This is a genomic window from Streptomyces sp. NPDC091271 (genome assembly GCF_044757505.1).
Taxonomy (GTDB): domain Bacteria; phylum Actinomycetota; class Actinomycetes; order Streptomycetales; family Streptomycetaceae; genus Streptomyces.
On record NZ_JBIVVD010000003.1, the window covers coordinates 170,505 to 224,727 of the forward strand.

At 70.7% G+C, this 54,223-nt stretch carries 54 protein-coding genes, 1 tRNA gene, 2 pseudogenes and 1 riboswitch (2 of these 58 only partly in view); of the genes and pseudogenes, 27 read left to right on the top strand and 30 right to left on the bottom strand.

What is annotated here, in order from left to right; genetic code table 11:
• Together ACIQM3_RS12550 and rdgB are read left to right on the top strand one after the other, a co-directional pair.
• Positions 1 to 48, top strand: partial view of a hypothetical protein gene (locus ACIQM3_RS12550; protein WP_401622794.1) — the 3' end only. Its footprint begins 339 nt before the window's first position; only the last 48 of its 387 coding nucleotides appear in the window; its start codon lies off the left edge, out of view; its stop codon occupies positions 46 to 48.
• 21 nt (positions 49 to 69) lie between these two features.
• Positions 70 to 672: an RdgB/HAM1 family non-canonical purine NTP pyrophosphatase gene (rdgB, locus tag ACIQM3_RS12555; protein WP_401622797.1), complete on the top strand. Its 603-nt coding sequence runs from the start codon at positions 70 to 72 to the stop codon at positions 670 to 672.
• Positions 673 to 730: 58 nt separating this feature from the next.
• Here the strand turns inward: rdgB and ACIQM3_RS12560 are convergent.
• From ACIQM3_RS12560 to bcp, 5 genes are all read right to left on the bottom strand, one after another.
• Positions 731 to 814: transfer RNA gene (locus ACIQM3_RS12560), tRNA-Leu, on the bottom strand.
• 49 nt (positions 815 to 863) lie between these two features.
• Complete coding sequence (locus ACIQM3_RS12565; protein WP_401622799.1) at positions 864 to 1,532, bottom strand: HNH endonuclease; 669 nt, start codon at positions 1,530 to 1,532, stop codon at positions 864 to 866.
• Positions 1,529 to 2,185 (bottom strand): HNH endonuclease signature motif containing protein, encoded by a 657-nt coding sequence (locus ACIQM3_RS12570; RefSeq protein WP_401622802.1) that lies wholly within the window; start codon positions 2,183 to 2,185, stop codon positions 1,529 to 1,531. Before ACIQM3_RS12570 ends, ACIQM3_RS12565 begins: the two co-directional genes overlap by 4 nt.
• A 144-nt stretch (positions 2,186 to 2,329) precedes the next feature.
• Positions 2,330 to 3,826, bottom strand: a complete 1,497-nt coding sequence (proP, locus tag ACIQM3_RS12575; RefSeq protein WP_401622805.1) for a glycine betaine/L-proline transporter ProP — start codon at positions 3,824 to 3,826, stop codon at positions 2,330 to 2,332.
• Positions 3,827 to 3,955: 129 nt separating this feature from the next.
• Positions 3,956 to 4,423: a thioredoxin-dependent thiol peroxidase gene (bcp, locus tag ACIQM3_RS12580; protein ID WP_401622808.1), complete on the bottom strand. Its 468-nt coding sequence runs from the start codon at positions 4,421 to 4,423 to the stop codon at positions 3,956 to 3,958.
• Positions 4,424 to 4,552: 129 nt separating this feature from the next.
• Between bcp and ACIQM3_RS12585 the strand changes: the two genes are divergently transcribed.
• From ACIQM3_RS12585 to ACIQM3_RS12595, 3 genes are all read left to right on the top strand, one after another.
• Positions 4,553 to 4,900 carry a DUF3618 domain-containing protein gene (locus ACIQM3_RS12585; protein WP_401622811.1) on the top strand — a complete coding sequence of 116 codons (348 nt, stop codon included), beginning with the start codon at positions 4,553 to 4,555 and terminating at the stop codon, positions 4,898 to 4,900.
• A gap of 75 nt (positions 4,901 to 4,975) precedes the next feature.
• Positions 4,976 to 5,311 (top strand): GroES family chaperonin, encoded by a 336-nt coding sequence (locus ACIQM3_RS12590; RefSeq protein WP_401624323.1) that lies wholly within the window; start codon positions 4,976 to 4,978, stop codon positions 5,309 to 5,311.
• A gap of 53 nt (positions 5,312 to 5,364) precedes the next feature.
• Positions 5,365 to 5,431, top strand: a riboswitch (guanidine-III (ykkC-III) riboswitch).
• Between the two features lie 35 nt (positions 5,432 to 5,466).
• Complete coding sequence (locus tag ACIQM3_RS12595; protein WP_099172860.1) at positions 5,467 to 5,787, top strand: multidrug efflux SMR transporter; 321 nt, start codon at positions 5,467 to 5,469, stop codon at positions 5,785 to 5,787.
• A 262-nt stretch (positions 5,788 to 6,049) separates the two neighbouring features.
• On the opposite strand, the gene asnB is transcribed toward ACIQM3_RS12595, so the two are convergent.
• Both asnB and ACIQM3_RS12605 read right to left on the bottom strand, forming a co-directional pair.
• The gene (asnB, locus tag ACIQM3_RS12600) at positions 6,050 to 7,891 is read right to left on the bottom strand and encodes an asparagine synthase (glutamine-hydrolyzing) (RefSeq protein ID WP_401622814.1); all 1,842 of its coding nucleotides are present in this window, start codon (positions 7,889 to 7,891) and stop codon (positions 6,050 to 6,052) included.
• Positions 7,892 to 8,253: 362 nt separating this feature from the next.
• The gene (locus tag ACIQM3_RS12605; protein WP_401622817.1) at positions 8,254 to 10,734 is read right to left on the bottom strand and encodes a transglycosylase domain-containing protein; all 2,481 of its coding nucleotides are present in this window, start codon (positions 10,732 to 10,734) and stop codon (positions 8,254 to 8,256) included.
• Between the two features lie 147 nt (positions 10,735 to 10,881).
• Here ACIQM3_RS12605 and ACIQM3_RS12610 point away from each other — a divergent pair, with 147 nt between their 5' ends.
• Genes ACIQM3_RS12610 through ACIQM3_RS12625 form a run of 4 tightly spaced genes read left to right on the top strand, consistent with a single transcriptional unit; the run spans position 10,882 to position 14,275 of the window.
• A complete protein-coding gene (locus ACIQM3_RS12610; protein ID WP_401622819.1) occupies positions 10,882 to 11,682 on the top strand; it encodes an ABC transporter permease in 801 nt (266 codons plus the stop codon).
• Positions 11,675 to 12,547 carry an ABC transporter permease gene (locus ACIQM3_RS12615; RefSeq protein ID WP_401622821.1) on the top strand — a complete coding sequence of 291 codons (873 nt, stop codon included), beginning with the start codon at positions 11,675 to 11,677 and terminating at the stop codon, positions 12,545 to 12,547. The genes ACIQM3_RS12610 and ACIQM3_RS12615 overlap by 8 nt, the downstream gene beginning before the upstream one ends.
• An 18-nt stretch (positions 12,548 to 12,565) precedes the next feature.
• Positions 12,566 to 13,534 (top strand): ATP-binding cassette domain-containing protein, encoded by a 969-nt coding sequence (locus ACIQM3_RS12620; RefSeq protein ID WP_401624325.1) that lies wholly within the window; start codon positions 12,566 to 12,568, stop codon positions 13,532 to 13,534.
• Positions 13,535 to 13,588: 54 nt separating this feature from the next.
• Complete coding sequence (locus ACIQM3_RS12625) at positions 13,589 to 14,275, top strand: DUF1707 domain-containing protein (protein WP_401624327.1); 687 nt, start codon at positions 13,589 to 13,591, stop codon at positions 14,273 to 14,275.
• Positions 14,276 to 14,278: 3 nt separating this feature from the next.
• Here the strand turns inward: ACIQM3_RS12625 and ACIQM3_RS12630 are convergent, their stop codons facing one another.
• Entirely contained in the window at positions 14,279 to 15,541 is a 1,263-nt protein-coding gene (locus ACIQM3_RS12630; RefSeq protein ID WP_401622824.1) for an SGNH/GDSL hydrolase family protein, read from the bottom strand.
• A 153-nt stretch (positions 15,542 to 15,694) separates the two neighbouring features.
• Between ACIQM3_RS12630 and ACIQM3_RS12635 the strand changes: the two genes are divergently transcribed.
• Complete coding sequence (locus tag ACIQM3_RS12635) at positions 15,695 to 17,020, top strand: DUF445 domain-containing protein (protein ID WP_401622827.1); 1,326 nt, start codon at positions 15,695 to 15,697, stop codon at positions 17,018 to 17,020.
• A 147-nt stretch (positions 17,021 to 17,167) separates the two neighbouring features.
• On the opposite strand, the gene ACIQM3_RS12640 is transcribed toward ACIQM3_RS12635, so the two are convergent.
• Positions 17,168 to 17,473 carry a hypothetical protein gene (locus ACIQM3_RS12640; protein WP_401622830.1) on the bottom strand — a complete coding sequence of 102 codons (306 nt, stop codon included), beginning with the start codon at positions 17,471 to 17,473 and terminating at the stop codon, positions 17,168 to 17,170.
• A 109-nt stretch (positions 17,474 to 17,582) separates the two neighbouring features.
• Positions 17,583 to 19,031 (bottom strand): argininosuccinate synthase, encoded by a 1,449-nt coding sequence (gene argG / locus ACIQM3_RS12645; protein WP_362926923.1) that lies wholly within the window; start codon positions 19,029 to 19,031, stop codon positions 17,583 to 17,585.
• Positions 19,032 to 19,180: 149 nt separating this feature from the next.
• On the opposite strand from argG, the gene ACIQM3_RS12650 reads away from it, so the two are divergent.
• From ACIQM3_RS12650 to ACIQM3_RS12660, 3 genes are read left to right on the top strand one after another with little or no spacing between them, the layout of a single operon-like run.
• Positions 19,181 to 20,653, top strand: coding sequence for an MFS transporter (locus tag ACIQM3_RS12650; RefSeq protein WP_401622833.1), 1,473 nt, complete (start codon positions 19,181 to 19,183; stop codon positions 20,651 to 20,653).
• A complete protein-coding gene (locus ACIQM3_RS12655) occupies positions 20,650 to 21,243 on the top strand; it encodes a TetR family transcriptional regulator (protein WP_401622836.1) in 594 nt (197 codons plus the stop codon). Before ACIQM3_RS12650 ends, ACIQM3_RS12655 begins: the two co-directional genes overlap by 4 nt.
• A 50-nt stretch (positions 21,244 to 21,293) precedes the next feature.
• Positions 21,294 to 21,821 carry a hypothetical protein gene (locus ACIQM3_RS12660; protein ID WP_401622839.1) on the top strand — a complete coding sequence of 176 codons (528 nt, stop codon included), beginning with the start codon at positions 21,294 to 21,296 and terminating at the stop codon, positions 21,819 to 21,821.
• A gap of 10 nt (positions 21,822 to 21,831) precedes the next feature.
• Here the strand turns inward: ACIQM3_RS12660 and ACIQM3_RS12665 are convergent, their stop codons facing one another.
• The 4 genes from ACIQM3_RS12665 to ACIQM3_RS12680 all read right to left on the bottom strand — a co-directional run bounded on the left by ACIQM3_RS12665 (position 21,832) and on the right by ACIQM3_RS12680 (position 24,925).
• Positions 21,832 to 22,611, bottom strand: coding sequence for a DeoR/GlpR family DNA-binding transcription regulator (locus ACIQM3_RS12665; protein ID WP_401622842.1), 780 nt, complete (start codon positions 22,609 to 22,611; stop codon positions 21,832 to 21,834).
• Positions 22,612 to 22,640: 29 nt separating this feature from the next.
• On the bottom strand, positions 22,641 to 23,483 hold the full coding sequence (locus tag ACIQM3_RS12670) for a ketose-bisphosphate aldolase (protein WP_401622845.1): 843 nt from the start codon (positions 23,481 to 23,483) through the stop codon (positions 22,641 to 22,643).
• A 157-nt stretch (positions 23,484 to 23,640) separates the two neighbouring features.
• The gene (locus ACIQM3_RS12675; RefSeq protein ID WP_401622848.1) at positions 23,641 to 24,063 is read right to left on the bottom strand and encodes an SgcJ/EcaC family oxidoreductase; all 423 of its coding nucleotides are present in this window, start codon (positions 24,061 to 24,063) and stop codon (positions 23,641 to 23,643) included.
• A gap of 40 nt (positions 24,064 to 24,103) precedes the next feature.
• Complete coding sequence (locus ACIQM3_RS12680) at positions 24,104 to 24,925, bottom strand: helix-turn-helix transcriptional regulator (RefSeq protein WP_401624329.1); 822 nt, start codon at positions 24,923 to 24,925, stop codon at positions 24,104 to 24,106.
• A 243-nt stretch (positions 24,926 to 25,168) separates the two neighbouring features.
• Here ACIQM3_RS12680 and ACIQM3_RS12685 point away from each other — a divergent pair, with 243 nt between their 5' ends.
• The 3 genes from ACIQM3_RS12685 (at position 25,169) to ACIQM3_RS12695 (ending at position 27,515) form a co-directional block, all read left to right on the top strand.
• Positions 25,169 to 25,864: an SDR family oxidoreductase gene (locus tag ACIQM3_RS12685; protein WP_401622851.1), complete on the top strand. Its 696-nt coding sequence runs from the start codon at positions 25,169 to 25,171 to the stop codon at positions 25,862 to 25,864.
• Positions 25,865 to 25,930: 66 nt separating this feature from the next.
• A complete protein-coding gene (locus ACIQM3_RS12690) occupies positions 25,931 to 26,416 on the top strand; it encodes a GNAT family N-acetyltransferase (RefSeq protein WP_401622854.1) in 486 nt (161 codons plus the stop codon).
• A gap of 166 nt (positions 26,417 to 26,582) precedes the next feature.
• On the top strand, positions 26,583 to 27,515 hold the full coding sequence (locus tag ACIQM3_RS12695; protein WP_401622857.1) for a Ku protein: 933 nt from the start codon (positions 26,583 to 26,585) through the stop codon (positions 27,513 to 27,515).
• Positions 27,516 to 27,587: 72 nt separating this feature from the next.
• Here ACIQM3_RS12695 and ligD read toward each other — a convergent pair whose 3' ends face one another.
• Both ligD and ACIQM3_RS12705 read right to left on the bottom strand, forming a co-directional pair.
• A complete protein-coding gene (gene ligD / locus ACIQM3_RS12700; RefSeq protein WP_401622860.1) occupies positions 27,588 to 28,547 on the bottom strand; it encodes a non-homologous end-joining DNA ligase in 960 nt (319 codons plus the stop codon).
• A 46-nt stretch (positions 28,548 to 28,593) separates the two neighbouring features.
• A complete protein-coding gene (locus tag ACIQM3_RS12705; RefSeq protein WP_401622863.1) occupies positions 28,594 to 29,187 on the bottom strand; it encodes a dihydrofolate reductase family protein in 594 nt (197 codons plus the stop codon).
• A 164-nt stretch (positions 29,188 to 29,351) separates the two neighbouring features.
• Here ACIQM3_RS12705 and ACIQM3_RS12710 point away from each other — a divergent pair, with 164 nt between their 5' ends.
• Positions 29,352 to 29,714 carry a hypothetical protein gene (locus ACIQM3_RS12710; protein WP_401622866.1) on the top strand — a complete coding sequence of 121 codons (363 nt, stop codon included), beginning with the start codon at positions 29,352 to 29,354 and terminating at the stop codon, positions 29,712 to 29,714.
• A gap of 52 nt (positions 29,715 to 29,766) precedes the next feature.
• Here the strand turns inward: ACIQM3_RS12710 and ACIQM3_RS12715 are convergent.
• The 7 genes and pseudogenes from ACIQM3_RS12715 to ACIQM3_RS12745 form a co-directional block, all read right to left on the bottom strand.
• Positions 29,767 to 30,353, bottom strand: a pseudogene (locus ACIQM3_RS12715) (cysteine hydrolase family protein).
• Between the two features lie 29 nt (positions 30,354 to 30,382).
• Entirely contained in the window at positions 30,383 to 30,670 is a 288-nt protein-coding gene (locus ACIQM3_RS12720; protein ID WP_401622869.1) for a hypothetical protein, read from the bottom strand.
• Positions 30,667 to 31,293 (bottom strand): ankyrin repeat domain-containing protein, encoded by a 627-nt coding sequence (locus ACIQM3_RS12725; RefSeq protein WP_401622872.1) that lies wholly within the window; start codon positions 31,291 to 31,293, stop codon positions 30,667 to 30,669. Before ACIQM3_RS12725 ends, ACIQM3_RS12720 begins: the two co-directional genes overlap by 4 nt.
• A gap of 88 nt (positions 31,294 to 31,381) precedes the next feature.
• Entirely contained in the window at positions 31,382 to 33,061 is a 1,680-nt protein-coding gene (locus ACIQM3_RS12730; protein ID WP_401622875.1) for a cellulase family glycosylhydrolase, read from the bottom strand.
• A 162-nt stretch (positions 33,062 to 33,223) separates the two neighbouring features.
• Complete coding sequence (locus ACIQM3_RS12735) at positions 33,224 to 33,844, bottom strand: RloB family protein (RefSeq protein ID WP_401622878.1); 621 nt, start codon at positions 33,842 to 33,844, stop codon at positions 33,224 to 33,226.
• On the bottom strand, positions 33,798 to 35,180 hold the full coding sequence (locus ACIQM3_RS12740) for an ATP/GTP-binding protein (RefSeq protein WP_401622881.1): 1,383 nt from the start codon (positions 35,178 to 35,180) through the stop codon (positions 33,798 to 33,800). Before ACIQM3_RS12740 ends, ACIQM3_RS12735 begins: the two co-directional genes overlap by 47 nt.
• 115 nt (positions 35,181 to 35,295) lie before the next feature.
• On the bottom strand, positions 35,296 to 35,955 hold the full coding sequence (locus ACIQM3_RS12745; RefSeq protein WP_401622884.1) for a hypothetical protein: 660 nt from the start codon (positions 35,953 to 35,955) through the stop codon (positions 35,296 to 35,298).
• 294 nt (positions 35,956 to 36,249) lie between these two features.
• Between ACIQM3_RS12745 and aac(3) the strand changes: the two genes are divergently transcribed.
• The 3 genes from aac(3) to ACIQM3_RS12760 all read left to right on the top strand — a co-directional run bounded on the left by aac(3) (position 36,250) and on the right by ACIQM3_RS12760 (position 38,797).
• Positions 36,250 to 37,128 carry an aminoglycoside 3-N-acetyltransferase gene (aac(3), locus tag ACIQM3_RS12750; protein WP_401622886.1) on the top strand — a complete coding sequence of 293 codons (879 nt, stop codon included), beginning with the start codon at positions 36,250 to 36,252 and terminating at the stop codon, positions 37,126 to 37,128.
• A 96-nt stretch (positions 37,129 to 37,224) separates the two neighbouring features.
• Positions 37,225 to 37,593 (top strand): hypothetical protein, encoded by a 369-nt coding sequence (locus tag ACIQM3_RS12755; RefSeq protein WP_401622889.1) that lies wholly within the window; start codon positions 37,225 to 37,227, stop codon positions 37,591 to 37,593.
• A gap of 121 nt (positions 37,594 to 37,714) precedes the next feature.
• Positions 37,715 to 38,797 (top strand): tyrosine-protein phosphatase, encoded by a 1,083-nt coding sequence (locus tag ACIQM3_RS12760; RefSeq protein WP_401622892.1) that lies wholly within the window; start codon positions 37,715 to 37,717, stop codon positions 38,795 to 38,797.
• 1 nt (position 38,798) lies between these two features.
• On the opposite strand, the gene ACIQM3_RS12765 is transcribed toward ACIQM3_RS12760, so the two are convergent.
• Together ACIQM3_RS12765 and ACIQM3_RS12770 are read right to left on the bottom strand one after the other, a co-directional pair.
• Entirely contained in the window at positions 38,799 to 39,806 is a 1,008-nt protein-coding gene (locus tag ACIQM3_RS12765; RefSeq protein ID WP_401622895.1) for a MarR family transcriptional regulator, read from the bottom strand.
• A 363-nt stretch (positions 39,807 to 40,169) separates the two neighbouring features.
• Positions 40,170 to 42,383, bottom strand: a complete 2,214-nt coding sequence (locus ACIQM3_RS12770; RefSeq protein WP_401624331.1) for a HelD family protein — start codon at positions 42,381 to 42,383, stop codon at positions 40,170 to 40,172.
• Positions 42,384 to 42,640: 257 nt separating this feature from the next.
• Here ACIQM3_RS12770 and ACIQM3_RS12775 point away from each other — a divergent pair, with 257 nt between their 5' ends.
• The 4 genes from ACIQM3_RS12775 to ACIQM3_RS12790 are packed head-to-tail and all read left to right on the top strand — an operon-like array spanning position 42,641 to position 46,295.
• Positions 42,641 to 43,612 (top strand): ABC transporter ATP-binding protein, encoded by a 972-nt coding sequence (locus ACIQM3_RS12775; RefSeq protein WP_401622898.1) that lies wholly within the window; start codon positions 42,641 to 42,643, stop codon positions 43,610 to 43,612.
• A complete protein-coding gene (locus tag ACIQM3_RS12780; protein WP_401622901.1) occupies positions 43,609 to 44,424 on the top strand; it encodes an ABC transporter permease in 816 nt (271 codons plus the stop codon). The genes ACIQM3_RS12775 and ACIQM3_RS12780 overlap by 4 nt, the downstream gene beginning before the upstream one ends.
• Positions 44,425 to 44,472: 48 nt before the next feature.
• Positions 44,473 to 45,693 (top strand): sensor histidine kinase, encoded by a 1,221-nt coding sequence (locus ACIQM3_RS12785; protein ID WP_401622904.1) that lies wholly within the window; start codon positions 44,473 to 44,475, stop codon positions 45,691 to 45,693.
• Positions 45,690 to 46,295: a DNA-binding response regulator gene (locus tag ACIQM3_RS12790; protein WP_401622907.1), complete on the top strand. Its 606-nt coding sequence runs from the start codon at positions 45,690 to 45,692 to the stop codon at positions 46,293 to 46,295. The genes ACIQM3_RS12785 and ACIQM3_RS12790 overlap by 4 nt, the downstream gene beginning before the upstream one ends.
• Positions 46,296 to 46,419: 124 nt before the next feature.
• Here ACIQM3_RS12790 and ACIQM3_RS12795 read toward each other — a convergent pair whose 3' ends face one another.
• Entirely contained in the window at positions 46,420 to 46,971 is a 552-nt protein-coding gene (locus tag ACIQM3_RS12795; protein ID WP_401622910.1) for a hypothetical protein, read from the bottom strand.
• A 202-nt stretch (positions 46,972 to 47,173) separates the two neighbouring features.
• On the opposite strand from ACIQM3_RS12795, the gene ACIQM3_RS12800 reads away from it, so the two are divergent.
• Positions 47,174 to 48,406: an MFS transporter gene (locus ACIQM3_RS12800; RefSeq protein WP_401622913.1), complete on the top strand. Its 1,233-nt coding sequence runs from the start codon at positions 47,174 to 47,176 to the stop codon at positions 48,404 to 48,406.
• A gap of 18 nt (positions 48,407 to 48,424) precedes the next feature.
• Here the strand turns inward: ACIQM3_RS12800 and nhaC are convergent, their stop codons facing one another.
• Both nhaC and ACIQM3_RS12810 read right to left on the bottom strand, forming a co-directional pair.
• Positions 48,425 to 49,936 (bottom strand): Na+/H+ antiporter NhaC, encoded by a 1,512-nt coding sequence (nhaC, locus tag ACIQM3_RS12805; RefSeq protein WP_401622916.1) that lies wholly within the window; start codon positions 49,934 to 49,936, stop codon positions 48,425 to 48,427.
• A 197-nt stretch (positions 49,937 to 50,133) separates the two neighbouring features.
• Positions 50,134 to 50,841: a GntR family transcriptional regulator gene (locus tag ACIQM3_RS12810; protein WP_401622919.1), complete on the bottom strand. Its 708-nt coding sequence runs from the start codon at positions 50,839 to 50,841 to the stop codon at positions 50,134 to 50,136.
• Positions 50,842 to 51,006: 165 nt separating this feature from the next.
• Between ACIQM3_RS12810 and ACIQM3_RS12815 the strand changes: the two genes are divergently transcribed.
• Positions 51,007 to 51,954, top strand: coding sequence for an asparaginase (locus tag ACIQM3_RS12815; RefSeq protein ID WP_401622922.1), 948 nt, complete (start codon positions 51,007 to 51,009; stop codon positions 51,952 to 51,954).
• Between the two features lie 161 nt (positions 51,955 to 52,115).
• On the opposite strand, the gene ACIQM3_RS12820 is transcribed toward ACIQM3_RS12815, so the two are convergent.
• Complete coding sequence (locus ACIQM3_RS12820; protein WP_401624333.1) at positions 52,116 to 52,976, bottom strand: serine/threonine-protein kinase; 861 nt, start codon at positions 52,974 to 52,976, stop codon at positions 52,116 to 52,118.
• Between the two features lie 33 nt (positions 52,977 to 53,009).
• Positions 53,010 to 53,699 (bottom strand): annotated as a pseudogene (locus tag ACIQM3_RS12825) (SPFH domain-containing protein); the annotation flags it as partial.
• A gap of 271 nt (positions 53,700 to 53,970) precedes the next feature.
• Here ACIQM3_RS12825 and ACIQM3_RS12830 point away from each other — a divergent pair.
• On the top strand, positions 53,971 to 54,223 hold the 5' portion of the coding sequence (locus ACIQM3_RS12830) for a hypothetical protein (RefSeq protein ID WP_401622925.1). 212 nt of this gene lie beyond the right edge of the window; the window shows 253 of its 465 coding nt (coding positions 1-253); the start codon lies at positions 53,971 to 53,973; its stop codon lies beyond the right edge, outside the window.

Consider the following 54,223-nt stretch of genomic DNA (forward strand, 5'->3'; position numbering starts at 1 on the left):
CCGGTCACCGACGCGGCCACGGAGATCGGCAAGGTCTGCACCCCGTGACCGGGCGGCGATAATCGACGCATGACGCGCCTGATCCTCGCCACCCGCAACGCCGGGAAAATCACCGAACTCCACGCGATCCTCGCCGACGCGGGCCTCACCCACGACCTCGTCGGCGCGGACGCGTACCCCGAGATCCCCGACGTCAAGGAAACCGGCGTCACCTTCGCCGAGAACGCCCTCCTCAAGGCCCACGCCCTGGCCCAGGCCACCGGCCATCCCGCCATCGCCGACGACAGCGGCCTCTGCGTCGACGTGCTCGGCGGAGCCCCCGGCATCTTCTCGGCCCGCTGGTCCGGCGCCCACGGCAACGACGCGGCCAACCTGGACCTGCTCCTCGCCCAGCTCGGCGACATCTCCGACCCCCACCGCGGGGCCTACTTCGCCTGCGCCGCGGCCCTGGCCCTCCCCGACGGCACGGAACGCGTGGTCGAGGGCCGCCTCGAAGGCACCCTGCGCACCGCCCCCGCCGGCGGGTACGGCTTCGGCTACGACCCGATCCTCCAGCCGGACGGCGAGAGCAGGACCTGCGCGGAGCTCACCCCGGACGAGAAGAACGCGATCAGCCACCGGGGGAAGGCGTTTCGGGCGCTGGTGCCGGTGGTGCGGGAGCTGGTGGGGTAAGTCTCCTGGCATAGAAACGGCCTGCGAATCGAACCTTCGATTCGCAGGCCGTTCGGTGTGCGGCGGAAGGGATTCGAACCCTCAAGCCGTTTCACGGGCCACAGATCCTAAGTCTGCTGTGTCACCATTGCACCACCGCCGCTAGCCGCCTGCCATCGTACCGGGCGGGTCGCGGAGGTGGTAAGCGAGTATCAGGGGCGCACCGCTCGTCGGGGGCCCCCTCGGCACCATGTGGTCGTGATGGCGTGGCAGTTCGGGCACAGGAGTCGAAGGTTTTCGGCGCGGTCGTCGCTCCAGTCGCCGTTGATGTGATCGATCTCCAGGGTGATCGGACGTCCGCGCCAGACCGGTTCCGTGCCGCACCCGTCGCACCGCTGAGGCACGCCGATCTCGGAGAGGGCTCGACGCAACAGCACGGTCTTCGTCCGGCGCCTGCCGTCATGCTTCACCAGTAGATCCTCGGGGCGCCTGGTGGGCGTCGGGGCGGGCTTGCCACGCTGGTGTGCCTGGCCCAGGAAGTGGGAGGTCGTCATGCCTTCTTCCTCGATCCAATGGCGCAGGAGCTTTCGTTGGTGACTGTTGTCCCTGCGACCTAGCTTGCGCAGCAGCTCCGCATGGGAGTGGGAGTTCGCCACAGCCTCACCGAGCCTTTCCCGGGTCGGACGCGAGGCGACGGTGTCGGAACCGCAGTGGCTGAAGTGGGAGACGTCAATTCCGTAGTGGCCGAACCGGCGTAGCAGGTAGCGGCGGAGCTGCTCGTATGGATGTGTGCCGAAGAAGGCTATGACCTCGTCGATGTCCGAACAGCGTGCCGCGGCTTCGGTCAGCCGCTCACGGGTGTACTGCTTCCGATGGGTCATCGACTGGCGCGCTCGGGGCGGCGTCCCTTGCTGCGACCGCGATATGTGTCCGTGGTCGAGTGGCAGTTGGGACAGAGAAGCCGCAAATTCTCCAGACGGTTATCGCGCCAGTTTCCGTTGATGTGGTCTACCTCGAGCGGCAGTGGGAGACCCTGCCAGACCGGTTCCGTCTCGCACAGGGCGCAGCGCTCCACGACGCCGAGTGCCGACATGGCGGCCTTGAGGCGGGCGCCGGGAACTCGACGAGTGTGCGGTGCGGCGTCTTCCACCAGCAACTCCTCGGGGGTGCGCCGACGCTGCTTCATTCCTGCCCTGGAGGGCTGAGCGAAGTGCGAGGTATCGATGTCGTACGCCCTGATGCGTCGGGTGATGTTCGTGTGGTGGCCCCCCACCGCTTCGAGGCCGAGGCGATGGAGCACCTCGTAGACGCTGCTAGACGCGGCCACCACAGGTCCGAGGACTTCCTTGGTCCACCGAGCACCTTCACGCTCGAAGTGACCGGTGGTGATGCCCATTTTCTTCATGCGCTCACGAAGGTAGACCCGTGTCGAACTCTTCGGATCGACCCCCAGTTTCGTCAGTGCCTCCGAGAGCGTCCGTGACGACGAGGCCGCCTCTGCGAGGCGCTCTCGGGTGTACGGGCTTACTGGCATTCCCCCTCCGTATCCGGCCGCGCGTTCGCGGCCTCGTACGGAGCAACGAACCGTTAATCGGATGGTCACGTCCGCAATGCGATGAGATGCGGAAGGGCCCGTACCGCTTCGTGACGGTACGGACCCTTCCTGGGGGGACGGGGTTCAGAACTTCGGGTCCGGGCTCTGGGCGTGGACCAGTTCGGCCGCTTCCTCTTCGGTCTCCACCGAGGGCGGGGAGCCGGCCAGGGGCTGGTTGGCGGTCTCCTTCATGCAGGCCACCGCGATCACGCCGATCAGGGCCGCCGCCATCGCGTAGTACGCCGGCATCAGGTTCGAGCCGGTCCAGCTGATCAGGGCGGTGATCACCAGCGGGGTCGTGCCGCCGAAGATCGAGGCCGAGAGGTTGTAGCCGACCGAGAGGGAGCCGTAGCGCACGTTGGTCGGGAACAGCGCCGGGAGGGCGGCGGACATCGTGCCCAGCATGCAGACCAGGGAGAGGCCCATCATCACCATGCCGATGGTGATCGCCGGAATGCTTCCCTGGCGGATGAGGAGGAACGACGGCAGTGACAGGAACAGGAAGCCGAGCATCCCGGCCATCAGCAGCGGCTTGCGGCCGAAGCGGTCCGAGAGCTTGCCGAACTGGCTGATGATCAGCATCAGGAAGACCATGACGGCGAGCAGGATGAGCAGGCCGTGGGTCTCGCTGTAGCCGAGCTCGTCCGAGAGGTACGTCGGCATGTACGACAGCAGCATGTAGTCGGTGATGTTGTACGCGCCGACGAGGGCGATGCAGAGGATCAGCGTCGGCCAGTACTGACTGAAGATCTTGGCGAGGTCGCCCTTGGCGGTGGACTCGACGTGGTCGGCGGCCTCCGTGGCGTGGGCGGTGCCGCCCTCCAGCTTCTGGAAGGCGGGGGTCTCGTCCAGGCGGAGTCGCAGGTAGAGGCCTACGAGGCCGAGGGGACCGGCGACGAGGAACGGGATGCGCCAGCCCCAGGACTCCATCTGGCCGGTGTCCAGGAGGGCGTAGAGGAGGGTGACGAGCCCGGCGGCGCCGACGTAGCCGGCCAGGGTGCCGAACTCGAGGAAGCTGCCGAAGAATCCGCGGCGCTTGTCGGGGGCGTACTCGGCGATGAAGGTCGAGGCGCCGCCGTACTCGCCGCCGGTGGAGAAGCCCTGGAGCATCCGGAAGAAGATGAGCAGGACCGCCGCCCAGACGCCGATGGTGCCGTGGGAGGGGATGAGACCGATCGCGAAGGTGCCGATCGCCATGAGGATCATGGTGAGGGCCAGGACCTTCTTACGGCCGATCTTGTCACCCATAGGGCCGAAGAACATGCCGCCGAGGGGCCGGACGAGGAAGGCCACGGCGAAGGTCGCGAAAGACGAAAGGAGCTGGGTGGTGTCGTTCGTCGAGGGGAAGAAGACATGCCCGATGGTGACGGCCAGGTAGGAGTAGATACCGAAGTCGAACCACTCCATGGCGTTACCGAGCGACGCCGCTTTCACCGCCCGCTTGACCGCCTGGTCGTCGGTGATGGTGATGTCGGTCCGACGGAGCCGCGGGTTCTGGCGCTTCCGGATGGCCCGGAAGAGCGCTGGGTGGCGTTTGACCGCATCAGGGTCGGCCGCCTGGTGGGGGTCGGAGGCCGCCATGGCCGGTTCCTTTCGTCGAACGGTGTTCCAGGAAAGGCTTCTGCGCAGTCATGGCGGTTGCAAACCGAATCAACGGATGATTGCGAGCTCGCTCACACCCATTTCGGCCGAGATCCCCACGAACCGGGGTCAGATTCCGAGATCCTTGATGATCTTGGCGACGTGGCCGGTCGCCTTGACGTTGTAGAGGGCCTTCTCCACCTTGCCCTCTTCGTCGACCACAATCGTGGAGCGGATCACACCTGTCACCACTTTGCCGTAGAGCTTCTTCTCGCCGAACGCGCCGTAGGCCTCCAGGGTCTCCTTGGAGGGGTCGCCGACCAGTGTGACCTTGAGGTTCTCCTGCTCGCGGAACTTCGCGAGCTTCTCCGGCTTGTCCGGCGACACGCCGATGACGTCGTAGCCGGCTCCGGTGAGGAGGTCCAGGTTGTCCGTGAAGTCGCAGGCCTGCTTGGTGCAGCCGGGGGTAAGTGCGGCGGGGTAGAAGTAGACGATGACCTTGCGGCCCTTGTGGTCCGCGAGCGAGATCTCGTTTCTGTCGGCGTCCGGAAGGGTGAAGGCGGGGGCGGTGTCGCCGGTCTGGAGTCGCTCGCTCATTTTTCTCCTCGAGTGGCACGCGTGCTGTGTGGCACCGAGCGTAATAGGGGGTGCCGCCGGGTGTAGGGGCGCCCGAGCTGACAGACTGTCGATGAAGGTTTACCCGACGACGACCACGGAGGCGGCGCAGTGTCGGATGCCAGGACCCCTGCGCAGATCGAGGCGGACATCATCAGCAGGCGTGAGCAGCTTGCGGTGGTGCTGGACGAGATCGGGGTGCGGGTGCACCCGAAGACGATGATGGGTGACGCGAAGGCCAAGGTCGCGTCGACGGTGGACCGGACGGCCGGGCGTGCGTTCGTCGCCGTGAACCGTTCGGTTTCGGACGTGAGGGCGCAGTTCGTGGCGGAGGACGGTTCGCCGCGACTGGAGCGGGTGATTCCGGCGGCGCTGGTGGTGGTCGGGGTCGTCGCGTTGCTGACGGTGTCCTCCCGGTCCTCGGGGTCTTCCCGGGGCGCGCGCCGCAGGAGGCGTTGAAAGCGGTCTCCGTGCGGCCCTGGGGCGTGCGGAGGGGGTCGATGCAGGTAGGTTCGGGTCGTGAGCGACAACGGCATGAGCAACATGGACGACAAGCTGCCGATCCGGATGCTGCACGACCGTGTGCTGGTGCGGTCGGATTCGCCCGAGGGTGAGCGGCGGTCGGGTGGCGGGATCCTGATTCCGGCGACGGCGGCGGTCGGCCGGCGTCTGGCGTGGGCCGAGGTGGTCGCTGTCGGCCAGAACGTGCGGACCGTGGAGCCGGGTGACCGGGTGCTGTACGACCCCGAGGACCGTGCCGAGGTCGAGGTGCGGGGTGTGGCGTACGTGCTGATGCGGGAGCGGGATCTGCACGCGGTGGCCGCGGACCGGTTCGAGGGTTCGGTGGATTCGACCGGGCTCTATCTGTAGGCAGGTGTGGGGTGAGTGGGCCTGGTGACCGTTGTCACCAGGCCTTTCTGCTGTTTGTTGCTAGGCTGGTGTGATCCCGACGAGACGCGCCGTACCGGGTTTCCGCAAAGACGACGCACCCGTGTTGTTCGCGTGTTTCGTCGTGGAGGTCTGTCGTGGCGTGGGTTCTGTTGATCGTCGCCGGTCTGCTGGAAGTGGGCTGGTCGATCGGGATGAAGTACACCGAGGGGTTCACCCGGCTGTGGCCGAGTGTGTTCACCGGCCTGGGGATCGTGGCCAGCATGATGCTGCTGTCGCAGGCGGCGAAGACGCTGCCGATCGGTACGGCGTACGGCGTGTGGGTGGGGATCGGTGCGGCCGGTGCGGCGGTGCTGGGCATGGTGGTGCTGCACGAGCCGGTGACCGCTGCCCGTATTTTCTTCGTCTGTCTGCTGCTGGTGGCTGTCGTGGGTCTGAAGGCGACGTCCGGGCACTGAGGGCTGTCGCGGGGGGGGGGGGGGGGGGCGGCCCCCCCCCCCCCGGGGGGGGGGGGGGGGGGGGGGCCGCCCCCCCGGGGGGGGGGGGGGGGGGCGGGGGGGGGGGGGGGGGGGGGGGGGGGGGGGGGGGGGGGGGGGGGGGGGGGGGGGTGGGGGGGGGGGGGGGGGGGGGGGGGGGGGGGGGGGGGGGGGGGGCGGGCGCGGGGGGGGGGGGGGGGGGGGGGGCGCCCCCCCGGCCCCCGCAGCCCGGGTTTGTGTCGGGTCAGGACAGCACCAGCTCCGGGGAGTACATGTCGAGCCAGAGGGCGAGGTCGAGGGTGCGTTCGAGGCCGCGTCGCGACGCCTGGGAGATCTGTGGTGTGTCGCGGTTGGCGGCCTGTTCGACGCGTGCCGGGTCGACGAGCTCGAAGACCCGGTGCGAGGGGCGGGACAGCAGGTCCTTGGCGTGGTCCTGGAGCGCCAGGGCGTACTTGGGGTCCTGGGTGGAGGGGTACGGGCTCTTGACCCTGTCGTACACCGAGCGCGGCAGGACGTCGGCGGTGGCCTCGCGCAGCAGGCTCTTCTCCCGGCCGTCGAAGGACTTCAGTGCCCAGGGAGTGTTGTAGACGTAGTCGACGAGGCGGTGGTCGCAGAAGGGCACGCGTACCTCGAGGCCGACTGCCATGCTCGCCCGGTCCTTCCGGTCGAGCAGCACCCGGACGAAGCGGGTCAGGTGCTGGTGGCTGATCTTGCGCATCGTGTATTCGAAGTCGCTCTCGCCGTCGAGCCGCTGGATGCCTGAGACCGCGTCGCGGTAGCTGTCCGCGACGTATGACGTGAGGTCGAGGCGTGTGGTGAGGTCCGGGCGGAGTACGTCCGTGTCCTCGCCGAAGTGCCGGCTGAACTGTGCCAGCCAGGGGAAGGTCTCGGACTTGCGGGCCTCCTCGTCGAAGAACTGGAGGTAGCCGCCGAAGACCTCGTCGGCGGACTCACCGGACAGGGCGACCGTGGAGTGCTCGCGGATCGATTTGAAGAGCAGGTAGAGCGAGGCGTCCATGTCGCCGAAGCCCATGGGTATGTCCCGGGCGCGGATGACCCGGGAGCGCACCTCGGGGTCGGCGAGTGAGTCGGAGTCGAGCACGATGTCGCGGTGGTCGGTGCCCGCCATGCGGGCCACGTCGTGGACGAAGGGTGTGTCGGGGGTGCCGCGGAGTTCGTCGGCGACGAAGTTCTCGGTCTGGCCGGTGAAGTCGACGGCGAAGCTGCGGACGGTTTCACCGGTCTCGCCGAGCTGACGGGCCGCCAGTGCGGTCATCGCGGAGGAGTCGAGCCCTCCGGACAGCAGGGTGCAGCGGGGCACGTCGGAGACGAGCTGGCGACGCACGATGTCGTCGAGGAGTGAGCGGACGGTGGCGATGGTGGTGTCGCGGTCGTCCGTGTGCGGCCGGGTCTCCAGTTGCCAGTACACGTGTCGGCGCAGGCCGCCGCGGTCCACGGTGATGACGGTGCCGGGCTCGACCTCGTGCATGCCGTCCCACACCGCATGGCCGGGGGTCTTCACGAAGGTGAACAGTTCGCGTAGGCCGTCGAGGGTGACGCGGGGCTTGGCGAGCGGGTTGGTGAGGATGGCCTTGGGCTCGGACCCGAAGAGGACACCGTCGGGCGTCTCGTAGTAGTAGAAGGGCTTGATGCCCATGCGGTCGCGGATCATCACGAGCTTGTCGTGCCGTCCGTCCCACAGGGCGAAGGCGTACATGCCGTTGAGGCGTTCGGCGATCGCCTCGCCCCATTCCACGTAGCCGCGCAGCACGACCTCGGTGTCGGATTCGGTGGTGAACCGGTGGCCGCGCCGGGCGAGTTCCTGGCGGAGTTCGGTGTAGTTGTACGTCTCGCCGGAGTAGACGATGGCCACGGCGCCTTCGGGGGTGTCGACGGTCATGGGCTGGCGTCCGCCCGGCAGGTCGATGATGGCCAGCCGTCGGTGGCCGAGGCCGGCGGGTCCGCTGATCCAGGTTCCGCGGTCGTCCGGGCCGCGGCAGGACATCGTCTCCGTCATCGCGTCGAGTGTGTCGGCCGAGGCTCGAAGGTCGCGGTCGAAGGAAATCCAGCCGGTGATGCCGCACATCCGGTATTCCTCCTGCTTCCGGTCGCCGTCCGGCCTCCGGACCGCCGATTCCGGCGGGGGCGCCGGGGGAGGGCGGGCAGGTGGCACCGGCGAAACCAGTTGTAGTGAGCACCTATGTAATGAGCCTGTGACATGCCCCCGGCCCGGGTCAACCAGGTGGTGACATGCCGGGCGAGTTCACCCCGCGATTTTCGGACGCACACAGTGCGGCTCTTTGCGAAGACATGCCCATCGAAGGCCCGCCCCCGCCCGGTTGTGGGCTTCCGGAGGGGGCGGGCGTGGGCGTGGATCAAGCCATGGGCAAAGTCTTGGCCAACCAGGGCGGGCCGTATGCGATCCGTCGGTCCGCTTCGCCCGCTTGTTCAGGGGCGGGAGGGGCCGAGGAGGCCTTGGCCGTCCCTGCCGTGCTTCGTCTCCGTGCCGTCTCTGCCGTCCCTGCCGTCCTTCGTCTCCCTGCCGTCCCTGCCGTCCCGGTCCGTGCCGTCCCCGTCCTGACGGTCGGCAGGACGGCTCTCGGCGGCTTCCCTGCCGGCGGCCGGTGTGCGGGAGGGTGCGGCGGCAGGGGTGGCGGTGCGAGGTGTCCGTGGGGCCCGTGAGGCTTCGGAGCCGGCGTCCGGTGTGCGGTTGCGGGCGCGGTCCCGCTTCTCGCGGGAGTCTCCGGTGCCGGGTTCGTCGGTGCCTCCGGCTTCCTCGGTGTCCTCGGTGTCCTCGGTGTCCTCGCCCTCCGCGCTCTCGTCCGGGTCGGGCTCCTCGGGGCCTTCGTCGGCCTCGAGCTCGAAGCCCTGCACCTCGCTGCCCTCGAGTGCGGCCCGGGTGTAGGCGGCCCAGGTCTGGGCGGGGGCGCCGCCGCCGTTCATGCGTGCGAGGCCGAGTGCGCCGTAGAGGGGCTTCTGTACGCCGGTCCTGGGGTCCTGGCCCATGACGGCGATGACGGTGGCGAGGTCGGGGGTGTAGCCGGCGAACCAGGCGGCCCTGTCCTCCTCGGCGGTGCCCGTCTTGCCCGCCGCGGGGCGGCCCGCGCCCAGCGCGGCGGTGCCGGTGCCGCCGTCGACGACGCTCCGGAGGACGGAGGTGGTCGTGTCGGCGGCTTCGCGGCTGACGGCCCGCCGGGTCTTCCTGGCGGGGAGGTCCAGCTCGGTGCCGTCCTTGCTGATCTCGGCGACGAGCGTGTGGGGGCGCTGTCTGCCGTGGGCGGCGAGGGTGGCGTAGGCCGAGGTCATGTCGACGACGCTGGCGGTGGCGGGACCGAGTGCGATGGAGGGGGAGGCCGTGAGGTCGGGGGTGTCCTGGGGGATGCCGAGAGCGACCGCGGTGTCCTTGACCTCCTGGGGGCCGACGTCCTGCGCCATCTGGGCGTAGACGGCGTTGACGGATTTGTCGGTGGCCTCGCGGACGGTGATGGAGCCGTAGTCGACGTCGTCCTCGTTGGCGGGGGAGTAGCCGGTGGAGCCGACGGCGCTCTGGACGGTGCGCTTGTTGGTGCCGTCGTAGCGGGTGTTGGGGGTGATGGCGCGGTCCTTCTGGGTGCTGGACCCGTTGGCGAGGGCTGCGGCGAGGACGAACGGCTTGAAGGTGGACCCGACCTGGTAGTCGCGGCGGGTCGCGTTGTTGACGTACTGCTTGGTGTAGTCGACGCCTCCGTAGAGGGCGACGACGTGGCCGGTGGCGGGGTCGATGGAGGCACCGCCCGCACGGACGTTCCGGTCGGCTTCGCGGTCGTCGCTGGTCTTGGAGAGGACGTTGTCCTCGACGGCTTCGACGAGGGCGTCCTGCTTCTTCTTCTGGAGTGTGGTGGTGATGCGGTAACCACCGGTGGCGAGGGTGTCCGCGTCGATGATCTTGTTGGCGGTGAGGTAGTCCTCGACCGCCTGGACGATGTAACCGCGCTGGCCGGAGAGCGCGGTGGCGGGCTTGGCCTTGTCGGGGACGGGGAAGGTCATCGCGTCGCGGTCGGCGGCTCTGAGCCAGTCGTGCTTGACCATGCCGTCGAGCACGTAGTCCCAGCGGGCGAGGACGGCCTTCTTGTTCTCGGGGTGGGCGACGACGTCGTACGAGCTGGGGGCGTTGAGCAGGGAGGCGAGGTAGGCGCCTTCGCCGGCGTCGAGGTCTTCGACGTCCTTGCCGTAGTAGGCGTGGGAGGCGGCCTGGATGCCGTAGGCGTTGCGCCCGAAGTAGCTGGTGTTGAGGTAGCCCTCGAGGATCTCGTCCTTGCTCTGCTCGCGGTCGAGCTTGATGGAGATGAAGAATTCCTTGGCCTTGCGGACGACGGTCTGTTCCTGGCCGAGGTAGTAGTTCTTGACGTACTGCTGGGTGATGGTGGAACCGCCCTGCCTGCCCTTGCCGGTGACGGTGTTCCAGCCGGCGCGGAGGGTGGCCTTGATGTCGATGGCGTCCTCGGAGTAGAAGTCCCGGTCCTCGGCGGCGAGTACGGCGTGCTGGATGGTGGGGGGGATGCGGTCCAGCGGGATCTTCTCGCGGTTGATCTCGCCGTCCCGGGCGATGACGGTCTTCCCGTCCGCGTACACGTAGACGTTGGCCTGCGCGGTCGCGGCGGCGTTGGCGGCGGGGATGTCGATGAGCTGGTAGCCGGCGATGAATCCGCCGACGAGGAGCAGTGCGAGGAGTAGCACGCCGCCGAGGGTCATGCGCCAGGTGGGGATGGCGCGGCGCCAGCCGGTGCGCTTGGGCCGCTTGGGGCGTTTTTTGCGCCCCTCGGGTTCCTGTGCTCCGTTCGGGTGGCGGGAGTCGGAGGTGGGGGCCGCGGCCGAGTTGTCTCGGGGGGCCCAGCCCTGGGGGCCCTGCTGACCAGGGTCTCCGCCGTGCTGCGGTGGCTCTTGGCTCATGACTGTGGAGGCTCCTCGACTGCGGATGATTTTCCTATAGTGCACTTTTCGGACGGATAACCCTCGGATCCCTCCACGGAAATGGGGTCGCGGCGGCCGGACGCCGTGGACTAAGGTCGTGCGCTTTGGCGGATTGAGGGGGGCGAGGTGCGGCTCTATGCCGTGGTGGCGGCCGGTGGGTTCCGGCGGTATGCCACCTACCGGGTGGCGACGCTCGCGGGGGTGTTCACCAACACCGTCTTCGGTTTCATCATGGCGTACACCTACATCGCTCTGTGGGACGAGAGGCCGCAGCTCGGCGGCTACGACATGTCGCAGGCGCTGACCTACGTGTGGCTGGGTCAGGCACTGCTGATGACCTGCGCGATGATGGGCGGCGGCTTCGAGGACGAGCTCATGGAGCGGATCCGCACGGGTGACATCGCGGTCGATCTGTACCGGCCCGCCGATCTGCAGCTGTGGTGGCTGGCGGGGGACCTGGGCCGGGCCGCGTTCCATCTGCTGGGGCGCGGGATCGTGCCGATGGCGCTGGGGGCGATGGCCTTCGATCTCGCGATGCCGCGCTCTCCGTGGACCTGGCTGGCCTTTTTCGTGTCGGTGGCGCTGGGTGTCGTGGTGAGCTTCGGGGTGCGCTTCCTGGTCGCGCTGTCGGCGTTCTGGCTGATGGACGGGGCGGGCGCGATGCAGATCGCCTGGCTGGCCGGGCTGTTCTTCTCGGGGATGATGCTGCCGCTGACGCTGTTCCCCGGCTGGCTCGGGGAGCTGGCCCGCGCCCTGCCGTGGTCGTCGCTGCTCCAGGTCCCGGCCGATGTGTTCCTCGGCAGGTACGCGGGCTGGGATGTCGTGCGGGCGTACGCCTTCCAGGCCGGCTGGGCGGTGGTGCTGCTGCTGGCGGGGAGGCTCCTGCAGTCGGTGGCGACCAGAAGGGTGGTGGTCCAGGGTGGCTGAGGTCCGGATCGGGCGTGTCGCGGCCGTGGAGCCGGAGGTCGTGTCCGCCGAGCGGTCCCGGCTGGCCGAGGGGGTGCGGGCGTACGGGCTGATCGTGGCGATGTGGCTGCGCTCGACGATGGCGTACCGCGCGTCGTTCGTGATGACGACCGTCGGGAACTTCGTGTCGACGGCGTTCGACTTCGTCACGATCATGCTGATGTTCGCGCACGTCGACGTGCTGGGCGGTTTCACCCTGCCGGAGGTCGCGTTGCTGTACGGGACGTCGGCGACCGCGTTCGGGCTGTCCGATCTGGTGCTGGGGTCGATGGACCGGCTGGGGCGCCGGGTGCGGGACGGGACGCTGGACACGCTGCTGGTGCGGCCCGTCCCGGTGCTGGCGCAGGTGGCGGCGGACCGGTTCGCGCTGCGCAGGCTGGGGCGGATCACGCAGGGCCTGCTGGTGCTGGGTTACGCGCTGTTGACCCTGGACATCGACTGGTCGCCGCTGAAGGTGGTGATGCTGCCGCTGATGGTGCTGAGCGGCGCGGCGATCTTCGGGGCGGTGTTCGTGGTGGGGGCGGCGTTCCAGTTCTACGCCCAGGACGCCTCCGAGGTGCAGAACGCCTTCACGTACGGGGGCACGACGATGCTGCAGTACCCGCCGACGGTCTTCGCGAAGGACCTGGTGCGCGGGGTGACGTTCGTGGTGCCGCTGGCGTTCGTGAGCTGGCTGCCGGCCCTGTACGTGCTGGGGCGGGACTACCCGCTGGACCTGCCGCAGTGGGTGGCGTTCCTGCCGCCGGTGGTGGCGGCGGGGTGCTGGGTGCTCGCGGGGCTGGCATGGCGTGTGGGGCTGCGGTCGTACCGCAGCACGGGAAGCTGAGGAGTGGGCGTGGACGACATGGACTTCATCGAGCTGGACGGCGTCGAGAAGGTCTTCGACGTGCGCCGTAAGACGGGCTTCATGCGCCGTGAACGGCGTGAGGTGCGGGCGGTGGACGGGATCAGCTTCCGGGTGCCGCGCGGGGAGATGGTCGGCTACATCGGCCCGAACGGTGCGGGCAAGTCGACGACGATCAAGATGCTGACGGGCATTCTCACGCCGAGCGGCGGCCGGCTGCGGGTCGCGGGGATCGACCCGAGCCGGGAGCGGACGAGGCTGGCGCACCGGATGGGTGTGGTGTTCGGGCAGCGTACGACGCTGTGGTGGGACCTTCCGCTGCGTGACTCGTACCGGCTGATGCACCGGATGTACCGGATCCCGGACAGCCGTTACCGGGAGAATCTGGACCGTTGTGTCGAACTCCTGGATCTGGGGGCGCTGTTGGAGGTCCCGGTGCGTCAGCTGTCGCTGGGACAGCGGATGCGGGGCGACATCGCGGCGGCGCTGCTGCACGATCCCGAGGTGCTGTATCTGGACGAGCCCACGATCGGGCTCGATGTGGTCTCCAAGGCGAAGGTGCGGGGGTTCCTGCGGGACTTGAACGCGGAGCGGTCCACGACGGTGCTGCTGACCACGCACGATCTGACCGACATCGAGCAGCTGTGCAAGCGGGTGATGGTGATCGACCACGGCCGTCTGGTGTACGACGGTGCGCTCGCCGGGCTGCACGAGGTGGGGGAGAGCGAGCGCACGCTCGTCGTGGACCTGGAGAGGGAGCTGCCGCCGATCGAGCTGGGGGCGGAGTCTTCGGCGCGGGTGGTGAAGGTGGAGGGGCCCCGGCAGTGGCTGGCGTTCCCGGCCGCGGCGTCGGCCGCCCCGCTGGTGGCGCGTATCGCGGCGGACTATCCGCTGGTGGACCTCTCGGTGCGGGAGCCGGACATCGAGTCCGTGATCGCGAAGATGTACGTGTCGGATTCTGCTGTCTAGGCTGGTCCCGCGATTGCTCTATAGGGTGCCGGTATGACAAGTGACAGCCCGGACATGCGTGCCTCCGACGCGGAACGTGAGCGGGTCGCCGAGACCCTGCGGGAGGCCGTGGCCGAGGGCCGGCTGGAGATGGACGAGTTCGAGCAGCGGCTCGACGCGACGTTCAAGGCGCGTACGCACGGGGAGTTGGTGCCGCTCGTACGCGACCTGCCGGTGCCGGGCGATTCCGCCCGGCCGGTGACGGGGGCGGTGGCCGGGCGGAAGGGGTCGTCCGCGAACTGGCCCGCGCGGATCGGTGGCGCCGCCACCTCGTCGGGGGCCTTCGCCTTCTGGGGCGGCTTCAACCGCAAGGGCCGCTGGACGGTGGGCCCGAAGTTCACCGCGTTCGCGATGTGGGGCGGCGGCGAGATCGATCTGCGCGAGGCCCACTTCGCGGAGCGCGATGTCGTGATCCGCTGCTACACGATCATGGGCGGCATGCAGGTGACGGTCCCGCCGGACATCGACGTCCAGGTGAACGGCCTCGGGATCATGGGCGGTTTCGGCGAGCACTCCAAGCTCGACGAGGAGCCGGAACCCGCTCCGGACGCCCCACGGGTGAAGATCACCGGGTTCGCGCTGATGGGCGGGGTCGGCGTGGAGCGCAAGCGGAGCAGGGCGGAGAAGCGGCGGCTCCAGGAGCAGGAGCGGCTGCGCCTGCAGAAGCCGGACACGGGGGACGGGCGCAAGGAGCTCGGCTGAGCCTCAGAAGGCGTCGGCCTTCGGTGTCCCGTCCACGGCGCCGAGGTCGATCGCGTGGCCCAGGGCGTGGTAGCCGGCGTCGTTGAAGTGCAGCCGGTCTCCGGAGTCGTACTCGGGCAGGATCCGGTTGGGCGCGTAGGGGTCGCGTACGGCGCGGTCGAAGTCGACGAACGCGTCGAAGATCCGGCCGGAGCGGATCTCCTTGTTGACGGCCAGGCGCACGCTGTTGCTCTCGGGTGACCAGGTGGAGTAGCCCTGGAAGGGCGTCAGCGTCGCCCCGACGACCCGCAGTCCCTGGGCGTGTGCGCGCTCGGTGAGGGCGCGGAGGCCGGCCGTGATGCGCCGGGGGTCGGGCTCCTGGGGGTACTGCTGCACGTCGTTGATGCCGAGGGCGATGATCACGGTCTTCGCTCCGGCGACGGACAGGACGTCGCGCTCGAAGCGGTGGGCACCGCTGCGGCCGCCCACGTTCTTGACGCCGTCCACCGTGAGCGGGCTGTCGCGCAGGAGCCGGTTGCCGGCTATCCCCTGGTTGGCGATGCCGTAGGCGTGCCGCAGCCGGTCGGAGAGGACGTCCGGCCAGCGGGTGTCGGCGTCGGTCGTGGAGCCGCTGCCCGCGGTGAGGGAGTCGCCGAGGACGACGATCGCGCCGGGCGACGCCTCGTTGCGGACGTCGACGGCCGTCAGGTAGCGCCACCGGGTGGTGCTCCAGGTGCCCTGGCCGTCGGCCAGGTAGGACGTCTGGTGCGCGTTCGGGTGCTGGGTGACGGGCCCTCCGGCGGACGAGGTGCGGAGGGTGACCTCCAGGTCGGCGTCCGGGGCGACGGGCACCACGACCGGGTCGCTGACGACCTGGAGGCCGGCGGCGACGGTGACGGTGGGCCGGCCCTGGAAGGTCACCTGGCGGGTGTTGACGGTGGCCTGGTCGATGACGAGGGGCGTGGCGCCGAAGAGGTTGGACAGAGTGATGCGGGCGGCGTTCCCGCCGACGCTGGTGTGCACGATGTTGCGGATGGTGCTGCCGGGGTAGCCCTGCGCGGAATTCGGCTCCGCACTGACGGGGGCCGCGGTCCACGTGGCGACCCAGGTGCCGAGGGCGTTGGCCGGTGCGGCGGGATTGCGGGCCGCCGCATGGGCCTGGGACCCGCTCAGCGGGTCCTGCCTCTTCCCGGCGATGAGCGACGTACCGAAAGCGACGGCGGCGGCGAGCGCGACGGTGCCTGCTACGAGGGCGATGAGCAGGGCATACCCCTGGCGCCTGGGCATCTGTGGTGGTTCTCCTTGCGGTGTCCGGCCCGGTGTTCGGGTCGCTTTCATGATGCGACAGGTCCTGGGGAACTCGACGTGCGGCCCAGGAGTAGGTGAGGTAGGGACAATGCGTACGGCACTGGATGGCGTGTACGCGGACGGGTGGAGCGGATGGAACAGGACGCGGGACAGGGATCGGCATCCGGGGCGGAGGGCCGCGGGACCGGGCTGGGCGGGTTCGCGTACACCGCCGCCGATGAGGAGAAGCGGCGCGGTGTGCGCCGTATGAAGACCACCGCCACGGGTCTCCTCCTGCTCGTCGCGATCGTGTACGTCCTCGCCACCTGGGCGAAGAACGCGGGTGTGGGCGGCTGGCCGGGCTACGTCGCAGCGGCCGCCGAGGCGGGAATGGTCGGTGCGCTGGCGGACTGGTTCGCCGTCACGGCGCTGTTCCGGCGTCCGCTCGGCCTGCCCATCCCCCACACCGCCATCATTCCCACCAAGAAGGACCAGTTGGGGGCATCACTCGGTTCCTTCGTGGGCGAGAATTTTCTCTCCGGGGACGTCGTTCGTGACCGAATTCACGCTCTGGGGGTCGGAAAGAGGCTCGGAGCGTGGCTGGCGGAGCCGGAACACGCCGACCGGGTCACCGCCGAGCTGGCCACCGCGCTGCGCGGTGCGCTGACCGTGCTCCGGGACTCCGATGTGCAGGCGGTCGTCGGGGAGGCGATCACCCGGCGGGCGGACGCGGTGGAAGTCGGGCCGGGGATGGGGAAGATGCTGGAGAAGATCGTCCAGGACGGCGGTCACCGCAGGGTCGTCGACCTCGTCTGCGTACGGGCGCACGACTGGCTGGTCATGCACGGCGACTCCGTCATGGACGCGGTCCAGGGCGGGGCGCCCGGCTGGACGCCCCGGTTCGTCGACAAGCGGGTGGGGGAGCGGGTCTACAAGGAGCTGCTGCGCTTCGTCACGGAGATGCGTGACATGCCGGGCCATCCGGCACGCGGTTCGATCGACACGTTCCTGACGGACTTCGCGGCCGACCTCCAGACCGACACCGACACCCGGGCCCGGGTGGAGCGGCTGAAGTCGGAGATCCTGGGGCGTGGTGAGGTCCAGGACGTCATCGCCTCCGCCTGGTCCTCCGTCCGTACGATGATCATCGCGGCGGCCGAGGACGAGCGGAGCGAGCTGCGGATGCGGGCCCGGGCGTCGCTGATCTCCCTGGGCGCCAGGCTCTCCACGGACGAGCGGCTGCAGGCGAAGCTGGAGGGCTGGCTGGAGGACGCGGCGGCGTATGTCGTCACGACGTACCGCACGGAGATCACCTCGCTGATCAGCGACACGGTGGCCGGCTGGGACGCGGACCAGACGTCGAAGAAGATCGAGGCGCACATCGGCCGTGACCTGCAGTTCATCCGGATCAACGGCACCGTGGTGGGCGCGCTGGCCGGCCTGGCGATCTATTCGGTGTCACACGCGCTGGGGGGCTGACCGGAGACGTGCCCGTCCTGTCGTACGGGCACGCCCCCGGGTCACGCGGGGAGTTGCTCTTCAGTACGCACCCCGCGGCGCCCGTGTTCAATCCCCCGGGCCGGACTTTCTCGGAGAGGGCGCCGGCGCTCCCCGGTGGTGCGCCGTCTATTCCGCGCCGCGCCGGGTGACCGCCCATGACGCGGCGGCGACGCCGCCCGCCATGGTGAACACCGCGGGCCAGGCGCCGAGCTTCTTGGCCAGGGGGTGCGAGCCGGCGAAGGCGGCGACGTAGGCGACGGTCAGTGCGGTGGCCGCGCGGGCCCCGGCCTGCCGGTTCCACTCGTACGCCGCCACCGAGCCGGCGGCGGCCAGCGCGACGCCGCCCAGCGGGCGCTTCCTGGTCCAGCGGGCGATTCCGTACCCGCCGACGAGTCCGCCCGCCGCCACTGCCGCTGCCGGGACCTTCGCCATTGCCGCCACCTTCGCTTTCCTGCGTCTCCGTCGGCGTGACCGCCGCGAATCCGAGGATAAGGTCCCGGGCCGGCCGGCCCGTCGGCCGGTCGGCCGACGGGCCAGGGCGTCAGTCGGTGCCGGACTCCATCGCGGCGCGGTCCAGCAGCTCGTCGTCGCGGGAGACCTCGCCGCGCGAGGCGATGGCCTGCGCGCCGCCCTCGGACATGGCGCCGATCAGCCCGGTCGCCGCCGCCTGCGCGGCGCCGATCAGCGAGGGCTGGGTGGTGCCGACGAGGCCGAGGCCGGCGAACTGTTCGAGCCTGGCGCGCGAGTCCGCGATGTCGAGGTTGCGCATGGTGAGCTGGCCGATGCGGTCCACGGGGCCGAACGCCGAGTCCTCGGTCCGCTCCATCGACAGCTTGTCCGGGTGGTAGCTGAAGGCGGGGCCGGTGGTGTTGAGGATCGAGTAGTCCTCACCGCGCCGCAGCCGCAGCGTCACCTCGCCGGTGACGGCCGAGCCGACCCAGCGCTGCAGCGACTCGCGGACCATCAGAGCCTGCGGGTCCAGCCAGCGGCCCTCGTACATCAGCCGCCCGAGGCGCCGGCCCTCGTTGTGGTAGTGGGCGAGGGTGTCCTCGTTGTGGATCGCGTTGACGAGGCGCTCGTACGCCGCGTGCAGGAGGGCCAGGCCGGGCGCCTCGTAGATGCCGCGGCTCTTCGCCTCGATGATGCGGTTCTCGATCTGGTCCGACATGCCCAGGCCGTGACGGCCGCCGACCGCGTTGGCCTCCATCACCAGGTCGACCGGGGTGGCGAACGTCTTGCCGTTGATCGTCACCGGGCGGCCTTGGTCGAAGCCGATGGTGACGTCCTCGGTGGCGATCTCGACCGAGGGGTCCCAGAACCGGACGCCCATGATCGGGTCGACGGTCTCCACGCCGGTGTCGAGGTGCTCCAGCGTCTTCGCCTCGTGGGTGGCACCCCAGATGTTGGCGTCGGTGGAGTACGCCTTCTCCGTGCTGTCGCGGTAGGGCAGCCCGTGGGCGACCAGCCACTCCGACATCTCCTTGCGGCCGCCGAGCTCGGTGACGAAGTCGGCGTCGAGCCACGGCTTGTAGATGCGCAGGTGGGGGTTGGCGAGGAGACCGTAGCGGTAGAACCGCTCGATGTCGTTGCCCTTGAACGTGGAGCCGTCGCCCCAGATCTGTACGTTGTCCTCGAGCATCGCCCGGACCAGCAGGGTGCCGGTGACGGCGCGGCCGAGCGGCGTCGTGTTGAAGTAGGCACGCCCGCCCGAGCGGATGTGGAACGCACCGCACGCCAGCGCTGCCAGGCCCTCCTCGACCAGTGCCGCCCGGCAGTCGACCAGGCGCGCGATCTCGGCGCCGTAGGCCTTCGCGCGGCCGGGCACCGACGCGATGTCGGGCTCGTCGTACTGGCCGATGTCGGCGGTGTAGGTGCACGGGACGGCACCCTTGTCGCGCATCCACGCGACCGCGACCGAGGTGTCGAGGCCGCCCGAGAAAGCGATGCCGACGCGCTCGCCGGTGGGCAGGGAGGTGAGAACCTTAGACATAGGAAGAGTATGCACTCGATTGTATGTATATGCAAATGGGTGCGCGGGGGCGCTCCGGGCCGGGTCGGGCCGTCGGGGCGACCGGGGGGTGTACAGGCGTTTACCCTGGGGGGTGAACGCTTGTACACCCCTCTGCGTACGGAGACCCGATGACCGCACCCGCGCCCGCCGCCGCCCCGGACCACCCCCGCCTCGCCGTCGGCGTCCTGGCCTTCTGCGGCGTCGTGGTCGCGATCATGCAGACGATCGTCGTCCCGCTGCTCCCGCACATACCGGAGCTCACGGGCGCCACCCCGGCGGCCGCGAGCTGGCTGGTCACCGTCACCCTGCTCACCGGCGCGGTCTTCACCCCCGTGCTCGGCCGGGTCGGCGACATGTACGGCAAGCGCCGCGTGCTCGTCGCCTCGCTGGGCGTCCTCGTCGTGGGCTCCGTGCTGTGCGCGGTCAGCTCCCACATCGGCGTACTGATCACGGGGCGCGCCCTGCAGGGGGCGGCCATCGCCGTCGTACCGCTGGGCATCAGCATCCTGCGTGACGAACTGCCGCCGGAGCGGGTCCTGTCGGCCGTGGCTCTGATGAGTTCGACGATGGGCATCGGCGCCGCCGTGGGGCTGCCCGTCGCGGCGGTGGTCATCGAGAACTTCGAGTGGCACACCATGTTCTGGGTCTCGGGCGCCATCGGCCTCCTCGACATCCTCCTGGTGCTCCGCTTCGTGCCGGAGTCCCCGATCCGCTCCCGCGGCCGGTTCGACGCGCTCGGAGCGCTCGGGCTGACCGCCGCCCTGGTCTGCCTGCTGCTGGCCGTCACCCAGGGCGGCGGCTGGGGCTGGACGTCGGGGCGCACCCTCGGCCTGCTCGCCTCCGCCGTCGTGATCGCGCTGGTCTGGGGGGCGTACGAACTCCGGGTGCGCACCCCGATGGTGGACCTGAGGGTCTCCGCGCGCCCCGCCGTGCTGCTCACCAACATCGCCGCCCTGCTCATCGGCTTCGCGTTCTACGCCAACTCCCTGGTCACCGCCCAGATGGTGCAGGAGCCGAAGGCCACCGGCTACGGGCTCGGCGCCTCGCTCGTCGTCAGCGGGCTCTGCATGCTGCCCGGTGGTGTGACGATGGTGGCGCTGTCGCCGGTGTCGGCGCGGATCTCCGCCAAGCACGGCCCGAAGACCAGCCTGGCGCTGGCCGCCGGGATCATCGCCGTCGGCTATGTGGTGCGGTACTTCACCAGCCACAGCCTCTGGCTGATCATCACCGGCGCCACGGTCGTCGCGGCCGGCACCGCGATCGCGTACTCCGCGCTCCCGGCACTGGTCATGCGAGGCGTCCCGGTCAGCGAGACGGGAGCCGCCAACGGCCTGAACACCTTGATGCGCTCCGTCGGCCAGGCGTTCTGCAGCGCCACGGTGGCCGCGGTGCTCGCCAACATGACGTTCCTGGCGGCCGGGCGCCCGGCTCCGACGCTCGGGGCCTACCAGCTGGTCTTCCTCATCGCGGCGGGCGCGGCGCTGCTGGCCCTCGCGGTGACCCTGTGCCTCCCGGCCGGCCGCGCGGGTGCGGGTACGGTCGGGAGGAAACGCAGGAGCAGCGGCCGTGTGCGGGCGCTGCCGATCCAGGAGGGCGCATGACCGCCCGAGTCACCGCAGGGACGGAGCCCGAGACGGCCGCCACGGCTCCGGGGGAGGCCGCCACCGGCAGGGACGCGATCCTGCTCGCCGCCCGCCGGGCGTTCACGCAGCGCCCGTACGCGGAGGTGACGATCCGGGGTATCGCGGCCGACGCGGGGGTGAGCGCGGCCCTCGTGGTGAAGCACTTCGGCCGCAAGGAGCAGCTCTTCAACACGGTCGCCGACTTCGGCCCGGCCGCCGAGGAGCTCTTCGACGCTCCGCTCGACGGGCTGGGCCGGCACATGGTGCTGACGCTCGTACGCCGCCGCAGGGAGCAGAAGGGCGACCCCCTGCTGCGGGTCGTCTTCTCCCTCGGCAACCACGACGAACGCTCCCTGCTGCGCGACCGCTTCCACGAACAGGTCACCGGGCGCCTGACGGCCCGACTCCCCGGCCGCGAGCGCGCCCTGCGCGCCGAGCTGATCGCCGGGCACCTCATCGGCCTGGGCGCCACCTTGAGCCTGCACCGCCAGGGCGCCGGCTCCCACGCGACCCCCGAGCACCTCGCGGACCTGTACGCCCCGGCGCTGCAGGGCCTGGTGGAGGGCTGACCCGCCCGGAATGGCGATAAGGTCCGGTCCAACACGACGAGGGGGGCCTCATGTTGATCCGTACCGGCCTGCGCGCCGCGATACCGGCCGTGATTCTGGGAGCGCTGCTGGTGGGCTGCAGCGCGGCGACCACCACCGACGGGCCGGGCGGTGACGTCCCGTCCGTGGCCCCGTCCGCGGCCGAAGCCGCGGCCGACAAGGCGCCATCCCTGATGCCCACGCCGTCACCGACACCCACGCTGATCATCCAGGAGGACCCGAACGCACCCGAGCTGGTCCGCGACGCCTTCGCCGGGCTCCAGGCGACACTGGACGACACCTGCACGCCCGGAGCCGGCGACTGCGCCTACTTCCTGGGCCGGGTCAACGACGAGCTGAACGGCCTGGACAAGGCGATGAAGGCGGACAAGAAGGGGCCTGGCCACTTCGAGGAGCCCATCGCCTGGATCGCCACGCTGCGCACGACGCTGGACGGCGACGTCTCCACCCCGAACCTGGAGAAGCACCGTACGGAGCTGATCGGCACCCGGGACCGCATCAACACGTGGATGCAGGACCACCCGGAGGACTACCGCTGACCTGCGGGGGTCACACCCGCAGGACGTCGATCCCCAGGGCGGTGAACTCCTCGACGACGTCCTCGGGCGCGTCCCGGTCCGTGACCAGCACCGACACCGCGCCGGTCTCGCACACCTGGGCGAAGGCCCGGCGCCCGAGCTTGGAGGAGTCGGCGACCACGATCACCGTGCCCGCGCACTCGGCGAGCGCACGGTTGGCACCGGCCTCGGACTCGTCGTGCGTGGCCGCGCCGAACCGGGCGTGCACGGCGTCCACGCCGAGGATCGTGTAGTCGAGCGCGAGGCCGCGCAGGACCGAGTCGACCAGGGGGCCGACGAGCTCGTACGAATTCGGCCTGGCCACCCCGCCGGTGACGACGATCTTCACCTGGGGGCGGACCGCCAGCTCGTTGGCGATGTTGATCGCGTTGGTCACCACGGTCAGCGCCACGCCCCCGCCCGACGGCTCGGGCCGCAGCGCCAGCTCCCTGGCGACCTCGGAGGTCGTCGTACCGCCGTTGAGGCCGACGGTGGAGCCCGTCGGGATCAGCTCGGCCGCGGCCTTCGCGATGCGCTGCTTCTCGTCCGCCCTGCGGGCCGCCTTGTAGCGCAGCGGCAGGTCGTAGGCGACGGCGCTCACCACCGCGCCGCCCCGGGTGCGGGTCAGCAGATTCTGCCGGGCGAGCTCGTCCAGGTCGCGGCGGACGGTGGCGGCGGAACAGCCGAGCTGTTCGGCGGCGTCGAGTACGTCGAGATGGCCCTGGTCGCTGAGGATCTCCAGCAGCCGGGTCCACCGTGTGTGTGCCGCCACCGGATCCTCCTCGTTCGCAGCTCACAAGCCTATCGTCCGGGTCGCGCCAGGACGCCCAGCAGGCGTGCCACCTCCGCCGCGACCGCGTCGCGGGCCGGGCCCAGATAGGCGCGGGGGTCCGCGGCCTCGGCGTGGGTGTCCAGATAGTCGCGGACGGCCCGGGTGAACAGCTTGTTCAGGTGCGTGGAGATGTTGACCTTCGTCATGCCGGCGCCGATCGCCGCCGCGAGACCCGTGTCGCCGACCCCCGAGGAGCCGTGCAGGACGAGCGGGACCCCCACCGTGTCGCGCAGCCGGGAGATGAGCGCGAAGTCGAGGACGGCGTCCCGGGTCAGCATCGCGTGCGAACTGCCGACGGCAACGGCGAGCGCGTCGACGGCCGTGGCCTCCACGAACGCCCGGGCCTCGTCCGGGTCGGTGCGTACGCCGGGGGCGTGCGCCCCGTCCTTGCCGCCGATCTCGCCGAGCTCCGCCTCCACCCAGACGCCGTGGCTGTGGCAGTAGGCGGTGATCTCGCGGGTCGCGGCGACGTTGTCGGCGTACGGGAGTGCCGACGCGTCGAACATGACGGAGGTGAAGCCGATCCGGACGGCCTCGCGCACCAGGTCGGCCGACTCGGCGTGGTCCAGATGCACGGAGACCGGCACGCCCGCCGCCCGGGCGACGGCGAGCGAGGCGAGCCCGATGGGTTCGAGGCCGCCGTGGTAGCGGGCGGTGTTCTCGCTGACCTGGAGGATCACCGGCAGCCCGGCGGCTTCCGCCCCGCTCGCGATGGCCTGCGCGTGTTCGATCTGCACGACGTTGAAGGCCCCGACGCCGGTCGCGTCGGTCCGGGCACCGTGCGTGATGACACCGGTGGATATGAGCGGCATGGGCGTCCTTCGCGGATGCGGGCTGCGTGAACCCAGGCGAATGGTGCTCGAAGTTGCTCATTTATAGCCTGCTTGAAGCAGATTGGAAAAGAGCAGCCGCCTGCGGAGAGTTCCGGAGGCGGCTGCCGAGGTGGTGACCGGAGGCTGTGGGCTGTGCTCAGCGGATCGGTGTCGTCTGCGCCAGTGATATGCGCCAGTCGCCGTCCGCGCGGGTCATGACGTAGGTCATCGCGCCGGTCAGGGGGAGCTCGGAGGGGCCCTCCGCCTCGGACCGCTCGTCGTGGACCGTCTTGGTCAGGCTCACGATGGCGACGTCAGGCGTGGCGAACCGGATGTCGTCGACCTCCAGCGTGGTCCGGATGTCCTTGAGGGGGGAGGAGAGCGCTTCGGCCATGGCGGAAGCGAAGGTCTCACGCCCGAAGAGGCGCCGTCCGCCGAAGTTGACGAGCACGAGGTCGGAGGTGTGCAGCACCGGCAGCACGTCCGGGTCGGTCTGCGCCTTCTCGGTCCGCGCGACGAGCTCGCGAATCCGCTGCTCGTCGGCGGCATCCGTGGGGGAGGTGACGTTCGAGGTGTCCATGCGGAGAACCTAGAACCTCTAGTTGAGTTGAGGTCAAGGCTCAGGTCATGGCCTGGGTGCCGATGACGGCGAGCAGGCCGAGCCGGGCGGCGTCGTCGCTTCCGGGGGCTGCGGTGTACGCGACGACGCGCAGGTCGCTGCCCGCGGCGACCAGGACGTCGCAGTCGAGGGTGAGCGTGCCGATCTCCGGGTGGACGATCGCCTTGGCGCCGGACCGGTGGATGCCCACGATGCCCGAGTCCCACAGGCCCGCGAAGACGGTGCTGGTCTCCCGCAGGTCCTTGACCAGTGAGCGCAGCCCCTGGTCGGCCGGGTAGCGGGCGGTGGCCGCCCTGAGGTCGCCCACCATCGTCGCCTCGAAGTCCGCCTTCTGCTCCGGTGTCTGGCGGACCCTGCCAGGCAGGCCGGTGAAGTGCCGCCAGATCATGTTGCGTTCGCGGCCGCGCAGAGCGGAGGGGTCGCCGAGGAGGGCCGCCCAGGACGGGTTCCATTCGACGAGGTTCCAGGCGGCGTCGTGGACGCTCAGCGGGGCGCCGTCCAACTGGTCGAGCAGCCGGCGGAGCCCCGGCGGGATGTGGTCCGAGATGTGGCCGGGCCCGGGCTCGGGCTGTCCCGCGAGCAGGTACAGGTAGGTGCGTTCGGCCTCCGAGAGGCGCAGTGCGCGGGCCAGGGAGGCGAGGACCTGCGGTGACGGGGACGTGGCGCGGCCCTGTTCGAGTCGGGTGATGTAGTCGACGGAGAGGGCGGCGAGCTGGGCGAGTTCCTCGCGCCGGAGCCCCGCCGCCCGCCGCACCCCGCCGGCGGGCAGCCCGACCGTGGCCGGGGAGATCCGGTCCCGCCACCCGTGCAGGGCCTTGCCCAGGTCCCTGGAGCCCGGATCGCCGGACGGGTGCCCGGACGGGGTCTTGGACGGGGCCTCGGTCGGGGCCTTGAAGGGTGCGGATGGTGCGTCCTTGGATGCGCTCACCCCTCCAGTATCCGCGCGGCCCCGCCGCACAGCCTGGTACTGCCGGTCCACCCGCTGAGGCGGGCACTCCCTGTCCACCGGCGGCGCGAGCAGGGTGGAGGCATCACCCCACCGACCGCCGAACACGGGAGCGCCACCATGACCATCACCCTCATCACCGGAGCGAACAAGGGTCTCGGCTACGAGACCGCCCGCCGCCTCATCGAGGCCGGGCACACCGTCTACGCCGGGGCGCGCGACGCCCGGCGCGGGGAGGAGGCCGCGGCGCGGCTCGGTGCGCGCTTCGTGCAGCTCGACATCACGGACGAGGACTCCGTCGAGGCCGCCGCCGCCTTCGTGACGAAGGACGCGGGCCGGCTGGACGTCCTGGTCAACAACGCCGGGATCGTCGGCGTACGCAAGCCGGTGGGCGAGGTGACCGGGGCGGACATGCGGAGCACGTACGAGACCAACGTCTTCGGTGCCGTGCGCGTGACCAGGGCCTTCCTGCCGCTGCTGGAGGCCGGGAAGGACCCGGTCGTCGTGAACGTGTCCAGCGGCCTCGGCTCGCTGGCGGCGACGAACGACCCGAGCCGTGTCGAGTTCACCGTGGCGGCGCTCGACTACAACTCGTCCAAGACCGCGCTGGTCATGGTGACTTCGCAGTACGCGAAGGCATTCCCGGGCATCAGGTTCAACGCCGTCGACCCCGGTTACACCGCCACCGATCTCAACGGCCACTCGGGCCCCAAGACGGTGGAGAAGGGCGCGGACATCATCGTCCGTATGGCTCTCGTCGGCGCCGACGGCCCGACCGGCGGCTTCTTCGACGAGGACGGCCCCGCCGCCTGGTGACCCGCGCGCCGGCCCGGGCGGGGAATTCGATGGCCCGGCGCCCGGGTCCGCCCGTACGGTGCGCGTATGACTGCGCAGCTCCGCCTGGAAAAGGTGACCCCGGACAACGTCCTCGACGCGTGCCGACTGACCGTCGCACCCGAGCAGGAACGGTTCGTCGCCCCGGTCGCACGGTCGCTCGCCGAGGCGTACGCCGATCCGGACAAGGCCTGGCCCCGGCTGGTCTACGACGGTGACCGGCTGGTCGCCTTCGTGATGGCCTTCTTCGACGTACGTTTCGGGCTCGGGGGCCCCGCCGATCCCGGGAACCGGCTGCGTTCCGGACTCTGGCGGCTGGCCGTCGCCGCGGACGAGCAGGGCAAAGGGTACGGACGCTTCGCCGTGGACGCCGTCTGCGAGGAGATCCTCCGGCGCGGACAGAAGCGCGTGACGGTGACCTGGGGGCAGGGGGAGCACGGCCCCGAGGAGTTCTATCTGGGGCTCGGCTTCCACATGACCGGCGAGATGAGCGGGGACCAGGTGGTCGGCGAGATGGACCTGCCGCGCGGCTGACCGTCCGGCTCCCGGTGATCCACATGCGGTTCGGGGGCGGGGGCGCGAGGATCGTGATTACGGGCGGTGGCCCGGCCGCGCCTCGGCCCTCTCGGGTCGGTTTCTCCCTTCCAGGCGCTCCGGTCCGCCTCCCGGCCAAGCCACCAGGGGGGTATGGAGGTACTGGATGCCGCGGCCCCTGTGGACAGGAGCGATCAGCTTCGGGCTGGTCACGATCCCGATCAAGGTGGTCTCCGCCACCGAGAACCACTCGATCTCCTTCCACCAGTACCACCAGGAGGACATGGGCCGGATCCGCACCCGCAAGGTGTGCGAGATCGACGGCAAGGTCCTCTCGCAGGACGAGATCGGCAAGGGGTACGAGATCGCCAAGGACCGGACCGTGCCCGTCACCGACGAGGAGCTCGACCGGATGCCGCTGCCGACGGCGAAGGCCATCGAGATCGTCGCGTTCGTCGAGGCCGACAGCATCGACCCCGTGCGGATCAGCGACAGCTACTACCTCGCGGTGGACGGCCAGGTCGCGGCGAAGCCGTACGCCCTGCTGCGGAAGGCGCTGGAGCGCAGCGACAAGGTCGCCGTGGCGAAGTTCGCCTGGCACAACCGTGAGCGGCTCGGCCTGCTGCGGGTGCGGGAGGACGCGATCGTGCTGCACTCGATGCGCTGGCCGGACGAGATCCGCAGCCCGGAGTCCCTCGCTCCCCGGGAGACGGAGCTCGAAGAGGACGAGATCGAACGCGCCGTGCAGCTCACCGACAGCATGGCCCTGGACGACATCTCCGGCTTCCGTGACCGTTACCGGGAGGCCTTGGAGGAGCTGCTCGCGGCCAAGTCCGAGGGCAAGGCGCTCCCGGCGGCGGCAGGGGAAGAGGAGGAGGAGCCGGGGAAGGTCATGGACCTGATGGCCGCGCTGAACGCCTCGGTGAAGGCGGCCAAGGAGACACGGGGCGAGGACGCGACCGTGCACGAGATGACGCCCGGCAAGTCCCGCGCCCGGAAGAAGGCCGCCCCGGCAGCGAAGAAGACCGCCTCGAAGAAGACGGCGGCCAAGAAGCAGCCGGCGAGGAAGACCGCGGCGAAGAAGCGGACCGCCTCCTGAGCCTCGCCCGACGACACCGGGCGGCGGCCGGTCCCGGCACCCGCGCGGCATCGGGCGGTGGCGCCGGGCACGTCACCCGATGTCGTCGGGCGCCAGGTCCGGGCGGAGCCGGTGCCAGGAGGGCTGACGCAGCTTCCCCGCCTTCGTCCGCGTCGAGTACCGCACCTCGCCGACCAGCCGAGGCAGCACCCAGCGCGCCCCCGCCACCGGTGGCGTCTCGTCGAAGGGGCACGTGTCGACCGCGGCGACACGGAGCAGTTCAGCGAGCCTGGTCCGCTCGGCGTCGCTCCATCCCGTCCCGACGCTGCCCGCGTAGCGCAGACCGCCCGGGTGCCGCTCGCCGACCAGCAGCGCGCCCGGCAGGCCGCCCAGCCGTCCGCGCCCGGGTACCCAGCCTCCGACGATCACGTCCAGCGTGCGGGCGTGGCGGATCTTGATCCACGTACGGGCGCGGACCCCCGGCTCGTACACCGAGGTCAGCCGCTTCGCGATCACGCCCTCCAGCCCGGCCTCCCGGGTCATGGTGAGGGCCTCCTCGCCGTGCCCCACGACCACCGAGGGCGTCGACCAGCGTGGTCCGTTCAGCGCGAGCTCCTCCAGCGCCGCCCGGCGCTCGGCGTAGGGCAACGGCACGAGGCTCCGGTCCCGCAGGAAGACGGCGTCGAACAGCACCAGGTGCGCCGGCACCCGCTGCGCCATGCGGGCGGCCTTCGCGGGCGATCCGGAGAGCCCCATCCGCGACTGCAGCCGCTCGAAGTCGCTGCGCCCCTGGTCGTCCAGGGCGACGATCTCGCCGTCCAGCACCGCCGGTACGCCGCCGAGCGCGGGACCGAGCGCGGCCAGCTCCGGATACGCGGGGGTGATGACGGCCCCGGACCTGGCCAGCAGCTCGACCGATCCGTCCCCCGGCAGATAGACCATGGCGCGCTGGCCGTCCTGCTTCACCTCGTACGCCCACTGCTCGTCGACGGCGGCCGACGGCAGGTGGCCGCGGGTGGCGAGCATGGGAGCGAACCGGGGCAGAGAGGCCATGGAAGCAGCTTCTCAGCGGTGACGCCGCCGGGCCCGCGGACACTCTCTACGCCTGGTCGGCGGCCCGGTAGGTGCACACGTGCACGCCCGTGCCGCTGATCACCGTCGACACCAGTTCGAGCGGGCGCAGCGCACCGTCGGTGGGAAAGATCGTCTTACCGCCGCCGACGATCACCGGCATGATCAGGAGCCGCAGCTCGTCGGCGAGGCCTTCGTGCAGCAGGGTCCGCGCGAGCGTGGGGCTCCCCATGACCAGCAGGTCGCGGCCCTCGGCCGCGCGCAGCTCCCGGATGCGGGCGACGGCCGAGTCGCCGGGGATACGGGTGGTGTTGGTCCACGTCAGCTTGTCGTCCCCCAGGGTGCTGGAGACGACGTGCTTCGGGATGGAGTTCATCCGGTCGGCGAAGGGGTCGCCCGCCCGCTCCGGCCACGCCCCGGCCATGTTCTGCCACGTACGGCGTCCGAAGAGCAGGGCGTCGGCTTCCTTCAGCGCGGCGTCGAAGGCGCCGCCCACCACCTCGTCGAAGTACGGATGGGTCCAGCCGCCCTGCGTGAAGCCGCCGTCGGTGTCCTCCTCGGGCCCGCCGGGCGCCTGAACGACGCCGTCGAGGCTCATGAACTCATTGATGACGATGCGCACGGCTCTCGCTCCTCTTTCCGCTCCGGATCCACTGCCATGAAGACTGCCGCACCGCGGGGAAGTAATCGGTGCTGTCCGCGCATGAGTTGGGGCGCCGAAAATGACGGGCACGAACGCGCGTACGCATGCCACCATGACCGCCATGACGACGAACCGAAAGGTCCATGCCGCGTAGCCGGTCAGGACACCTCCGAAGGGGCCGGGCGTACCGTCGCCGGCCTGACGGCACGAGCACCGTCATCGACGGGCTCTCCTCACGCACGCTCGCCGAGATCACCCGCCTGGAGCTGAGCCGCAACTACCTCGCGCCCGGCGAGGTCAGCGAGGCCGTGCGTACGTGGAAGCGGCACAGGCGGCAGTCGCTGCGGGTGCTGTGGCGCGACCACGAGCTGGGCGACACCCACTGGGACTGCTGCGGTGATCCGCTGGAGGCGCGGGAGCTCCTCGACACCGTGATGGGGGCGCTGTCGCCCAGCGGGGCCCGTGAGCTCCGACGCGTGGTCAGCAGGATCGACGGCGACGGGTGACCGCCGCCTGCCGGAACACCGGGTGGGGACGGAGTCCGCCCGGAAGGGGAGTTCAGGAGCCGGCGGGCGAAGGCGCCGCCGCGAACGCCACGTCCGCCGCACGGATGGTGACGTCGGCCTCCGGCTGAGGGGCCAGGCCGCGACCCGCGAGACCGCGGCGGCCGGAACCGCCGCGCTGATCCGGGGCTCCGCCGGGATGTCGTACGTCGCGTGGGCGTCGTGGGGCAGGGCCACCCGGTAGCCGAGCGCCACGGCCGTACGTGCCGTCGCCTGCACGCACATCTCGGACATCAGGCCGCAGACGGCGAGCGACCGCACCCCGGACGCGGTCAACAGGGCTTCCAGCGAGGTCTCCTGGAACGCGTCGTCGTGGGTCTTGCGGATCACCACTTCCGTGGGCCCCGCCTCGACGGGATGGTGGAGCTCCCAGCCGGCGGTGTGGGGCTCGTCGTCCGCACCGGCCGCTCCGTCGTTCTGGACGTGCACGACGAGCGCCCCGGCCGCCCGTGCCCGCGCGATCAGGCCCGCCGTCCGGTCCACGAGGCGCGCGGCCTCGGGCAGGGCGCCGTCGCCACGGACGAACGCCCGCTGTACGTCGACAACGAGCAGTGCCTGCGGGGGTGTTGCGTGAGAGGTCATGGGGTCATGATGGCCCGGCGGCTCCGCCCTCAGGCGCTCAGGGCGTGGCCCGCCAGGGAGAGGCGCATGGCGCACGCGTCCTCCGCCTCGACAGTGACGGGGATGCCCCAGTGCTCGCTCAGCATGCGGCCGACGGCGACGAGCCGCCGGCGCTCCTCGGGGCTGTACGCGGGGAAGCGCGTCCAGCCGCGATCGGCGACAGCGTTGCCCAGCTCGGTGAACAGGGTGGCCCTGGCCCGCTGTTCCTCGTCGGACGTCAGCGGGGTGGGGTCGGGCACGGGCCCCACGGTGTGCACGTTGTACAGGTCGCGGATCACGGGCCCATCCTCTCAGGGGCGCCGGCCGCGCGCAGCGCCTCGATGACGCGCTCGCAGTCCCGCCGGGTCTCCGGAAAGCGCCGGATCCGCTCGTGCGCGAGCTTCATGGCCGTGGCGGAGGGCTCCGCGCTCCGGTGGAGCAGATGACGCACCATGTCCGCGAGGCCGAACCACACGGCCCACTCCAGGCTGGTGAGGTCCCTCAGCCGCAGGTCGATGTCGGCCCCGCGGTCCAGCAGCAGATCCACGATCTCCCGGCACGGGCCGGGTACGGCGGACGAGGAGGCCATCAGGAGCGGAAAGCCGATCCGGCACCGGGTGTCCGGGTGCGCGCCGGCGTCGAGCAGGACGCGCGCGATGTCCGTCCTGCTGAAGGCCGCCGCCAGGGTCAGGATGTTCAGCTCCCCCCACTCACCGGCCGGTTGCTCCGGATCGGCCCCTGCGGCCACCAGGAGGCGGGCCACCTCACCGCGGCCGTGGCGCACCGCGAGGTCCAGGGCCGTACGCCTCTCCGCCCCGTGGGCATCGACCGGTACGCCGGCGTCGAGGAGCCGGGTCACCAGGGCCACGTCGCCGTCCTCCGCGGCCTGGACCAGCTGTTCCGCCCTGCTGTCGGTCTGCATTTCGTGATCATGGCGGAAGCCCGGTTCGCTGGGAAGGGAGCCGGCCGGCCGGGGGTGGGGCCCCTGCCGGCCGGCGGCGCGGCCTGGGTCAGGCCGTCGTGCAGGTGCTGCCGCTGAGCGTGAAGGCGGTCGGGGCGGTGTTGGTGCCGCTCCTGGTGGCGGTGAAGCCGACCGTGACCGAGCCGTTCGCGGCGATCGAGGCCGTGTATCCGGCGGGGGCCACGCTGACCGTCGCACCGCTCTGCGTGGGCGTCCCGCCCCACATGTTGGAGACGGTCTGGCCGTCGGCGAAGGTGAAGCCGAGGTTCCAGCCGTTGACGGCGCCGGTGCCGGTGTTCCGGATGGTGATCTCGCCCTGGAACCCGCCGGGCCAGTCGCCGATCACCCGGTAGCCCACGGAGCAGCCCACGCCCGGCGTGGGTCCGCTCCCGTCGGTGGTGACGCTCACCGTGGCGGACCGGGCCGAGCGGTTGCCCGCCGCGTCGCGGGCGTAGACGGCGAACTGGTACGCCGTACCGGCGGTGAGGCCGGTCACGGTGACGCTGTTGGTCGTCGAGGAGGCGGCCGTGGTCTCGGTGCCACCGCTGACGCGGACGACGTCGTAGCCCGTGGTGGCAACGTTGTCGGACGCCGCCGCCCAGGTCAGGGTGGCCGACGTGGCCGTCACGGCGGAGGCGGCCGGGGCGCCGGGGGCGGTCGGGGCCTGCGTGTCGTCCGGGTCGCCGCCGTCACCGAAGACGGTGGCCTCCTGGGAGGTCTGGGCGATGCCGTTCGCACCGTGGAAGATGCGCTCGCCCCAGGAGCTCAACCGGCTCGGGTCGAAGTCGATCGCCAGGTCGAGGATCGGGTCGGTGTTGCCGCTCCAGGACCAGGCCAGGTAACCGAGGCCGAGCTGCTCGGCGGTGGCCATCATGGTGTCCTCGTCCGGGTCCCCGTACTGGTCGGCGGGGCCGCCGAACTCACCGATGAGAAGCGGCAGTCCGGCGTCGACGAAGGCGTTCAGGTAGTCGGTGACCGCCTGGGCCGTGTTGTAGACGCTGTACATGTGGATCGAGAAGATCAGGTTGCCGGTGGTGTCGGCGTCGTACACGGCCTGGGCGTTGGCGCGCATGACGCCCTGCCAGTCCTGGCCCCAGTTGGGTGCGTCGACCATGATCGTGTGGGCGAATCCGGCGCCGCGCAGCTTCTGGACGGCGGCGGTCGTCGGCGCGGTCCAGCCTGCGGGGTCGGTGTTGCCCCAGGGCTCGTTGCCGATGTTGATGATGACGTAGTCCTCCTGGCCCGCGAGGACGTCCTTGAGGCTGATCCAGTAATCGGCCGCGTGGTCCAGGGTGCCCGCAGCGGTGTCCTCGCCGTAACCGGTGGTGTCGTGCACCTCCAGGACGCAGATCAGCCGGTTGGCCTTGCAGTCCTCGACGATGCCCGCGACCTCGTCGGGGCCGTTCCTCGTCCAGCGGTGACCGTCGGAGAGGACGACGCGGACGGTGTTCGCGCCGAAGGCCTTGATGTCGGCCAGCGACTGCGTCTCGCCCGGGTACCAGGTGTGCGCGTGGTTGACGCCGCGCATGACGAAGTCGTTGCCGTTGCCTTCCAGCAGACGGCCGTCGCTGATGTGCAGGCCGGTGGCCGCGGCCTCCGCCCGCGCAGGCGCGGCCTGCGCCGCGGCCGGGCCGAGCGCGCCCAGCAGGACGACGCCGAGAAGCGCGGCCAGGCCCTTCAGTAGGACGGTTAAGGGGCTCTTCCGTGCCGTATTCGTTGCTGATCTCACTGCGACTCCAAGGTGGGTGCCGGAACGCGAACATCAGGTGACGTGGGAGCGCTCCCATAAAAACCACCCCGGCAGGGGCACGTCAAGAGATCGCGCGCACTTCGGCCTCCGGGCCGTGCGTCGGCCCGTCGGTAGGGGTGAAACGGATGCGAACGTCCCGGCCTACTCCGGACCTCCGATGGCGAGGGCGAGCCGCCACATGCCTGTGGAGGGATTGGTCGTCGGCTCCGAGCCCTCCGGGGCGAGCCCCTTGGCGCGACGGGCTGCTTCGCGCCAGGTTTCCTTGTAATGGCGGAAGTCGAGATCCGTCTTGCTGTACGTGCCAGGCACGTACTTGTCCAGGTAGGGCAGCAGGTGGGTGCAGGTCGGCGCGTGGCTGCGATGTTCGGTGAAGTGGAGGAGGAGCCACAGTTCGAAGCACGGGTTGGACAACGCGAGGCCGATGTCGTTGCGACCCGCGTCCGTTACGGCGCGGCCGATATCTGTGAACTGGTCGACGTCGAGAACGCACCAGGCCCCGTCGTAGTCGCCGTCGGCCGCCTCCAGCAGCTTCGCCGTGTGCGCGACGACCTGGGAAGGCGCCTTGGGGCGTTCGATGATCTTGACCGAAACGGCTGGGTTCCTTGCGGCCGCCTTGAGCCCCTGAAGATAGTCCCGCTCTGTCACCTCGGCTCCGCAGACGACGAGCAGGCGTTGCCTGGCAGTACGGTGTTCCGTCTTCCTGCCGAGCCGCGATTCAAAGGTGGGGCGCTTCCGGCCACTCGGTTTCGGTGCCCTCGCCATGGTGGTCCCCCCGGCCCGCCAATGCCTTGGCGAAGCTGTCGTCGATGAACGGTACGCCGCCGTAACTGCCGCCTAGATAGCGCCGTTCGTGGTTTTCCCCGAGACGCGGTCTGAATTCCGACAGGGCAACCACTTCCGTCTCCCCGTACTGGTTCTTCTCCACGAACCACACCTGGTCCCGCTTCAGGATGGCCTCCCCGTCCGCGCGGCCCAGCAGGCTCGCGTCGTGCGTGGTGAAGATCAGCTGTGCCCCGTGCGGGTTGGTCGCCGGGTTCTGGAACAGCCCGACCAGCTGTGCGGTGAGCAGGGGATGCAGGCTGGAATCGATCTCGTCCACGATGAATGTGCCGCCGCTGCGAAGGACCGACATGAATCGAGGCGCCTGTTCCAGAAGCGCCTTGGTGCCCGCGGACTGTTCGCTCAGTTCCATCCGCACGATGCCGTCGCGACCGCGGTGTCCGAGCCAGGGGCGGGTGAGTTCTTCGGGGCCCTTTTCGTCCAGCCTGGTGCGGAGGAAGGTGGGAACGCGGCCACCGTACCGCTGTCGCAGCGCATCCTCGTCCATGAGGACTCGCTCCGTTCCGGCTTCTTCGATGCCGAGGTCGGCCGCGCGCAGGAGGGCCATCAGCTCGGGGTACTGCTCCGGCGCCTCCAGCATTCGGCTCACGTCAGGACCCAGGGCGCTGCCGAACCGGGGCCGTTGCCGGCCGAATTTCAGATCGCGTAGGAACCAGTCGTAGACCGGGCGGAAATCCGCCTGCCTGGAGCGCGCGGCCATCGTCAGGAACAGGACGTTGGGTTCGGTGATGTTCTCGACGAGTTCGAGCTCTCGCCTCGCCTGCGAGTCGCCGGGCTCCACATCACCCGACGGGCGTTCGAAGATCTTTCTCTTCTTCCCGTGCGGGTAGCTGTAGAGCCATTCGTCCAGGATCTTCTCGTCGTCCACGCTGAACCCGTAGGTATAGCGAATGCCGAGAAGCAGCAGGTCCACGACGAACCACGAAGGTTCGTCAGTCGCGGTGGCGTCCAGCCGGAACGGGGTGCGGGTGACGCCGCCGTCGGGTTCCGCGTCGCGATGGGAGTTCACGACCATCCAGGCCATGTACTCCAGTGCGCCGACGAGATTCGACTTACCGGCGGCATTGGCGCCGAAGAGACCGGCGACCGGCACGGCTTGCCAGTCGGTGCCGGGCGGCCGGTCCGTGTCGTAGGCCGGATGGAACTGGAGCTCTTGCTCCTCCCGGACCGAGCGGTGATTCGCGACCCTGAAATTGAGTAGCACGGTAAGTCCTCCCTTCGGCGATTCCTGGGGCTCATGCGCAAGTGAATCGCGCATACAGGGAGCTGGCAACCTGATCCAGGGAATATCGGTCGGTCGAGGAGGGGGGTCACCCGAAGGTGGGACGCCGCCGGTCCCGCACCCGGAGGTGAAAGACCAGCGGACTGTCGCGTCAGGCCTTGCTGGTGCAGATCGCGTCGTACGGGCGTCCCGGGCTCGGGAAGAGCTCGATCGGGTTGTCGGCGTTCGCCGGGCACTCCTCGGCGGTCTTGGTCAGGGCGAGGACCTTGTTCCCGCCGCTCGCGCAGGGCACTTCCTTCGCCTCGTCGCTCACGCAGTCGCCCACCACGAGCTGCCCGCCGCCCGCGCCCGCGTCCCCGGGGTGGTCGCCGGAGAGGTTGCGGCCGCAGATGGTCTTGCTGGGGATGCCGCTGGTGGCGGCGTCCCCGCCGAAGGACACCTTCACCGAGATGATCTCGTCGGTCCCGGCCGGGCACTCGACGGCCCCGGCGAAGATCTCGCCGTCCTTCACCGCGAGCGCCTTGATCGTCGCCTTCGGGTCGTCGCAGTCGAGGCCCTGGAAGCCGTCCTTCGACTGGCTCGTGTCCGGGCCCGCGCAGTCACCGACCTTCCAGTCCCTGGACTTCTGGCTGCCCCCCTTCGGCGACCCGCTGCCGCTGTCCGACTCCGGACCGCAGGCCGTGGCGGCACCGAGCGCGACCGTGAGGATCAGGACGCCTTTCGCGCAGTCCCGGAGAACCCTGCGAGTGCCGCGCGTCGACGGGGAACCGGGGCGGCTGTTACGGGGGCTCGTACTGCCGTGGGCGGTCATGCTGCTCCTTGGATACGTGGCGTGTTCCGCACGGCACCCGTTGTGACCCGCGCGGCAGTTCGGGCGTGAGGACGGCCGAATCGCGCGACGCGGTTCCCGGGACGCGCCAAGCGGTCGGGATCGGCACGGAGCCGGAACGGAACGGTCGCCGGGGGCCGTGTTACGCCACGGAAGCGGGCCCGCACCGCGCCGTCCGCGCCCCGCAGGCGGCCACGTGGACCACTGGTACCTTCTGGGCGCAGCCCAAGTGCTCTCCCGTACCGCTCACTTCACGAAGACGGACCGAGTGAACAAGTGACCGCACCCGAACCGCCCCCGAACCAGGACGCCCTTCTCGCGCGCGCCGACGGCCCCGTCACGCGTGGCAGGCTCGTCCGCGATCTGACGGCGCTCGGTCTCGCCGAGGGCGACACCGTCATGTTCCACACCCGGCTGTCCGCCATCGGCTACGTGTCCGGCGGCCCCCGGACCCTCATCGGCGCCCTGCGGGACGTCGTGGGGGAGCGGGGGACCCTGATGGTGACCTGCGGCTGGAACGACGCCCTGCCGTACGACTTCGCCGCCTGGCCGCAGACCTGGCGGGACGCCGTACACGCAGAACATCCGGCGTACGAACCTGAGTTGAGCGAGGCGGACCATGACAACGGACGCCTCCCCGAGGCGCTGCGCCGGTGGCCCGGGGCCGTCCGTAGCCGGCACCCCGACGTGAGCTGCGCCGCACTCGGTGCGGCCGCCGTCGAGCTGATGGCCGACCACCCGTGGGACGACCCGCACGGACCCGGCAGTCCGCTGGCCCGGCTGGTCGCCCTGGGCGGGCGGGTGCTGATGTTGGGGGCACCGCTGGAGACCCTCACTCTCCTGCACCACGCCGAGGCGCTCGCCGAGGCACCGGGCAAGCGGTTCGTGGAGTACGAGCAGCCGGTCCTGGACAGCGGCGGGCGGCGCGTCTGGCGTCACTTCCGGGACATCGACTCGTCGGAGGGGGCCTTCGACTACTCTGCCGTCACGCCCGACGGCCAGGACCCGTTCGAGACGATCGCCCGGGACATGCTGGCCGCCGGGATCGGTCGCCGGGGCGGGGTCGGCGCCGCCGACAGTCTCCTCTTCGAGGCCGAGGAGGTCGTGCGCTTCGGTGTCGAGTGGATCCAGGAGAGACTGGGCGGCGCCCGGTAGAGGCCTTGCTCGGGCGACGGACCGCTCGCTCGGTCGGCCACCGCATGAGTACGCATACGGGTGGTGCCGTGCGCTCGCTCCGCGCATCCTGTCCGGATGACCGACGCCGGCACGAACACCGCGCGGCGCACGCGGCGCAAGGTTGTCACCGACCTCGTCGTCACGGCCGTTCTGCTGCTCCCCCTCGTGATCATGCTCTGGTACGGCGCCACCGACGCGCTCCAGCACAAGAGCGCCACCGACTGGCAGGCCAACCACGAGACGAAGCGGGCCTTGCAGCGGAGCGCCCTGCTGATCACCGGTCTCCCGGTGGCGGGGGCCGTGTGCGGCTGGACGGTCGCCACGCTGCGGGACCGACCCACCGGTCTTCCCGCCGCGAGGGGTGCCCTGGCCGGGGCGGTCACGCTCTGGGCGAGCGGCATCGTGCTGGTCCTCACGGCATTCCACGGCCTGACGGGCCGTTAGCAGGGGGGGCGTGCTTCCGCACCACACCCGCCGCGCGGCGGAACGTGGTGTTCGGTTTGCCTTCCGGCTGTGTTCACCAGCCATTACGGCAGCACACGTCGGGCCCTCCGACGATCACCTCATGACGCACATGACTCGTGTAAAGGCCTCCTCCTGCGCCCTGGCCGCCGCGCTCCTCGTAGGTATCACCGCTCCCGCCGTCTCGGCGCACGGCGCCCCCGCCGGTCCCGCGCAGGGATCGCACGCGCGCATCCCGTTCACGCAGGCCGAGGTCACGGCGTCGGACGACGGCTCGTACACGGTGGAGTGGAAGGCGCCCGGCATACGCCGCGTCGCCGTCAAGGCGAACGGGCGCACGGTGGCCTCCGGCGGTGCGACCGGCAAGGTCACCGTGCGGGGGCTGCCCGCCGCCGACCGGCAGTGGTTCGACCTGGTGCCCGAGCGCGGCGGCTCCCTGCGCCTCGCCGACCGGCTCGTCGCGCTCGAGGGATCGGTCAACTTCCGTGACGCGGGCGGCTACCGCACCGCCGACGGCCACTGGGTGAAGATGGGCGAGATCTACCGCGCCGACGCCCTGGACAAGCTGACCACCGCCGATCTGGCGAAGCTGCGGCGGCTGTCGATCCGTACGGTCCACGACCTGCGCACGGAGTCCGAGCGCTCCGCCGCGCCCGACCGCGTCCCGGCGGGTGCCACGCACGTCGTGGCCGACGTGCTGGCGGGGTCACCGGCCTTCACCGAGATGCCGACGACCCCGGAAGAGGGCGTCGCGATGATGGTCGAGGGCGAGAAGTTCATGGTCGGCGGCGACACCGCCAAGGCCGCGTACCGGACCGTCTTCGGCGGCATCGTGGACGAGGACTCGCGTGCCGTCGTCTTCCACTGCACGGCGGGCAAGGACCGCACGGGCTGGGCGAACGCGGCCCTGCTCACGGCGCTCGGCGTCCCGCGCTCCACGGTCATGGAGGACTACCTGGCCTCCAACGACTACCGCGCCGAGGCCAACGCGGCGGCCCTCGCCTCGATGCCGGCCGAGCAGGCGGCGGTGTACAAGCCCCTGCTGGACGTGCGCCCCGAGTACCTCAACTCCGGCTTCGACGAGGTCGGGAAGGAGTTCGGGTCGTTCCGCGCGTACGAGAAGAAGGCGCTCGGCCTCGACGCCAAGGACATCCGTGAGCTGAAGCGGGACCTGCTGGTGGGCTGAGTCAGGGCGACCTGAGCAGGTCCCTGAGCCCGGCGGTGAACGCCCGCACGTCCTCCTCGCTCGGCCGCCCCACGGGCACCCCGGGCGCCGCGTCCGCGTCCGGCAGGCGGCACGGGCGGCAGAGGCCGTCGGGGAGGGCTTCCGGGCGGCCCGGGGTGCCGCACTTCGTGCACTCCAGCATCACGCGGTGTACGCGCGCACCCGGTGCGGGCGGCGCGGGGGCGGCGGGCACGTGCGCCGGGAGCTTGTCGGTGAGGCGGCGGCGCACCAAACCGACCGGGGAGCCGACCCGCTCCGGAAGCCCGGCGGTGAGGGCCTGCGTGAGGTAGTCGGCGTCCACGCCACGGTCGAACCACGCGGCGGCCAGGGACTCCAGGACCGCGCAGTCGGCGGCGGACAGCGTCAGGCGGGAGTCGACGCGACCCAGCCGCGCCAGCGCGAGATAGGCGGGGGAGAGCTCGGCGGAGGCCGCGACCCGCTGCGCGGGCACGACGGGCGCGGCAGGCACCACGGGCGCGGCAGGCACCACGGGTACCACGGGCGCGGCAGGGGCGGGCTCCGGCGGTGCGGGGGTCTCCGCAAGGACGCAGGGCTGCGCGGCGGTGGCCGCCGGGGTGACCTCGGTGGCCGCCCACCACTCGTTGTCGCGGGCCGTGCGTGACCAGAAGGTCCGCGAGACCCAGCGGACCTGCCCCTGCTCGCCGACGAGGCACCGTACGCGGCGCAGATATCCGGCGGTCGCCAAAGCCTTCAGGGCCGAGCCGACGGCCTGCTGGCCGTACAGCGGGAGCTGCTTGGCGAGGCTCTTGACGTCCATCGAGGCGCCGTCGGGGAGCTGGTCGATGAACCCGGCGATGTGCCGCTCGCGGGCGGGCAGCAGGGCGAAGTCGTCAGCGGTGCGCGGGCGTTGGTCAGGCATGGCGCGCTTTCCGTAACCGGGCTTGGCCATCGGGTACGGGCGCGAGGCTGCGGGGGTGCGCAGGGCGAAGTTAGGGTGCTGGGTAGCCACGGGATCGCTTTCGGTCGATCTTGCGGTCAGACCCCGGCCTGGTGCGACTAACACCGCGTCGGGGTCGTTTGGTTCTCGCACCGTAAGCAGTCGCCACGCTGCGCCGCAAGTCGGTCACGATTAGTCATACTTGCTGGCCGTGGCGGGTCAGGGAGGTCGGGGAGGTTTTCCCAAACCCCCCTCTTTCCCTACCGGTTAAAGGCATCGCTCGAATCCCGGCCCTCGAATCCCGACGCCCGGATCCCGAAGCTCGGGCGCCGGGCGGAAGCCTTGATTCCGGACCCCGAAAGTGTGAACAGGCCCGCCCCGGCGCTCGGATCCCGGGTCCCGAGCTCCGAGCGCCGAGGCGGGCCGGAGTGCCCGTCAGCGCAGCGACTCGGGTAGCTCCTCCCGGTGGACGATGCCCAGCCGCTGCGTGGCGCGGGTCAGTGCCACGTACAGGTCGCTCGTCCCGAACCTCCCGGGCTCCACCACCAGCACGTCGTCGAATTCGAGCCCCTTGGCCTCACGCGGGCCCAGAAGCACCACGGGGCGGGTGAGGTCGGGTTCGGCGCCCGGCGTGATCCCGTCGAGCGGGGCCGCGATCTCGTCGTGCAGCTCGCGCGGCGCGATCACCGCGAGGCGCCCCTCCTCGGGCGTCAGCTCCTCGACGGCCCGCGCCACCGCGCCCGCCAGATCCGCACCGGCGTCCCGCGTCCACGGGGTCTCGCCGGTGGACCGCACCGATCCGGGCGGCTCGAAGGACGGGTCCTCGGCCTGTATCACCCTGGCGGCCAGCTCCATGATCTCGGCGGGCGTACGGTAGTTGACCCCCAGCCGCACATGCTCGAAGCGGTCGCCGACGTACGGCTCCAGGATCCTCTCCCACGAGCCGATTCCCGCCTCCTCGGACGTCTGCGCCGGGTCACCGACCAGGGTCAGCGAGCGGGTCGGCGACCGGCGCATCAGCAGCCGCCAGGCCATCGGCGACAGCTCCTGCGCCTCGTCGACGATGATGTGCCCGAACGCCCAGGTGCGGTCGGCGGCCGCGCGCTCGGCGGCGCTGCGGTGGTCGGCCTCCTCGTGCCGCTCCGCCATCCGCTCGGCGTCGATGATGTCGTGGGCGGCGAGGATCTCGGACTCCTCCTCGTCCTCGAACTCGTACGTCTCCGAGCCCCGGGACAGCTCCAGGACACCCTGCGCGTAGGCGACCCGCTCCTGGCGCTCCGCCTCGGCGGCGGCCCGCTCGGCGCTGTCGTCGGACCCGAGCAGCTCGGCCGCCTCGTCGAGGAGCGGCACATCGGCCGGGGTCCACTCCCTGTCGCCGGGGGCGCGCCGGATGGCCTGCGCGTCCTCGTCCGGTACGTACACCGGCTCGGCCAGATAGTCGGCGAGGAAGTCCTCAGGGGTGAGCAGCGGCCACAGCTCCCCGACCGCCGCGTGCACCTCCTCGCTGGTGGCGACGCTCTTGCCGAGCTGGGCGACGTCGTCCGGGCCAAGGAAGTTGGGGCCGCCGTACGGGTCGGCGCCGATGCGTTCGGTGAGCTGCCTGGTGAGCGCGTCGATCACCTGGAACGTGAAGTACGGGCGGGCGAGGTTGTGCGGCAGCCTGGTCTCGCGGGCCGACTGCCGTGCCTCGTAGGCGATCTCCCAGTCGAGGATCAGGTCCCCGTCGTCGTGCGGGATGACCATGGGTGCGCCGGGCTCGGGCAGACCCTGCCGGTCGCGTACGGCGAGGGCGAGGGCCTCGGCCATCCCCGCACCGCCCTTGACGGCTGCCGCGCGGGGGGTGTCGGTGGCGCGGGCGTGGACCCCCGGGAAGAGCTCGGCCTGGGTGGCGAGCATGACGCCGGTCTCGCCGAGCGCGGGCAGGACCTCGCCGATGTAGCGCAGGAAGGCCGGGTTGGGGCCCACGACCAGGACCGCGCGCTTGGCCAGCAGCTCACGGTGTTCGAACAGGAGGAACGCGGCTCGGTGCAGCGCGACCGCCGTCTTGCCGGTCCCGGGGCCGCCCTCGACGACGAGCACCCCATGGTGCGGGGCGCGGATGATGCGGTCCTGCTCCGCCTGGATGGTCCGCACGATGTCGCCCATGCGGCCGGTGCGGGCGGAGCTCAGCGCGGCGAGCAGCACGGCGTCGCCGCTCGGGTCCTCGAAGCCGGTGCGCTCGTCGTCCCCCAGGTCGAGGATCTCGTCGTGCAGCTCGGTGACCGTGCGGCCCTCGGTGGTGAGGTGTCTGCGCCGGCGAAGCCCCATCGGCGTATGCCCGGTCGCGAGATAGAAGGGGCGCGCGACCGGTGCCCGCCAGTCGATCAGAAGGGGCGTGTGCTCGGTGTCGTCCTCACGAATTCCGATACGGCCGATATGGTGCGCGGTGCCGTCGCGGAGATCGATCCGGCCGAAGCACAGCGAACCGTCCACCGCATTCAGGGCGGCCAGCAGTCCGGAACGCTCGGACACGAGCACGTCACGTTCGAGCCGGGCCTGCAGGCCGTTCCCCACCGGGGTCAACGCGTCCTCGACACGCTGAGCGGTGACCCCGCGCAGCTCGTCGACACGGTCGTAGAGCCGGTCGATGAATTCCTGCTCCTTCTGCAATTCGACGTTTCCGCGAGTTGACAAAATCGCTCCCTGCCGGATATGGTGTTTCTAGTGGCCCCCGGTGAGGGGCCTTTTCTGTGGGCACACAGAACCACTGAATATACGTGAGGAAATCCCCGTTCCGCAATTCCGGAACGGGGATTTCCTGTGTTCGGCGGTATGACGCCTGTCATGCGTCCCCATGACAGGCGTCATACGGACCCGATGACACACCGCACTGCCGTCCGGCCTCTGTCGCCGGGAGTGTGGAGGACATGAACGCAGTCATCGAAACCATCGGACTGAAACGGAGCTATCGGGGCTTCGAGGCCGTACGCGGCATCGACTTCACGGTCGCCCGCGGAGAGCTCTTCGCCCTGCTGGGGACCAACGGCGCGGGCAAGACCTCCACGCTCGAACTCCTGGAGGGGCAGGACACCCCCACCGGCGGGACCGTCCGGGTGCTCGGCCATGACCCGTTCCACGACCGGACGGCGGTGCGCCACCGCATCGGGGTGATGCTCCAGGAGGGCGGCTTCCCGCCGGAGCTGACGGTCCTGGAGACCGTACGGATGTGGGCGGGCTGCACGACCGGCGCGCGCCCCGCCGACGAGGCCCTCGAACTGACCAGGCTGTCCGACCGGCGCGCGGTGAGGGTCAAGCAGCTCTCCGGCGGCGAACGCCGCCGCCTCGACCTCGCCCTGGCTCTGCTCGGCCGGCCCGAGGTGCTGTTCCTCGACGAGCCGACGACCGGGCTGGACGCCCAGTCGCGCCGGGACACCTGGGAGCTGATCCGCGAACTCAAGGCCCAGGGCACGACCGTGCTCCTCACCACGCACTACCTGGAGGAGGCCGAGCAGCTCGCCGACCGGCTGGCGATCATGCACCAGGGGCTGATCGCCACCACCGGGCGGGTGGCCGACGTGGTGGCCGAGCGCCCCTCCCGGATCAGCTTCCAGCTGCCCCAGGACCGTTTCCTCGGCGAACTGCCGCCGCTCGCGCCGATGGGCGTGACCCGGCACTCCGACGAGGGAGGGACCGTGCGGCTGGAGACCCGGGACCTCCAGCGCACGACCACCGAACTGCTCACCTGGGCCCACCACGCGGGCGTCGCGCTGCACGCGCTCGACGCGCGTTCCGCATCGCTGGAGGAGGCCTTCATGGAGATCGCCAAGGGCTTCGAGGACTTTGAGGACTTCGAGAACGTCGGGAACACCGGGAACACCGGGAACGGGGAGACGCGATGACGACGACCGCGAGCGTGACACGACCGGAGACGACCGCGCCGCCCGCGCGGAGCGGCACCGCCGCCCGGCTGGCCGCCCTCGGCCGCGCGGAGCTGACACTCCTGCTGCGCAGCAGGGCCGCGCTGGTCACCGCACTCCTCGTGCCGGCCGTCACGGCCTTCTCGATGCGGGGCATGGTGAAGGGCCTGGACCTGGGCGGCACCGGCCTGTCGATCGCCACCGTCCTGCTGCCCGGTTCGCTGGGGCTGGCGCTGATCTTCTCCGTCTACTCGAATCTGGTCGGTGTGTACGTCACGCGCCGCGAGAGCCTCGTGCTCAAGCGGCTGCGCACGGGCGAGGTGCGCGACTGGGAGATCTTCGCGGGCGGAGCGCTCCCCGCGCTGATGCTGGCACTGGTGCAGTGCGTACTGCTGATCATCGGCCTGACGGTGGTCCTGGACGCACCCGCACCCGCGGCACCGCACCTGGTGGTCCTCGGCCTGCTGGTGGGTGTGGCGATGCTCGTGGCCGCGAGCGCCCTGACGGCCGCGGTCACCCGGACGGCAGAGAGCGCGCAGCTGACCTTCCTGCCGTTCTGGCTGGTGAGCATGGTCGGCTCCGGGATGTTCGTACCGCGTGGCGTGCTGCCGGGCGTGGCCGGCGACATCAGCGCCTGGCTGCCCTTCTCGCCGGTGATGGACCTCCTGCAGGGCGGCTGGACGGGCAGCCTCGGCGGCGTGGACCAGATCCGCCTGCTGCTCGCCGCCCTGGCCTGGACAGGTGTGGCGGCCCTCGGAGTGCGGCAGTGGTTCCGTTGGGGTCCGCGCGGCTGACAGCGCGTCCCGGAGCACGCCGGCGCACGGACGAGGAAGTTGGGGACCATGAGCACCATGAGCGTGGAGGACTGGGTGGAGAGGCTCGGCGGCCCGGACGGCCCCAGCCGCTACCGCCGCTACGCGGTGAGCAGCGTCGGCTTCATGTCCGTCTGCGAGGTGGGGCTGTGGACGATCTGGGTCGTGCGGGGCGACTTCGGCGTGCTGGTGCCGGTGACCGTGATGGTGCTGGGCCTGGCGCACGCCGGGGTCCAGCTCCTGCTGTGGCGCTCCGCCCTCTACCACTACCTCGCCCTCGGCCCACGGCCCCACCTGCTCGTGGTGGTGTACACGGCCGTGACCCTGGCCATAGCGGCATGGGGATGCGTGCTGCTGTCGTCCGGCCGCATCGAGGACGGCGACCTGACGGCCTTCATGCTGTGGCTGCTGATGTTCTACGCCGGGCCACCCGTGCTGGGGCTCGGACCTCGCGCGGGGGCGGCCCTCGTGGCGGTCGTGTCGGTCGCGTCCCTGGCAGGGGCGGCCGTGGCGGGGCTGACGGGCGAGGCCCTGGTGCTCCTCATCGGCGCGACCGCGGTCATGGTGCCGTTCATGGCCGCCGCTTCCCTGGCCTCCGGCTGGGGCGTCCGGCTCGTCGAGGAACTGGTGGCCGCCCGCGAGACGCAGGCACGCCTGGCCGTCGCCGAGGAACGCCTGCGCTTCGGCCGCGACCTGCACGACGTACTCGGCCGCAACCTCGCGGTCGTGGCGCTCAAGAGCGAACTCGCCGCACAGCTCGCACGGCGCGGCCGGCCCGAGGCGGTCGACCACATGGAGGAGGTGCAGAACATCGCACGGGAGTCCCAGCGGGAGATCCGCTCGGTGGTCCGCGGCTACCGCACCGCCGACCTCCACACCGAACTCGCCGGAGCCCGCTCCGTCCTGGAGGCGGCGGGCATCGACTGCCGCATCGAGTACGGACCCGCCGACCGTCTGCCCACCGATGTGCAGTCGGCTCTCGGCTGGGTGGTGCGCGAGGCGACGACGAACGTGCTCCGCCACGCGCAGGGCGCGTCCCGCTGCACCATGTCCCTGCGCACCGCGGCTCCGACCACGGCCCTGCTCGTGATGGAGAACGACGGCGCGTCCGAAGCGGAACCCGGCACCGGCACAGGCCTGGCCGGACTGAAAGAGCGCCTGACCGCGCTGAACGGCACGCTGGCCTTCGAGCAGCACTCCGGCGGAGTCTTCCGCCTCACCGCGCGCATCCCCTGGGAGGAAGCCGAATGATCAGGGTCCTGTTGGCGGACGACGAGCACCTCATCCGGGGCGCGCTCGCCTCCCTCCTCACCCTGGAGGACGACATCGCCGTCGTCGCACAGGCCGCGACCGGTGACGAGGCCCTGGCCATGGCGACGGCGCACCGCCCCGACGTCGCCGTCCTCGACCTCCAGATGCCCGGCCTCGACGGCGTGGCGGTCGCCGACCAGCTGCGCGCCGCCGTGCCCGGATGCGCCGCGATGATCGTCACCAGCCACGCCCGGGCAGGAGCCCTGAAGCGCGCGCTGAGCGTGGGGGTGCGCGGCTTCGTGCCCAAGACGGTCTCCGCGCAGCAACTGGCTCAGATCATCCGGACCGTCCACACCGGCGGCCGCTACGTCGACCAGGAACTCGCGGCCGACGCCATCGCCGCCGGCGAATCGCCCCTGACACCCCGGGAGGCGGAACTCCTGTCGTACGCCGAGGACGGGGCCCCGGTCGCGGACATCGCATCCCGCGCCTCGCTGTCCAGCGGCACCGTCCGCAACTACCTCTCGGCCGCGGCGATGAAGCTCGGCGCGGAGAACCGGCACGTCGCCGCCCGCATCGCCCGCGAGCACGGCTGGCTCTGAAGGGGATCGCAGTCGACGTGACGGCGCCGCGACCGGGTCGAACGCCTCGCCCGTGCCGCCGAGGAAGCAGAACCGCCGGGCCGGTCCGGACGTGTCGGCGCGTCTGCCGATCGCCGCTGCCGACTCATGGCATCAGCTTGCGGCTTCGGGCTCGGTCCTTCGCGATGTTCCGTGTCTTCTTCCTGCTGCCTGACTCGGCCAGGAGAGCGAGTACCGCGAGCGACGTCGACTCCTCCGCGAGCACGCGCTGCATCCAGTCCGTGACCTTCGCCAATTCGGCCGGTGTCGAAATCTGACCGTCCTTGACGGACAGGTAGAACAGCCAGTCGTGGATGCGGCGGCGAATGAACCCGCGGTGTCCTTCCGCCGTGAGCCGGTCGATCTCCGGCAGTAGTTCGGCCGACCACCTCCGGAACTCGGCAGGACCGGTCATCTGCGTCGCGATCCTGTCCACCAGGGCGACCACCGCCGTCCTGGACCCCATCCCGTGAGGGTCGCGCAGGATCGTGGCCACGATGGCGCGGTCCCGGTCGCGGCTCCGCGAGGAAGCGGTCACCGAGACGACGCGTTGGTAGGCGGATGACCGGACGTGCTCGTCCGCGACGGCATCGTCGACGTCCACGTCGTCGATACCGGCCCCTGCCAGCAACTCGGCCACATCGGAATGCAATGTCATCGCTCGTCCCTTGTCGCGGGGCCGGCCGGCTCTTCTTCACTGCCTCGCGCCGCTCCCGTTCAGCCGGCTCCTCCACCTGGTTGTGCGTGCCTGTTCCGAACGAACGGCCTGGAGGGCTTCCTCAGTGGAGTGTACGTTTGTACATACTCATCCGGGGGGCGGCGTCCGCCCGGCCGTGCACTCCTGAAAGAGCGCGTCACCGATGGACCTGGCCACACGTCGCCGCCGAGCGGCACTGTTCTTCTTCTTCCTCATACCCGGCCTCTCGATCTCCTCCTGGGTGACGCGGACACCTGACATCAGGGACCAACTGGGGGCATCGACCGCCCAGATGGGGCTCGTGCTCTTCGGTCTCTCCGTCGGCTCCATGCTCGGCATCCTCAGCTCCGGGCCACTGGTCGCACGGTTCGGCACCCGGCCCGTCATGGGCGTGGGCACGGTGCTGGTCATCGCCGGCCTGGCGGTCATCGGCTGCGGGGCCCTGTTCTCCTCCGCCCCCACCGTCACGGCCGGGCTGTTCCTCTCCGGCGCCGGGATGGGCGGCGCGGAGGTGGCGGTCAACATCGACGGCGCGGAGGTCGAGCAGATCACCCGCCGCACGGTGCTGCCCACGCTGCACGGCTTCTTCAGCCTCGGCACCGTCGTGGGAGCCGCGCTCGGCATCCTGTGCACCGCCGTCGAGATCCCGGTGGCGTGGCACCTGACCGCCGTGGCCGTGGCCGCGGCCGGGATGTTCGCGTACGCCTTCCGCTCCGTCCCCGCCGGCGTCGGCAGGACGAGGGGCGCCCGGCGCTCCGAGGGCGGCACCGCACCGGCCCGCCCCGCGGTCTGGAAGGACCGCCGCCTGCTGCTGATCGGCGGCATCATCCTCGCGATGGCACTGGCCGAGGGCGCCGCCAACGACTGGCTGCCTCTGCTCATGGTCGACGGCCACGGCATGGACCCCGCCCTGGGATCGGCCGTCTACGCGGGCTTCGCCGCCGCCATGACGCTCGGCCGCTTCTGCGGCGGCTTCTTCCTCGACCGTTTCGGGCGCGCCCCCGTCGTCCGGGCCAGCGCGCTGTCCGCGGCCCTCGGACTCGCCCTCGTCATCTTCGCCGACTCGCCCGTCCTCGCCGGTGCGGCGGTCCTCTTCTGGGGCCTGGGAGCCTCGCTCGGCTTCCCCGTCGCCCTCTCGGCGGCCGGTGACTCGGGCCCCGACCCGGCGGCCCGCGTCAGCCTGGTGGCGATGATCGGCTACGTCGCGTTCCTCGTCGGGCCGCCCGTGCTCGGCTTCCTCGGCGACCACTACGGGCTGCGGTCCGCCATGATCGTCGTCCTCGGGTTCGTCGCCGTGGCCGTCTTCCTCGCCCCGGCCATCGGCACCCGCCGCACGAAGGCCCCCGCCCCGGCACCCGCGCCCTCCCACGACCAGGAGCCCGCGACGGACAAGTAGCCGCGAGCGCCCGGCCGTTCAACTGCGTACGACGACGGGCTCCTCCGCCTGGGCGGCGGTCGGCACCGCTTCCTCGGCGCTCCGGCGGACCGGCTCCTGGCGGGCGATGCCGAATCCGGTGTAGCCGCAGATCACCGCGATGATCACGCCGAAGTAGTTCAGGAAGGCGTAAGGGGCGTACGCCATGGTGGCGACACCCAGGGTCGCGGACATGTAGGTGGCCGCCTCCGTCCACGGCACCAGCGGGACGAAGACCGTGCCGGAGTCCTCAAGGGTGCGCGACAGGTTCTTCGGGGCGAGCCCACGCTCCGGGTAGACGTCCCGGAACGCCTGGCCCGGCACGATGATCGTCAGGTACGAGACGCCCATCGCGAGCGCCGTCGCCACGGAGCTCAGCGCGGTGGCGAGGATGATCCCGCCCGTCCTGCGGACCTTGCCGAGCAGTCGGTGCATCAGGACGTCCAGACAGCCGGTCACCGTCAGGATGCCCGCGAAGGCGAAACCGGCCAGACCGATCAGCATCGTCGTCGCCATGGACGACATGCCGCCGCGGTTGAGGAGCGTGTCCGCCGCTTCGGACAGGTGCTGGGGGTCGATGCCTCCGTGGCCGCTCAGCATCGACGAGGTGAAGCCCGTCGAGGCGGCGGAGCAGATCTGCTGGAGGGAGAAGCCCTGGAAGATCCCGCCCAGCGCTCCCGCGACCGCCGACGAGGCGATGATGGTCGGCAGCGGAGGCTTCTTCATGACCGCGCCCAGGAGCACGACGGCCGGCGGCAGCAGAAGCAGCAGGTTGAAGTGGAACCCCTGCTCCAGCACGTCCTGCAGGGCCTCGGTGCGCTGGGCGGCCTGCCCGTCGGCGTGCTGGGTGCGGCCCAGGACCAGGTACAGGATGCCGGCCAGGACCGCGGCCGGGCCCGTCGTGTAGAGGAGGTGGCGGATGTGCTCGAAGAGAGTCGAACCGGCCACCGCGGGGGCCAGGTTGGTGGTGTCCGACATCGGGGACATCTTGTCGCCGAAGTAGGCGCCGGAGATGATGGCGCCCGCCGTCATCGGCAGGGACACACCGAGACCGCCGGCCACCCCGATCAGTGCGACACCGACCGTGCCGACGGCTCCCCAGGAGGTGCCGGTCACCGTCGAGACGACCATGGTGATCAGGAACGCCAGCACCACGATCCACGACGGCTGGATGGACTTCAGTCCCCAGTCGACGATCATGGGGATCGTGCCGCTCAGCGTCCAGGTGCCGATCAGCATGCCGATGGATATGAGGATCAGCAGTGCGGGCATCGCGGCGTCGATCTTCGACCGCATACCGGCGAGCATCTCGTCCCAGGTGACACCGAGCCACAGCGCGATGGCGCCGGCGACGACGCAGGCCGCGACGAGGAGGACCACGGGGTCGAGGCCGAGCCACACGGTGCCCGTGATCATCAGGGCCAGCATCAGCACGACGGGCAGCGCGGCGACGAACAGCCCGGGGGTACGACGTTCGCGCGGGGGCGCCGCCACGGTGGAGGGGTCGGTCATTTCGGGTACTCCAGTGCTCGGCTGGGGCCGGGCCGGTCGGTGGGGCAGGAGGGGGCGGCCGACGGCTGAGGGGGCAGCCGTGCCGGCCGGAGGGTGCCGAGACGTCCGGAGGGGGCCAGGTCATGCGGCGTAAGGCATGCGGATGTGTGCCCGGGCGGTACGGGGTACGGGCGCCGAGGGGGTTCCCCCGGTGTGGGTCAGCCGCCGGTCGGCGAACCCGGCGCCGAGACCGACGCCGCGCGGTCGGCGGCCGCCGACCGTTCCGCGGCCGAGGCCGCCATCTGGACCCGTACGCGGTCGAGATGGAGCCGCATGAGCGTGGCAGCGCGCTCTCCGTCACCGTCCGCCACTGCGGCGGCGATCTCCTCGTGATCGTCCAGGGAGTCGGCCGTGTGGGTCGGCGGAACATCCAGCGGACTGCGCAGCAGGATGATCTGCTGCTGCACACGCCACAGCTGCTCCGCGACCCGGGGACTGCGCGCGGTGTCCGTCAGGGTCCGGTGGAAGTCCAGATCCAGCCGGTGCACGAGGCGCCGGCCGCCCTGGATGGTCTTCCGCGCGCGGGCGCAGGCCGCATGCAGCGCGGCCACGTCCTTGTCGTCACGGCGCTCGGCGGCGAGCCGGGCGGACTCCGTCTCCAACGCCGTGCGGAGCTCGAACAGGGCCGCTACGTCGTCGGGGTCGGCCGCGAAGACCGTGGCGCCCCTGTTGGGGGTGTGCACGAGCAGGCCCTCGCTGACCAGTTGACGTACCGCTTCGCGCAGGGGGCCCCGGCTGGTTCCGAGCTCCCGGGCGAGCACCACCTCGTTGATCCGGGTGCCCGGTCCGAGGCGGCCGCTGAGCAGCCGTTCGCGCAGCACTTCGGCGATCTGGACGGCAAGGCCGCGTTGCAGGGTCTCGCTCACGGGCACTGCCTCCTTCGACCGGCAAAGTGTTGACAGTCGCCAGTTGACAACCACGTTTCCGCAGCTGTCAAGGGTTGTCCACGAAATCGCTCCCGCATTCGACAGGTTCCGCGCCAAGTGATAACTGTCGACAGTTGACACGAACCCGAGAGGTGGACGTAACTGATGCACACCGTGGTGGCCGAGGTATGGCGTGGCGAGTTCCTGGAGTCCGTGCACCACGGGACGGTTCTCGCGACCGGCCCGGACGGGTCCGAGAGCGTACGGATCGGGGACGTCGATGCCCCGATGTATCCGCGCTCGTCCAACAAGCCCATCCAGGCGCTCGGCATGCTACGCGCCGGACTCGACCTGGACGGCCCGCTCCTGGCGCTGAGCTGTGCCAGCCACTCCGGTGAGGACATACACCTGGAGGGCGTGAGGGCGATCCTGGCGTCGGCCGGCCTCGGAACGGACGCGCTGCGCTGCACGGCGGCCCTGCCGATCGGCGAGGACGCGCTGCGCGCGTATCTCGCGGGTGGGGGGCAGCCCTCACCGCTGACGATGAACTGCTCGGGCAAGCACGCCGCGATGCTGGCGACCTGCGTCACCAACGGCTGGGACACCGCCACCTACCTCGACCCCCGGCACCCGCTCCAGGTGCTGCTGCGCGAGACGCTGGAGGAGACGGCGGGCGAGAAGATCGCGGCCACAGGCATCGACGGCTGCGGCGCGCCGCTGTTCGCCATCAGCCTGCGCGGCCTCGCCCGGGCGTTCGGCCGCCTGGCCTCGGCGCCGGAGGGAAGCCTCGAACACCGCGTGGCCCAGGCGATGAACACGCACCCGCGCTACGTCGGTGGCACCGGACGTGACGTGACACGGCTCATGGGCGCCCTGCCGGGCGCCGTCGCCAAGGACGGCGCCGAGGGTGTCTACGCCCTCGGGCTGCCCGACGGATCGGCGGTCTCGCTGAAGATCGCCGACGGCTCCCAGCGTTCCCGGCCCGTGGTGATGATCGCGGCACTGCGCCATCTCGGGGTGGACGTGGACTCAGACGGCACCCTGGCCGCCCTCGCCACCGCACCGGTCCTCGGCCACGGCAAGGTGGTGGGCTCGATCCGGCCCACATTCTGAGGGGCGGGGGTACTCCAGGGCCGAACTGCCGGACCTGCCCCAGGTCGCGGCATGGCCCCGCCCTCCCCGGCGTCGCTGGAAAGCTACGGACACCCAAACCACCCGAAACCGGGCCCATGTGTGTCCGCAGCCTCCCACCGACCAACTGACCAGCCGCCCGGTCAGGTCGTGGGGGCGTTGTGGAGGTCGATCATCGTGCGGACGGGGGGTGGCAGCCAGTCGTCGGACTGCTGGGGGATCCGGGTGAGCTGTTCCAGGACGTCGGCGCTGGTCGGGCGCTCCGCCGGGTTGCGGGCGATGCAGCGGGTGATGACGGAGACGAGGGTCGACGGCAGGAGTTCAAGGGCCGACTCGAGCGTCTGGCCGTCCGGGAAGGGCACGGCCCCGGCGGCGTGGCAGAGCACCATGCCGTAGGCGTAGATGTCGCTGGCGGGGGTGCTCGCCGAGCCCTCCTTCTGCTCCGGGGCCAGGAATCCCTGCGTGCCGACGATGATGTTGGTGCGGGTCAGCGCGGTGCTGTCGAAGGCCCGTGCGATACCGAAGTCGATGACACGCGGGCCCGTCCCGGAAATGATGATGTTGCCGGGCTTGAGGTCGCGGTGGATGATGCCGCAGGAGTGGATCCCCTCCAGCGCCTCGGCGATACCGAGGGCAAGGGTGTGAAGGGTCCTCGGGGGCATCGCACCGTGCTGCTTGAGTACGTCATGGAGCGACGGGCCGGGAATGTACTCGGTCACCAGCCACGGGTGTTCGCTGTTCGCGTCGGCGTCGACCACGGCGGCGGTGTGGAATCCGCCGACGCGGCGTGCGGATTCGATCTCGCGGGCGAACCGCCGGCGGAATGTCGGGTCGGCGGCGAACTCGTTGTGGACGACCTTGACGGCGACCATGCGCTCGCCGGGGGACCTGCCGAGGAAGACCGTGCCCATGCCACCCTGGCCCAGCCTCGCCGTCAGGTGGTACCGGCCGATGCGCCGCGGATCGTCCTTCCGCAGTGGCTCGTGCCCGAGCTGCCGGGGCACCAGGACGGGAGCCGCCGGAGCGGCGGGGCTCGGCGCGTTCCCGGCGGCGAGGATCGCGGCCACGTCGCGCTGTGTCTCCGCATCCGTCAACGCGGCCCTTCTGGCGCCCTCCGCGATGAGGATGGCGGACTGCCTGCTGCCCTCCGCGGCGAGAATCGTGGCGCGCTTGTCCCGGTCGGCGCGCAACTCCGTCTCCATCGCCTCCTGGAGGGAGGCCGGAGGGTCGATGGACTTGACCTCGACACGGTTGACGACGATGCCCCACTTGCCGGTGGCTCCGTCGAGGGCTTCGCGCAGGGCCGCGTTGATCTCCTCGCGGGAGGCCAGGGTGCGTTCCAGGTCCATGCCGCCGACGGCTTTGCGCAGCGCGGTGACGGTGAGCTGCTCGACCGCCTGGATGTAGCCGGCGACCTCGTAGGTGGCGGCGCGGGGATCGGTCACCTGGCAGTAGATCACCGTATCGATGCTGATGACCAGGTTCTCCCGGGTGAGCACGGGCTGGGGCGGGAAGGAGATGACCTGCTCGCGGAGGTCGATCCGGTTGCGTACGGAGTCGATGAACGGGACGACGATGTGCAGCCCGGCACCCAGCGTGCGGGCGTAGCGGCCGAAGCGCTCCACGATGGCGGCGCTGGCCTGCGGGACGACGTGGACCGCCTTGACCAGGGCGAGGAGGACGAGGAGAACCACGACGACGAGGACGATCAGCCCCACACCACTCAGAGGACTGGCGACACTTTCCTCCGCGCTGAACCGCTCCACCCTGAGCCCCCTGCCCTCGGGCATTTCCACGTCGGATGATGCCGCCCCTCAGTCTTTCAGAAGTACATGGTGGCGATCCGTCAGTTTCGCAACATGCTTCGAATTACGGGCAACAGCGGAACGGAATTCCGACTTTGTCACAGCAGGGCAACCGCTGCGCACGTCGCCGGAGTTACCTTCATCTGCTGGATAGGGTCCCCCGAAATCACTGGTGCATCATGAGGGGGTTTTCATGAGGTTCAAGCGTGTGGGCCGGCTCGGTACGACAGGCGCGTTGGTCGCAGCGTCACTCGGCGCGTCGATCGTCCTCACTCCGTCGTCGGCATCCGCGGAGAGCGCCTGGGAGTGCTACGGCACCGGGGTCAAGCGCTGCGCCGCCGTCTGGTGGGACGAGACAGCCGACACCTACCGGGCGCGGGCGAAGATCACCGACGTCGCGGGTGGTGGCAGTTACCAGGTCAAGGTCACCGACGTGAAGCTCCAGC

What these genes read in the sequence shown, in the direction of transcription:
- rdgB (WP_401622797.1), top strand. Translation starts at nt 70, where the DNA reads ATGACGCGCCTGATCCTCGCCACCCGCAACGCCGGGAAAATCACCGAA.
- ACIQM3_RS12565 (WP_401622799.1), bottom strand. Translation starts at nt 1,532, where the DNA reads ATGACCCATCGGAAGCAGTACACCCGTGAGCGGCTGACCGAAGCCGCG.
- ACIQM3_RS12570 (WP_401622802.1), bottom strand. Translation starts at nt 2,185, where the DNA reads ATGCCAGTAAGCCCGTACACCCGAGAGCGCCTCGCAGAGGCGGCCTCG.
- proP (WP_401622805.1), bottom strand. Translation starts at nt 3,826, where the DNA reads ATGGCGGCCTCCGACCCCCACCAGGCGGCCGACCCTGATGCGGTCAAA.
- bcp (WP_401622808.1), bottom strand. Translation starts at nt 4,423, where the DNA reads ATGAGCGAGCGACTCCAGACCGGCGACACCGCCCCCGCCTTCACCCTT.
- ACIQM3_RS12590 (WP_401624323.1), top strand. Translation starts at nt 4,976, where the DNA reads ATGAGCAACATGGACGACAAGCTGCCGATCCGGATGCTGCACGACCGT.
- asnB (WP_401622814.1), bottom strand. Translation starts at nt 7,891, where the DNA reads ATGTGCGGCATCACCGGCTGGATTTCCTTCGACCGCGACCTTCGAGCC.
- ACIQM3_RS12605 (WP_401622817.1), bottom strand. Translation starts at nt 10,734, where the DNA reads ATGAGCCAAGAGCCACCGCAGCACGGCGGAGACCCTGGTCAGCAGGGC.
- ACIQM3_RS12620 (WP_401624325.1), top strand. Translation starts at nt 12,566, where the DNA reads ATGGACTTCATCGAGCTGGACGGCGTCGAGAAGGTCTTCGACGTGCGC.
- ACIQM3_RS12625 (WP_401624327.1), top strand. Translation starts at nt 13,589, where the DNA reads ATGCGTGCCTCCGACGCGGAACGTGAGCGGGTCGCCGAGACCCTGCGG.
- ACIQM3_RS12630 (WP_401622824.1), bottom strand. Translation starts at nt 15,541, where the DNA reads ATGCCCAGGCGCCAGGGGTATGCCCTGCTCATCGCCCTCGTAGCAGGC.
- ACIQM3_RS12635 (WP_401622827.1), top strand. Translation starts at nt 15,695, where the DNA reads ATGGAACAGGACGCGGGACAGGGATCGGCATCCGGGGCGGAGGGCCGC.
- ACIQM3_RS12640 (WP_401622830.1), bottom strand. Translation starts at nt 17,473, where the DNA reads ATGGCGAAGGTCCCGGCAGCGGCAGTGGCGGCGGGCGGACTCGTCGGC.
- argG (WP_362926923.1), bottom strand. Translation starts at nt 19,031, where the DNA reads ATGTCTAAGGTTCTCACCTCCCTGCCCACCGGCGAGCGCGTCGGCATC.
- ACIQM3_RS12650 (WP_401622833.1), top strand. Translation starts at nt 19,181, where the DNA reads ATGACCGCACCCGCGCCCGCCGCCGCCCCGGACCACCCCCGCCTCGCC.
- ACIQM3_RS12655 (WP_401622836.1), top strand. Translation starts at nt 20,650, where the DNA reads ATGACCGCCCGAGTCACCGCAGGGACGGAGCCCGAGACGGCCGCCACG.
- ACIQM3_RS12660 (WP_401622839.1), top strand. Translation starts at nt 21,294, where the DNA reads ATGTTGATCCGTACCGGCCTGCGCGCCGCGATACCGGCCGTGATTCTG.
- ACIQM3_RS12670 (WP_401622845.1), bottom strand. Translation starts at nt 23,483, where the DNA reads ATGCCGCTCATATCCACCGGTGTCATCACGCACGGTGCCCGGACCGAC.
- ACIQM3_RS12675 (WP_401622848.1), bottom strand. Translation starts at nt 24,063, where the DNA reads ATGGACACCTCGAACGTCACCTCCCCCACGGATGCCGCCGACGAGCAG.
- ACIQM3_RS12685 (WP_401622851.1), top strand. Translation starts at nt 25,169, where the DNA reads ATGACCATCACCCTCATCACCGGAGCGAACAAGGGTCTCGGCTACGAG.
- ACIQM3_RS12690 (WP_401622854.1), top strand. Translation starts at nt 25,931, where the DNA reads ATGACTGCGCAGCTCCGCCTGGAAAAGGTGACCCCGGACAACGTCCTC.
- ACIQM3_RS12695 (WP_401622857.1), top strand. Translation starts at nt 26,583, where the DNA reads ATGCCGCGGCCCCTGTGGACAGGAGCGATCAGCTTCGGGCTGGTCACG.
- ligD (WP_401622860.1), bottom strand. Translation starts at nt 28,547, where the DNA reads ATGGCCTCTCTGCCCCGGTTCGCTCCCATGCTCGCCACCCGCGGCCAC.
- ACIQM3_RS12710 (WP_401622866.1), top strand. Translation starts at nt 29,352, where the DNA reads ATGCCGCGTAGCCGGTCAGGACACCTCCGAAGGGGCCGGGCGTACCGT.
- ACIQM3_RS12725 (WP_401622872.1), bottom strand. Translation starts at nt 31,293, where the DNA reads ATGCAGACCGACAGCAGGGCGGAACAGCTGGTCCAGGCCGCGGAGGAC.
- ACIQM3_RS12735 (WP_401622878.1), bottom strand. Translation starts at nt 33,844, where the DNA reads ATGGCGAGGGCACCGAAACCGAGTGGCCGGAAGCGCCCCACCTTTGAA.
- ACIQM3_RS12740 (WP_401622881.1), bottom strand. Translation starts at nt 35,180, where the DNA reads ATGCGCGATTCACTTGCGCATGAGCCCCAGGAATCGCCGAAGGGAGGA.
- ACIQM3_RS12745 (WP_401622884.1), bottom strand. Translation starts at nt 35,955, where the DNA reads ATGACCGCCCACGGCAGTACGAGCCCCCGTAACAGCCGCCCCGGTTCC.
- ACIQM3_RS12755 (WP_401622889.1), top strand. Translation starts at nt 37,225, where the DNA reads ATGACCGACGCCGGCACGAACACCGCGCGGCGCACGCGGCGCAAGGTT.
- ACIQM3_RS12760 (WP_401622892.1), top strand. Translation starts at nt 37,715, where the DNA reads ATGACGCACATGACTCGTGTAAAGGCCTCCTCCTGCGCCCTGGCCGCC.
- ACIQM3_RS12775 (WP_401622898.1), top strand. Translation starts at nt 42,641, where the DNA reads ATGAACGCAGTCATCGAAACCATCGGACTGAAACGGAGCTATCGGGGC.
- ACIQM3_RS12780 (WP_401622901.1), top strand. Translation starts at nt 43,609, where the DNA reads ATGACGACGACCGCGAGCGTGACACGACCGGAGACGACCGCGCCGCCC.
- ACIQM3_RS12785 (WP_401622904.1), top strand. Translation starts at nt 44,473, where the DNA reads ATGAGCACCATGAGCGTGGAGGACTGGGTGGAGAGGCTCGGCGGCCCG.
- ACIQM3_RS12790 (WP_401622907.1), top strand. Translation starts at nt 45,690, where the DNA reads ATGATCAGGGTCCTGTTGGCGGACGACGAGCACCTCATCCGGGGCGCG.
- ACIQM3_RS12795 (WP_401622910.1), bottom strand. Translation starts at nt 46,971, where the DNA reads ATGACATTGCATTCCGATGTGGCCGAGTTGCTGGCAGGGGCCGGTATC.
- ACIQM3_RS12800 (WP_401622913.1), top strand. Translation starts at nt 47,174, where the DNA reads ATGGACCTGGCCACACGTCGCCGCCGAGCGGCACTGTTCTTCTTCTTC.
- nhaC (WP_401622916.1), bottom strand. Translation starts at nt 49,936, where the DNA reads ATGACCGACCCCTCCACCGTGGCGGCGCCCCCGCGCGAACGTCGTACC.
- ACIQM3_RS12815 (WP_401622922.1), top strand. Translation starts at nt 51,007, where the DNA reads ATGCACACCGTGGTGGCCGAGGTATGGCGTGGCGAGTTCCTGGAGTCC.